Annotated in this window: 56 protein-coding genes (1 of these 56 only partly in view); 30 read left to right on the top strand and 26 right to left on the bottom strand. The window is 69.6% G+C overall.

The genetic code is table 11. The features are described from left to right. A protein-coding gene (locus tag DDZ18_RS12110) for a flavodoxin family protein (RefSeq protein ID WP_109253813.1) crosses the window boundary here: on the top strand, positions 1-700 show its 3' portion. The gene continues 23 nt to the left of window position 1, outside the view; only the last 700 of its 723 coding nucleotides appear in the window; its start codon lies beyond the left edge, outside the window; the stop codon is at positions 698-700. Here DDZ18_RS12110 and DDZ18_RS12105 read toward each other — a convergent pair. The 4 genes from DDZ18_RS12105 to DDZ18_RS12090 form a co-directional block, all read right to left on the bottom strand. Next, entirely contained in the window at positions 697-2445 is a 1749-nt protein-coding gene (locus tag DDZ18_RS12105; RefSeq protein WP_109253663.1) for a patatin-like phospholipase family protein, read from the bottom strand. The two genes, DDZ18_RS12110 and DDZ18_RS12105, sit on opposite strands and share 4 nt — an antisense overlap. 87 nt (positions 2446-2532) lie before the next feature. Beyond that, complete coding sequence (locus tag DDZ18_RS12100) at positions 2533-2892, bottom strand: GFA family protein (RefSeq protein WP_109253662.1); 360 nt, start codon at positions 2890-2892, stop codon at positions 2533-2535. A gap of 3 nt (positions 2893-2895) precedes the next feature. Next, the gene (locus DDZ18_RS12095; RefSeq protein ID WP_109253661.1) at positions 2896-3732 is read right to left on the bottom strand and encodes an enoyl-CoA hydratase-related protein; all 837 of its coding nucleotides are present in this window, start codon (positions 3730-3732) and stop codon (positions 2896-2898) included. Between the two features lie 71 nt (positions 3733-3803). Next, positions 3804-4604 carry a DUF5694 domain-containing protein gene (locus tag DDZ18_RS12090; protein ID WP_146190671.1) on the bottom strand — a complete coding sequence of 267 codons (801 nt, stop codon included), beginning with the start codon at positions 4602-4604 and terminating at the stop codon, positions 3804-3806. A gap of 132 nt (positions 4605-4736) precedes the next feature. On the opposite strand from DDZ18_RS12090, the gene DDZ18_RS12085 reads away from it, so the two are divergent. From DDZ18_RS12085 to DDZ18_RS12055, 7 genes are all read left to right on the top strand, one after another. Continuing rightward, positions 4737-6344, top strand: a complete 1608-nt coding sequence (locus DDZ18_RS12085; RefSeq protein ID WP_109253659.1) for a carboxyl transferase domain-containing protein — start codon at positions 4737-4739, stop codon at positions 6342-6344. A gap of 104 nt (positions 6345-6448) precedes the next feature. Beyond that, positions 6449-6985: a YybH family protein gene (locus DDZ18_RS12080; RefSeq protein ID WP_109253658.1), complete on the top strand. Its 537-nt coding sequence runs from the start codon at positions 6449-6451 to the stop codon at positions 6983-6985. A gap of 222 nt (positions 6986-7207) precedes the next feature. Further along, on the top strand, positions 7208-7792 hold the full coding sequence (locus tag DDZ18_RS12075; protein ID WP_109253657.1) for an NAD(P)H-dependent oxidoreductase: 585 nt from the start codon (positions 7208-7210) through the stop codon (positions 7790-7792). A gap of 74 nt (positions 7793-7866) precedes the next feature. Further along, complete coding sequence (locus DDZ18_RS12070; RefSeq protein ID WP_233245831.1) at positions 7867-8187, top strand: hypothetical protein; 321 nt, start codon at positions 7867-7869, stop codon at positions 8185-8187. 118 nt (positions 8188-8305) lie between these two features. After that, positions 8306-8683, top strand: a complete 378-nt coding sequence (locus tag DDZ18_RS12065) for a hypothetical protein (RefSeq protein ID WP_109253656.1) — start codon at positions 8306-8308, stop codon at positions 8681-8683. A gap of 131 nt (positions 8684-8814) precedes the next feature. After that, complete coding sequence (locus DDZ18_RS12060; protein ID WP_109253655.1) at positions 8815-9612, top strand: enoyl-CoA hydratase-related protein; 798 nt, start codon at positions 8815-8817, stop codon at positions 9610-9612. 6 nt (positions 9613-9618) lie between these two features. Then, the gene (locus DDZ18_RS12055) at positions 9619-10488 is read left to right on the top strand and encodes a DUF817 domain-containing protein (RefSeq protein ID WP_109253654.1); all 870 of its coding nucleotides are present in this window, start codon (positions 9619-9621) and stop codon (positions 10486-10488) included. Between the two features lie 21 nt (positions 10489-10509). Here the strand turns inward: DDZ18_RS12055 and DDZ18_RS12050 are convergent, their stop codons facing one another. Beyond that, complete coding sequence (locus tag DDZ18_RS12050) at positions 10510-11457, bottom strand: amidohydrolase family protein (protein WP_109253653.1); 948 nt, start codon at positions 11455-11457, stop codon at positions 10510-10512. A 150-nt stretch (positions 11458-11607) separates the two neighbouring features. On the opposite strand from DDZ18_RS12050, the gene DDZ18_RS12045 reads away from it, so the two are divergent. From DDZ18_RS12045 to DDZ18_RS12035, 3 genes are all read left to right on the top strand, one after another. Next, positions 11608-13614, top strand: coding sequence for an acetyl/propionyl/methylcrotonyl-CoA carboxylase subunit alpha (locus DDZ18_RS12045; protein ID WP_109253652.1), 2007 nt, complete (start codon positions 11608-11610; stop codon positions 13612-13614). A 70-nt stretch (positions 13615-13684) separates the two neighbouring features. Next, a complete protein-coding gene (locus DDZ18_RS12040) occupies positions 13685-14590 on the top strand; it encodes a hypothetical protein (protein ID WP_109253651.1) in 906 nt (301 codons plus the stop codon). 46 nt (positions 14591-14636) lie between these two features. Further along, complete coding sequence (locus DDZ18_RS12035; protein ID WP_109253650.1) at positions 14637-15053, top strand: DUF1489 family protein; 417 nt, start codon at positions 14637-14639, stop codon at positions 15051-15053. A gap of 142 nt (positions 15054-15195) precedes the next feature. On the opposite strand, the gene panC is transcribed toward DDZ18_RS12035, so the two are convergent. Next, positions 15196-16053 carry a pantoate--beta-alanine ligase gene (gene panC, locus DDZ18_RS12030; protein WP_109253649.1) on the bottom strand — a complete coding sequence of 286 codons (858 nt, stop codon included), beginning with the start codon at positions 16051-16053 and terminating at the stop codon, positions 15196-15198. Between the two features lie 94 nt (positions 16054-16147). Between panC and DDZ18_RS12025 the strand changes: the two genes are divergently transcribed. The 3 genes from DDZ18_RS12025 to DDZ18_RS12015 all read left to right on the top strand — a co-directional run bounded on the left by DDZ18_RS12025 (position 16148) and on the right by DDZ18_RS12015 (position 18260). Further along, positions 16148-16792 carry an SPOR domain-containing protein gene (locus DDZ18_RS12025; RefSeq protein WP_158272156.1) on the top strand — a complete coding sequence of 215 codons (645 nt, stop codon included), beginning with the start codon at positions 16148-16150 and terminating at the stop codon, positions 16790-16792. Positions 16793-16889: 97 nt separating this feature from the next. Further along, complete coding sequence (locus DDZ18_RS12020; protein ID WP_109253648.1) at positions 16890-17774, top strand: division plane positioning ATPase MipZ; 885 nt, start codon at positions 16890-16892, stop codon at positions 17772-17774. A gap of 15 nt (positions 17775-17789) precedes the next feature. Next, positions 17790-18260: a J domain-containing protein gene (locus DDZ18_RS12015; protein WP_109253647.1), complete on the top strand. Its 471-nt coding sequence runs from the start codon at positions 17790-17792 to the stop codon at positions 18258-18260. Between the two features lie 9 nt (positions 18261-18269). Here the strand turns inward: DDZ18_RS12015 and DDZ18_RS12010 are convergent, their stop codons facing one another. Continuing rightward, positions 18270-19511 (bottom strand): D-alanyl-D-alanine carboxypeptidase, encoded by a 1242-nt coding sequence (locus DDZ18_RS12010; RefSeq protein ID WP_233245830.1) that lies wholly within the window; start codon positions 19509-19511, stop codon positions 18270-18272. Positions 19512-19638: 127 nt separating this feature from the next. Between DDZ18_RS12010 and DDZ18_RS14170 the strand changes: the two genes are divergently transcribed. From DDZ18_RS14170 to clpA, 3 genes are all read left to right on the top strand, one after another. Beyond that, on the top strand, positions 19639-20358 hold the full coding sequence (locus DDZ18_RS14170; RefSeq protein WP_233245829.1) for a phasin family protein: 720 nt from the start codon (positions 19639-19641) through the stop codon (positions 20356-20358). A gap of 200 nt (positions 20359-20558) precedes the next feature. Continuing rightward, entirely contained in the window at positions 20559-20885 is a 327-nt protein-coding gene (gene clpS, locus DDZ18_RS12000) for an ATP-dependent Clp protease adapter ClpS (RefSeq protein ID WP_109253646.1), read from the top strand. Positions 20886-20888: 3 nt separating this feature from the next. Then, complete coding sequence (clpA, locus tag DDZ18_RS11995) at positions 20889-23219, top strand: ATP-dependent Clp protease ATP-binding subunit ClpA (protein ID WP_109253645.1); 2331 nt, start codon at positions 20889-20891, stop codon at positions 23217-23219. Between the two features lie 566 nt (positions 23220-23785). On the opposite strand, the gene DDZ18_RS11990 is transcribed toward clpA, so the two are convergent. Both DDZ18_RS11990 and DDZ18_RS11985 read right to left on the bottom strand, forming a co-directional pair. Next, entirely contained in the window at positions 23786-24613 is an 828-nt protein-coding gene (locus DDZ18_RS11990; protein ID WP_109253644.1) for an alpha/beta hydrolase, read from the bottom strand. After that, positions 24610-25200 (bottom strand): TetR/AcrR family transcriptional regulator, encoded by a 591-nt coding sequence (locus DDZ18_RS11985; protein ID WP_109253643.1) that lies wholly within the window; start codon positions 25198-25200, stop codon positions 24610-24612. The genes DDZ18_RS11990 and DDZ18_RS11985 overlap by 4 nt, the downstream gene beginning before the upstream one ends. A 120-nt stretch (positions 25201-25320) precedes the next feature. Here DDZ18_RS11985 and DDZ18_RS11980 point away from each other — a divergent pair, with 120 nt between their 5' ends. After that, positions 25321-26478, top strand: coding sequence for a DUF2235 domain-containing protein (locus DDZ18_RS11980; protein WP_158272155.1), 1158 nt, complete (start codon positions 25321-25323; stop codon positions 26476-26478). Here the strand turns inward: DDZ18_RS11980 and DDZ18_RS11975 are convergent. From DDZ18_RS11975 to DDZ18_RS11960, 4 genes are all read right to left on the bottom strand, one after another. Continuing rightward, positions 26475-26909, bottom strand: coding sequence for an HIT family protein (locus tag DDZ18_RS11975; RefSeq protein WP_109253641.1), 435 nt, complete (start codon positions 26907-26909; stop codon positions 26475-26477). The genes DDZ18_RS11980 and DDZ18_RS11975 overlap by 4 nt on opposite strands. Beyond that, entirely contained in the window at positions 26887-27456 is a 570-nt protein-coding gene (locus tag DDZ18_RS11970; RefSeq protein ID WP_109253640.1) for a hypothetical protein, read from the bottom strand. Before DDZ18_RS11970 ends, DDZ18_RS11975 begins: the two co-directional genes overlap by 23 nt. A 29-nt stretch (positions 27457-27485) precedes the next feature. After that, positions 27486-28628, bottom strand: coding sequence for a GNAT family N-acetyltransferase (locus DDZ18_RS11965; RefSeq protein ID WP_109253639.1), 1143 nt, complete (start codon positions 28626-28628; stop codon positions 27486-27488). Between the two features lie 83 nt (positions 28629-28711). Further along, positions 28712-29173 (bottom strand): RidA family protein, encoded by a 462-nt coding sequence (locus tag DDZ18_RS11960; protein WP_109253638.1) that lies wholly within the window; start codon positions 29171-29173, stop codon positions 28712-28714. Between the two features lie 144 nt (positions 29174-29317). On the opposite strand from DDZ18_RS11960, the gene DDZ18_RS11955 reads away from it, so the two are divergent. Further along, positions 29318-30217 (top strand): alpha/beta hydrolase family protein, encoded by a 900-nt coding sequence (locus DDZ18_RS11955; RefSeq protein WP_109253637.1) that lies wholly within the window; start codon positions 29318-29320, stop codon positions 30215-30217. Between the two features lie 64 nt (positions 30218-30281). Next, positions 30282-30986 (top strand): glutathione S-transferase family protein, encoded by a 705-nt coding sequence (locus DDZ18_RS11950; RefSeq protein ID WP_109253636.1) that lies wholly within the window; start codon positions 30282-30284, stop codon positions 30984-30986. 3 nt (positions 30987-30989) lie between these two features. On the opposite strand, the gene DDZ18_RS11945 is transcribed toward DDZ18_RS11950, so the two are convergent. Both DDZ18_RS11945 and DDZ18_RS11940 read right to left on the bottom strand, forming a co-directional pair. Further along, positions 30990-32255 (bottom strand): DNA polymerase IV, encoded by a 1266-nt coding sequence (locus DDZ18_RS11945; protein WP_109253635.1) that lies wholly within the window; start codon positions 32253-32255, stop codon positions 30990-30992. Continuing rightward, complete coding sequence (locus tag DDZ18_RS11940; RefSeq protein WP_109253634.1) at positions 32252-33166, bottom strand: ROK family protein; 915 nt, start codon at positions 33164-33166, stop codon at positions 32252-32254. The genes DDZ18_RS11945 and DDZ18_RS11940 overlap by 4 nt, the downstream gene beginning before the upstream one ends. Positions 33167-33350: 184 nt before the next feature. Here DDZ18_RS11940 and DDZ18_RS11935 point away from each other — a divergent pair, with 184 nt between their 5' ends. Beyond that, on the top strand, positions 33351-33716 hold the full coding sequence (locus DDZ18_RS11935; protein WP_109253808.1) for a response regulator: 366 nt from the start codon (positions 33351-33353) through the stop codon (positions 33714-33716). An 11-nt stretch (positions 33717-33727) separates the two neighbouring features. Further along, positions 33728-35089 carry a PleD family two-component system response regulator gene (locus tag DDZ18_RS11930; RefSeq protein ID WP_109253633.1) on the top strand — a complete coding sequence of 454 codons (1362 nt, stop codon included), beginning with the start codon at positions 33728-33730 and terminating at the stop codon, positions 35087-35089. A gap of 63 nt (positions 35090-35152) precedes the next feature. Here DDZ18_RS11930 and rpmG read toward each other — a convergent pair whose 3' ends face one another. The 5 genes from rpmG to topA form a co-directional block, all read right to left on the bottom strand. Then, on the bottom strand, positions 35153-35320 hold the full coding sequence (gene rpmG, locus DDZ18_RS11925; RefSeq protein WP_109253632.1) for a 50S ribosomal protein L33: 168 nt from the start codon (positions 35318-35320) through the stop codon (positions 35153-35155). A gap of 81 nt (positions 35321-35401) precedes the next feature. Beyond that, positions 35402-36577 carry an MFS transporter gene (locus tag DDZ18_RS11920; RefSeq protein WP_109253631.1) on the bottom strand — a complete coding sequence of 392 codons (1176 nt, stop codon included), beginning with the start codon at positions 36575-36577 and terminating at the stop codon, positions 35402-35404. 45 nt (positions 36578-36622) lie between these two features. After that, positions 36623-37312, bottom strand: a complete 690-nt coding sequence (locus DDZ18_RS11915) for an NUDIX domain-containing protein (protein WP_109253630.1) — start codon at positions 37310-37312, stop codon at positions 36623-36625. Beyond that, positions 37309-39579: a ribonuclease R gene (gene rnr / locus DDZ18_RS11910; protein WP_109253629.1), complete on the bottom strand. Its 2271-nt coding sequence runs from the start codon at positions 39577-39579 to the stop codon at positions 37309-37311. The genes DDZ18_RS11915 and rnr overlap by 4 nt, the downstream gene beginning before the upstream one ends. Next, the gene (topA, locus tag DDZ18_RS11905; RefSeq protein WP_109253628.1) at positions 39576-42155 is read right to left on the bottom strand and encodes a type I DNA topoisomerase; all 2580 of its coding nucleotides are present in this window, start codon (positions 42153-42155) and stop codon (positions 39576-39578) included. The genes rnr and topA overlap by 4 nt, the downstream gene beginning before the upstream one ends. Positions 42156-42320: 165 nt before the next feature. Here topA and DDZ18_RS11900 point away from each other — a divergent pair, with 165 nt between their 5' ends. Further along, entirely contained in the window at positions 42321-42551 is a 231-nt protein-coding gene (locus DDZ18_RS11900) for a hypothetical protein (RefSeq protein WP_109253627.1), read from the top strand. Here DDZ18_RS11900 and dprA read toward each other — a convergent pair. From dprA to DDZ18_RS11880, 4 genes are read right to left on the bottom strand one after another with little or no spacing between them, the layout of a single operon-like run. Then, complete coding sequence (gene dprA / locus DDZ18_RS11895) at positions 42533-43663, bottom strand: DNA-processing protein DprA (RefSeq protein WP_233245828.1); 1131 nt, start codon at positions 43661-43663, stop codon at positions 42533-42535. The genes DDZ18_RS11900 and dprA overlap by 19 nt on opposite strands. Next, on the bottom strand, positions 43660-44259 hold the full coding sequence (gene plsY, locus DDZ18_RS11890; protein ID WP_109253626.1) for a glycerol-3-phosphate 1-O-acyltransferase PlsY: 600 nt from the start codon (positions 44257-44259) through the stop codon (positions 43660-43662). The genes dprA and plsY overlap by 4 nt, the downstream gene beginning before the upstream one ends. A gap of 3 nt (positions 44260-44262) precedes the next feature. Beyond that, positions 44263-45531 carry a dihydroorotase gene (locus tag DDZ18_RS11885; protein ID WP_109253625.1) on the bottom strand — a complete coding sequence of 423 codons (1269 nt, stop codon included), beginning with the start codon at positions 45529-45531 and terminating at the stop codon, positions 44263-44265. A 3-nt stretch (positions 45532-45534) separates the two neighbouring features. Then, positions 45535-46509 (bottom strand): aspartate carbamoyltransferase catalytic subunit, encoded by a 975-nt coding sequence (locus tag DDZ18_RS11880; RefSeq protein ID WP_109253624.1) that lies wholly within the window; start codon positions 46507-46509, stop codon positions 45535-45537. 69 nt (positions 46510-46578) lie between these two features. Between DDZ18_RS11880 and DDZ18_RS11875 the strand changes: the two genes are divergently transcribed. Continuing rightward, entirely contained in the window at positions 46579-47085 is a 507-nt protein-coding gene (locus tag DDZ18_RS11875; RefSeq protein WP_109253623.1) for a GNAT family N-acetyltransferase, read from the top strand. Between the two features lie 3 nt (positions 47086-47088). Here DDZ18_RS11875 and DDZ18_RS11870 read toward each other — a convergent pair whose 3' ends face one another. Then, positions 47089-48006: an AEC family transporter gene (locus DDZ18_RS11870; RefSeq protein ID WP_109253622.1), complete on the bottom strand. Its 918-nt coding sequence runs from the start codon at positions 48004-48006 to the stop codon at positions 47089-47091. Further along, a complete protein-coding gene (gene ruvX / locus DDZ18_RS11865) occupies positions 48003-48479 on the bottom strand; it encodes a Holliday junction resolvase RuvX (protein ID WP_109253621.1) in 477 nt (158 codons plus the stop codon). Before ruvX ends, DDZ18_RS11870 begins: the two co-directional genes overlap by 4 nt. A 262-nt stretch (positions 48480-48741) precedes the next feature. On the opposite strand from ruvX, the gene gatC reads away from it, so the two are divergent. The 6 genes from gatC to gatB all read left to right on the top strand — a co-directional run bounded on the left by gatC (position 48742) and on the right by gatB (position 54605). Further along, positions 48742-49029 carry an Asp-tRNA(Asn)/Glu-tRNA(Gln) amidotransferase subunit GatC gene (gene gatC, locus DDZ18_RS11860; protein WP_109253620.1) on the top strand — a complete coding sequence of 96 codons (288 nt, stop codon included), beginning with the start codon at positions 48742-48744 and terminating at the stop codon, positions 49027-49029. A 2-nt stretch (positions 49030-49031) separates the two neighbouring features. Beyond that, on the top strand, positions 49032-50513 hold the full coding sequence (gene gatA / locus DDZ18_RS11855; RefSeq protein ID WP_109253619.1) for an Asp-tRNA(Asn)/Glu-tRNA(Gln) amidotransferase subunit GatA: 1482 nt from the start codon (positions 49032-49034) through the stop codon (positions 50511-50513). Positions 50514-50515: 2 nt separating this feature from the next. Next, positions 50516-51082 (top strand): hypothetical protein, encoded by a 567-nt coding sequence (locus DDZ18_RS13805; protein WP_146190670.1) that lies wholly within the window; start codon positions 50516-50518, stop codon positions 51080-51082. A gap of 356 nt (positions 51083-51438) precedes the next feature. Continuing rightward, the gene (locus tag DDZ18_RS11845; protein WP_109253617.1) at positions 51439-51654 is read left to right on the top strand and encodes a hypothetical protein; all 216 of its coding nucleotides are present in this window, start codon (positions 51439-51441) and stop codon (positions 51652-51654) included. Further along, positions 51651-52637, top strand: a complete 987-nt coding sequence (locus DDZ18_RS11840) for an NADPH:quinone reductase (RefSeq protein WP_109253616.1) — start codon at positions 51651-51653, stop codon at positions 52635-52637. The genes DDZ18_RS11845 and DDZ18_RS11840 overlap by 4 nt, the downstream gene beginning before the upstream one ends. Positions 52638-53087: 450 nt before the next feature. Beyond that, positions 53088-54605, top strand: coding sequence for an Asp-tRNA(Asn)/Glu-tRNA(Gln) amidotransferase subunit GatB (gene gatB / locus DDZ18_RS11835; protein WP_109253615.1), 1518 nt, complete (start codon positions 53088-53090; stop codon positions 54603-54605). The last annotated feature ends 190 nt before the right edge of the window (positions 54606-54795 follow it).

Genomic DNA, 54795 nt, shown 5'->3' with positions numbered 1-54795 from the left:
GCGTTACGACGATCTGTGCGCCTTGTTCATCAACACCACGCTCAAGCGCTCGCCGGAGACCTCGAATACGGACGCGCTGATGCGCGTGCCCGCGGCGATCATGGAGACGAACGGCGTCGCGGTGGAGCATGTCCGCTTGGTCGACCATCACGTCGCCAACGGCGTCTATCCCGACATGACCGAGCACGGCTGGGACCGGGACGACTGGCCCGAGCTCTGGCCGAAGGTCGCCGCCGCCGACATCCTCGTCGTCGGCACGCCGATCTGGCTGGGCGAGGAGAGTTCGGTCTGCCGGGTCCTCATAGAGCGCCTCTACGCCCATTCCGGCGAGCGCAACGCGCAGGGCCAGTACATCTTCTACGGCAAGACCGGGGGCTGCGTCGTCACCGGCAACGAGGACGGCATCAAGCACTGCGCGATGACCGTGCTCTACGCGCTCCAGCACATCGGCTACGCCATCCCGCCGCAGGCCGACGCGGGCTGGATCGGCGAGGCCGGACCCGGCAAGTCCTACGCCGACGAGGGCTCCGGCGGGCCGGAGAACGACTTCACCCAGCGCAACGCGACCTTCATGGCGTGGAACCTGATGCACATGGCCCGGCTCCTGAAGGACGCCGGCGGGATGCCCGCCCACGGCAATCAGGCGACGCTGTGGGCCGAGGGCCAGCGCTTCGATCACCCCAATCCGGAGTACCGCTAGGACTCCGGCGCGCTCGGCTTCAGGCGGGCCAGCGTGTCGGGGTCGGCGGTCTTGAGCAGCTGTGTCGCGGCCTCGTAGCCGGCCTCGACGGCCTCGTCGAAGCGCCGCCATTCCCTGAGATCGAGATCGAGTTCGGGCAGGACGAGCATGTCCACGGCGTCGCGCGTCTCCTCGTGCTGCTGCAGCGTGCCCACCGTCGCGGTTCGCATGAGCAGCGAGGCGATCGGCGGGGGGTCGGCCAGGCCGTGCTTCATCACCCAGCCGAAGAAGCCCGGCGGGTCGACGAAGTCCGACGGCGTCAGGCCGATATTGCGCGTGACGTCGCAGCCGACATTGAAGCCGCGATGCATGGCGCGCATCTCGTTGGCGGGGAAATTGGTGAACACCGCGCCGTCGACGAGCACGTCGTCGCCCTCGATGACCGGCGGCAGCAGGCCGGGAATGGCGATCGAGGCGCGCAGCGCGTCGCGCAGCCGGCCGGTGCGGTGCACGCGCGTCGAGCCGTCCTTCAGATTCGACGACACGCAGAAGAAGGGGCGGTTGAGGTCGGGGATCTCGACATCGCCGAAATGCCGGGCGAGGCGGCGATTGACCTTCTTGCCCTGTGCCATCGAGATGACCGGCAGGGTCCAGTCATTGAGCGGGCTGGATTCGACGAAGGCGTCGCGCAGACGATCCTCGAGTTCGTTCTGGTCCCAGCCCATCGCGATGCCGGCCGCGACGATGCCGCCCATCGAGGCGCCCCCGAGAAAGTCGAAGACGACGCCGTGATCCATGAAGGCGCGCACCGCGCCGAGATGGGCGTAGGCGCGGCTGCCGCCGCCCGACAGCACCAGCCCGACCGACATGCCCGCCGCGGTGCGGGCGAGATGGTCGACATCGGCCTCATTGTTCTGGCGGAGATGAAAGCAGCGCGCCGCATCGGCCGCGGCGACCCAGTCGCCTGAGGGCGCGCCGGGACGGTCGCCGCCGTGATGGACCATGACGACGTCGATCAGCTTGAGCTTCGCCGCCGGGGACGGGTCCTCGGGCATGAGCGGCCGCGAGGGGTGGGCGTCGGCGCGAGCCAGAAGCCAGATCCGGTCGGCCCGGCCCATCGCCCGGCGCGCCCAGTTGGCGTCGGCCATCTTCGCACACAGGAAGACGACGTCATGCTCGGCCTCGAGCTCGTCCAGCCGCGGACCGGGCCAGTCGGCGCACTCCTCGCCGGCGACGACGGAGGTCTTGCCGAGCTTGGCCAGCGCCTTCTGCATCGCCTCGGCGCGCACCGCCATGTCGATCGTCGGGCTGGTGGCGATGCAGGCGAAGACCTTCGGCTCCGAGCCACGGCGCAGCTGATGGCCCCTGAGCCGGTAGAGCATCATCCGCGCCAGCTCGCGCATCAGCGAGGAATGCTGGCGCGTCAGGCGCTGGAAGGTCGCCTTGGGCAGGCGCACGAGTTCCGAGTCGCGCAGCGCGTAGACGCTGGCCGAATGCGGCCGGTCCTCGACCAGCGCCATCTCGCCGATCGGTTCGCCCTGTCGGATATGGCCGACGAGCTCCGGCCGGCCGTCGGCGCCGGTGCGGAAGGCCGCGAGCGCGCCGGAACGGACGAGATAGAAGGCGTCGGCGGGCTCGCCGGCCTCGAACAGCGTCCGGCCCGCGGGCAGGCAGAACCACTCGACCTCGTGCTCGACGGCCTTGATCGTCGCCTTCTCGATTCGGTTGAGGAAGGGCAGGCGGGAGAGGCCTAGATCGAACACCATGTCGGGACGAGAGCCTTCGTCGAGACCGTCATGCGCGCGCCTCGGCCGCGCCGCCACAATTTCGAAGGGTGAGGCCAGCCGTCCGTCTCAGTCAAGAAAGCTCCAGCTCTCGGCGCCGTCGAAGGTGCGTATGCGGAGCCCGGCGATCGCGTCGGGCTCGGCCATCAGCGCGTTCACGGCCATGCGCGGATGATCGGCCGGCTCGAGGCTCTCCCAGTGGGTGGTGCACCCGCAGCGCGCGCAGCTGACGAAGGCGAGGGTGCGGTCGCCGCGCGCGTATCGGACGACCGCATCCGGCGCGTAATCGGTCGCGACGTCGGCGCTGTCGGCGTGCGCCCACAGCGCGCCGGCGCGCCGGCAGTAGGAGCAGGTGCACCGGGTCAGCCAGTCCGGCGGCGCGCGCAGCGTCCAGGACACCGCTCCGCAGGCGCAGCTCCCGACGAGCATGGCTCAGTCCGTCATTCGCTTGACGGGCGCCAGCGGCGCGTACTCGCCGTCGCGATCCTCGCCGCGGGCGGTCATCGCCTCGCGGATATCGTCGGGATTCCACAGGCTCGCCTGCAGCGTCATGGCGTGCTCCAGGCTGTCGGCGACGGCGTGGTCGCGCGCGTAGAGGAAGGAGCGCTTGGTCCCGGAAACCGCCAGAGGCGGCCGCGAGGCGATGCGCCGGGCGACGGCGTCGACATGGTCGCGCAGCGCGTCTTCGTCCTCCAGCACGGCGTTGAGCAGGCCGAGCTTTTCGGCGCGCTCGGGCGACAGCGTCTCGCCGGTGTAGGCCAATTCGCGCGCCACGCCTTCGGGGATCAGCTTGGGCAGGCGCTGCAGCGTGCCGACATCGGCGAACATGCCGATATTGGTCTCCTCGATCCTCAGCCACGCCGCCTGCGTCGCATAGCGCAGATCGCACGCCGCGATCATGTCCACCCCGCCGCCGACGCAGGGTCCCTGCATGGCGGCGATAACGGGAAAGCGCGCCCGTTCGAAGGCGGTGAAGGCGTCCTGCAGCGCCAGCGCGGCGGTCATGAAGGCCTCGCGGCGCGGCGCGGTCTCCGTGCCGAGCGCCTCGGGATCGGCGAACACGGAAACGTCCATGCCCGCGGTGAAGACCGGGCCCTCGGCGTCGAGGATCAGCACGCGGGTCTCGCCGGCGTCGGACAGCGCCTGAACCGCCCGGGGCAGCTCGCGCCAGAAGGCGCGGTTCATTGCGTTGCGCTTGTCCGGGCGGTTCAGGGTGAGGCGGGCGATCGGCCCGCCCGCCGACAGTCGGAAGCTCTCGTATCGGGACATTGGACGCGCCTTTCCGCCCGCGGGGTCAGCCTTGGAGGACTGTCCCGCGAGCGGCGGCGCGCTTCAAGTCGTTACTCCTCGAGATACGGGATCGGATCGACGATCTCGAACTCGCGAGCCTGGTCGAAATACTGCTCGAGCAGGAATTTGTGTCCCGAACCGAAGATGATCAGGACGCGGTCGCCTTCCTCGGCGTGCTGGGCGGCGCGCGCGAAGATGACCATGTTGCGGCCCCACCAATCGGCCATCTGATGGGCGCCCTCGGGCGCCTCGGTCGTCCCCATCTGGGCGAGCGTCATGTAGAGGTCGTGCAGCTCGCCCATCTCGGGCCGGTTCATCGCGATCAGCCGCTCCGGCACCTCGAGATCCTCGGTCTCGGCGATGAACGCCTCGATCTCGGCGGTGGCGGCCTGGAAGTCGGCGATCAGCCGGTCCTGGCCGGCGTTCTGGGCCGCGCCCATCATGGCGTCGAAATCCATGCTGCTGCGGTAGTCGATCGCGTAGAGCCGGTCATGGCCCAGGCGGGCGGCCAGACGCATGCCGAGCTGCTGGCGCTCGTTCACCGTCATCTCGTGTTCGCCGTCGAGATAGGCCTGGTAGCTCGCGTTGAAGTCGGCCTCGTGCTCCGGGGAGAGCTCGATCATGATCTTGGTCGGGGCCCAGGCCGCGATGCGTTCCACCGTCTCCTCGATCTGGGCCTGGCGCGTCGGCGACAGGAAATCGTCGACCTCGGCGTTGACGTAATCGGATCCGCCGCCGGTGAAGTGGAAGGTGCCCAGCACCATCACCTCGGCGAAGGAGTCGGTCTCCTGCGCGGCGGCGGCCGGCGCGAGGAGGGCGAGGGCCGCCAGCGCGGCGTTCAATCTGGACATGGTAGGCTCCGTTTCGGCTTCGATCGTTCAGACCGTTGATGCCCGAAGGCCTGTATTCGGATGCAGGAGCGTTGCGCGCGCAAGTCCCGCCGGGTTAATCAGCACGTCCCCGCCCGTCACCGGAACCCGCCCATGAGACAGCTCACCACCGCGCTCGACCCCGAGTCCGACGCCTTCGTGGCGAACGCCCGGCGCATGGGCGAACTCGTCGACGAGCTCCGCGAGAAGACCGAGACCGCCGCGCAGGGCGGTTCGGAGCGTGCGCGCAAGAAGCATCTCGATCGCGGCAAGCTGTTGCCGCGCGAGCGCGTGCAGCGCCTGCTCGATCCGGGTTCGGCCTTTCTCGAGCTGTCGCCTCTGGCGGCGAACGAGATGTACGAGGGCGACGTCCACGGCGCGGGCATGATCACCGGCGTCGGCCGGGTCTCGGGCCGCGAAGTCATGATCGTGTGCAACGACGCCACGGTGAAGGGCGGCACCTACTACCCGATGACGGTCAAGAAGCATCTCCGCGCCCAGGAGATCGCCCGCGAGAACAAGCTGCCCTGCGTCTATCTCGTCGATTCCGGCGGGGCGAACTTGCCCCACCAGGCCGAGGTCTTTCCCGACCGGGACCATTTCGGCCGCATCTTCTACAATCAGGCCACGCTGTCCTCGGAGGGAATCCCGCAGATCGCCTCGGTGATGGGCTCGTGCACGGCCGGCGGCGCCTACGTGCCGGCGATGTCCGACGAGACCGTGATCGTGAGAAAGCAGGGCACGATCTTCCTCGGCGGCCCGCCGCTGGTGAAGGCCGCCACCGGCGAGGTGATCTCGGCGGAGGATCTCGGCGGTGCCGACGTCCACGCCCGCGAGTCCGGCGTCGTCGACCATTACGCCGCCAATGACGACCACGCCCTGCAGACAGTCCGGCGCGTCGTCGCCAATCTCAACACCCGCAAGCGCGTCGAGCTCGATTGCGTCGAGCCGCGCGAACCGGCCGTCGATCCCGACACGATCGGGGGCGTGATCCCCGAGGACACGCGCAGCCCCTACGATGTGCGCGAGATCATCGCCCGGCTTGTGGACAACTCGGAATTCGACGAGTTCAAGCAGCTTTACGGCGAAACGCTGGTGTGCGGCTTCGCCCATCTCTACGGCATGCCCGTGGGCATCGTCGCCAATAACGGGGTGCTGTTTTCCGAAAGCGCGCTCAAGGGCGCGCACTTCATCGAGCTGTGCAGCCAGCGCGGGATCCCGCTGCTTTTCCTGCAGAACATCACCGGCTTCATGGTCGGCTCGAAATACGAGGCCGGCGGCATCGCCAAGGACGGCGCCAAGCTGGTCACGGCGGTGTCGTGCGCGAAGGTGCCGAAGATCACGGTGATCATCGGGGGCTCCTACGGGGCGGGCAATTACGGCATGTGCGGGCGCGCCTTCGGGCCGCGCTTCCTGTTCATGTGGCCCAATGCGCGGATTTCCGTGATGGGCGGCGAGCAGGCCGCCAGCGTGCTGGCCACCGTCAAGCGCGACGGCATGGAGGCGCGCGGCGAGGACTGGCCCGAGGCCGACGAGGAAGCCTTCAAGGCCCCGATCCGGGAAAAGTACGAGACCGAGGGCTCGCCCTACTACTCGACCGCGCGGCTGTGGGACGACGGCGTCATCGCGCCCGAGGACACCCGCCGCGTCGTCGCGCTGGCCCTGTCGGCGTGTCTCAACGCGCCGATCGAGGAGACGAAGTTCGGCGTGTTCCGGATGTAGGTCCGTCGGCTTTCGCCGGGGGCGCTGGTTTCCGATGCGGTCGGGATGTTAACCTCTGCGTGTCGCGCCCGCACGTGCGGGCGTAGGCTGGGGAGGATTATCGCATGGGCCGGATGAGGACGATGCTGGCGGCCTGCGCGCTCGCCTGCCTGAGCAGCGCGCACGCCGACCAGCCGACCGAGGAGTCCGCGATTCGGGCGCGCGCCGACGCCTGGATGGAGGCGATGGAGGCCAAGGACGCCGACACGCTCGACGCGGTGATGGCGGAGGAATATGCGCTCCAGATTCTCGGCGGACCGAACGCCCGCGTGCCGCGCGCGGAGTGGATCGAGAACGCCACTTCGAGCGACTGGGTCCATCACGGGTTCAGGCGGCCGCACGTGACCGTTCACGACGACGTGGCCGTGATGGTCTCGAGCTACGCCTACAAGAGTCCCTGGCGGCCGCCGCTGCCGCCGACCCCGACGCGTTCGCTGGTCATCGATATCTGGGAACAGCAAGGCGGCGAGTGGCGGGTCGTCAGGCGCTACGCCGGCCTCCCGCGGTCGATGTTCTGGACGGGCGGCGTCCTGCTGGTCGTGCTGAGCGGGCTCGTCTTCGGAACGCTCGGCTGGCTGCTGGGCCGTCGCCGGCGAGGCTGATCGGCTGCGCCTCGGGATGAGCCACCCGGCACCTTGCTGGGGTTCGCCGCACGCGTGAGGCGGCCGGCCCGCCATGCAGCCCTCGGCGCTGACACCCCGTTCTGTTCTTCGCGCGGGCCTGATGGTCCGAATGCGGCTCGGCCGCGCCCGGCTGCCCCGATAGCGCTCTCCGCGCGCCGGGCTTCATGGTAGTCTCGGGACGTCCGCCCCGGAGAGCCCCTCATGTCCTGCTCCATCTGCGTCATCAACGGCCATCCCGATCCGGCGCCGGAGCGGTTCTGCTTCGCGCTAGCCGACGCCTACGAGAACGCCGCCCGCGAGGCCGGGCACACGGTCCGCCGGATCGACGTGGGCGCGGTCGATCTCGAGTTCCTCGTTCACCCGAAAGAGCTGGAGACGCCGCCCGACGATGCGATCACCGCCGAGCGCGAGAAGATCGCGGCGGCCGATCACGTCGTGCTGATCTACCCGCTCTGGCTCGGAACCATGCCCGCCAGGCTCAAGGCCTTTCTCGAGCAGGTCGCCCGCGACGGCTTCTTCATCGGGCCCGGCGTCTCGGAATCGAGCTGGCCGGCCAAGAAGATGAAGGGCAAGTCGGCGCGCATCATCGTTACGATGGGCATGCCCGGCTTCGCCTATCGTCTTTTCTTCGGAGGCCATTCGCTCAAGGGCCTGGAGAAGGGAATCTTCGGCATCGCCGGCTTCAAGCCTGTGCGCGACACGATCTTCGGCCTGGTCGAGAGCGGGCCGGAGCGGCGCGCCCGCATGCTGGAAAAGACCGCCGCGCTCGGCCGCGCCGGGCGCTGAATCGCCCGCGCCGGGCTTGCCAAGCCCCGCGCGCCTCGACGATGCTGGGCGCTCACGCGCGCATCGGGGGGGCGATGATGGACGCGGTCGAACCGGTTCTCGAATTTCTCCGGCGGGGCTTCGACGAAGTGAACGCCGTACAGGGCCTGCTGATCGCGGCGGCCGCCGCGCTGCTGCTGCCGAACTGGCGGCGCCTGCCCGTTTTCGTGCTCGGCGCGACGGCGGCGCACATCGCCATCGACGTCTTTGCGCCGGCGATCGCCGGCGAGGCGGCGTTCCGCCTGCCGCCGCTGCTCGAAGCCGGCTTCTGGCGCACGACGGCGAGCCTGCTGGCGGGCTATCTCGTCGTCATTCCGGTGCTCGCGCTCGCCAAGCGCCTCGTGCTGCGACGCTAAATCCGCACGAGCGCGCCGGATTCGGAAAGTTACCCGGATTTCGTTTGATTTTTTTTAACTTTTTGGCAGGGTTCGGCTATCGTTGGGGCTGAAGCCTTCAAGTTGGAGGGGACTTGATATGGAATTTGTCGATCAGATTCAGACTTACGCCGCGCCTGTGTGGGCGTGGCTCGTCGCCGGCGCCGAGGCGCATTCGCTCGGGGCTGTCGAAGGCGAGATCAACTGGATGCATCTCGGCGTCCAGATGGGCGTCATCGGGCTGATCATGGCGCTGCTGATGCAGGAATTCGGCGCGATCCTGATCTTCACCGTCGTGGGCGTGATCGTTCACGTCGTCGTCGACCAGGTGATTCCGATGGTGCGCGACGGCGCGTCCTTCGTGATGCCGCCGGTGGGCGATCAGCTGTACTGGCAGTACCTGGCCTTCGCCGCGGTCATCTACCTCGTCGGCATCACTGTGCTGTACATTATCAAGCGCATTCTCTTCCGGGGCTGATCTCCGGAAGACCGCCGCGTAAAGGCCGCCGACGGTTTCCGTCGGCGGTTTTCGCGCGTCCATGCTTGGCCTGAGCCTCTTGGCGCCCTAAGCAGCCGGTCAGAGAGATCGCGCAAACGCAGAGGCGAGCCATGGCCGACACTCAGGACGTGCTTCTCGACGTGACCCCCGGCGGCGCCGCGGTGATCACGCTCAATCGACCCGACAAGCACAACGCCTTCAACGCCGACGTCGTCGCGCGGCTGTCCGACATTTGCGAGACGCTGCGGGCGAGCGCCGACGAAGCGCGCATCGTGTTCATCCGCGGGGCGGGCAAGAGCTTCTCCGCCGGGGCCGATCTCGAGTGGATGCAAGCCGCCGCCGACTGGACGCACGAGGACAATGTCAACGACGCGCTGGGTCTCGCGCGCATGCTCCACCGGCTCTACGACCTGCCGCAGACGACCGTGGCGCTCGTCCAGGGCGCGGCGATGGGCGGCGGCGCCGGGCTGATGGCCGCCTGCGACGTCGCCGTCGCCGTCAAGGACGCGAAGATCCGGTTCTCCGAGGTCCGGCTGGGTCTCACCCCGGCGACCATCTCGCCCTTCGTCGTGCGCGCGATCGGGCCGCGCTGGGCGCGCGCGCTGTTCGCCACCGGGGAGAGCTTCGACGGCGCCTTCGCCGAGAAGATCGGGCTGGCTCAGTACACCGTCGACAAGGTCGAGGACCTCGACGACATGATGGAGCATCTCGGCAAGCTGGCCTTCCACGCCGCGCCGGGCGCGGTCGCCGACGCCAAGCGTCTGGTCGACGACATCGTCGAGAAGGAGATCGACGACGGGCTCATGCGCGACACGGCCCATCGCATCGCCGACCGGCGCGTTTCCGACGAGGGCCGCGAGGGGCTGGCGAGCTTCCTGGAGAAGCGCAAGCCGCGCTGGGCGGAGTAGGGCGCCTTGCCGGACGGGCGTCTCGCCGGCCTCGAGACCTGGCTCCACACGCGTCGCGAGGCGCTGCGCGGCTGGTTCGTCCGCGGCCCGGTCACGCTTGCCGTCTTCGAATTCGTCGCCTTCGGGATCAAGCAGGGCTGGGCGTGCCTGTTCGGCGGGCTGATGCTCGCCCTGCTGCTCGGCACCTTCCTCGTCTATCCCGACGACGCCGCGCTCGCGCGCTACGATTTCCTGACGCTGTCGGCGGTGGCCATCCAGGTCGCCATGATCGCGACCCGGCTGGAGAGCTGGGAGGAGGTCCGCGTAATCGCCGTCTTCCATCTCGTCGGCACGGCGATGGAGATCTTCAAGGTCCACGCCGGCAGCTGGGTCTATCCCGAGGTCGACGCCGCGGTTCTCGCCGTCGCCGGCGTGCCGCTCTTCTCCGGCTTCATGTACGCCAGCGTGGGCAGCTATCTCGCCCGCGTCTGGCGATTGTTCGAGTTCCAATACGACCGCTTCCCGCCGCTCTGGCTGCAGGGCCTGCTGGCCGCGGCGATCTATGTGAACTTCTTCACGCACCACTTCACCGTCGATGTCAGGCTGGCGCTGTTCGCCGCCAGCGCGGCGATCTATGGCCCGGCGGTCGTGTGGTTCCGGCCCGACCGCGCCCATCGCCCGATGCCGCTGCTGATCGGGCTGGTGCTGGTGGCGCTATTCATCTGGATCGCCGAGAACATCGGCACCTTCGCGCGGGCCTGGACCTATCCCGACCAGGACGGAGCGTGGACGCCGGTCTCGCTCGCCAAGCTCGGATCGTGGTACCTGCTGATGATCATCAGCTTCGTCCTCGTCGCCGCCGTCCACCGCGCCAGCCCGCCTGACCGCTCGACGTAACCGGGCGACAGGCTGCGCGGTTCAGCGGCGCGCCCGCAACTCGGGGGCGAAGAAGCGGCGGGCGTTGCCGCCGAGAATTCCCGCGAGCTGGTCGTCGGTCAGGAAATCGAAGCTGCGATAGCGTTCAATGACCGGACCGAGCGGGAAGTTGTCCGTGCCCATCATGATCCGGTCGGCGTGGCCGCGCTCGACGAATGTCCGCAGCGTCGCCGCGTGCGCGGGCTTGGGCGGAACCGTGTTGAGTACCGTCATGTCGACATAGACGTTCTCGTAGTCGTCGAGCAGGGCGAGCGTCTCTTCGTTATAGACCTCCCCGCCGACCGGAGCGTCTGGCATGCCGGCGTGCTGAAGCCAGATCCGCAAGTCGGGGTGGCGCTCCAGCACCGGGCGCAGGGCGCGCGGATCGCCGAGCGCCGGGTCGAAATCCGGACAGCATCCTTCGGGTCGCGAGGGCGAGCCCGGCGGCGGACCCGGGTTGATGTGAACCGCCACCGGTATGTCCAGCTCCGCCGCCAGAGCCCAGTACGGCGCCATGCGCGGATCGTCCGGAGCGATCCCGGCGTAGACGAAGGTCAGTTCGCCCATCACCGAGAACGTCCCGCGCTCGTACTGGTCGCGGAGCCATTCCATCTCGGGGAAGGCTTGATCGTTCCATTCGCAGCGGTCCCACTCGCCCGATTCGTCCCGCCAGCAGGGGAACATCGGGCCGGCGAGAAAGCGGTCCGGCGCGACGCGGACCCAGTCCTCGATATCGGACGCCTCGAAGAGGTGAAGGGCGGCGAGGTCCACGCCGTTGCGGTCCATGCTCTCGAGAACGCGTTCGCGCACCGCCGCATCGTCCTCCCATATCTGCGCGGCGTGCAGATGGGCGTCGATCATCGGGCGCGGCTCGGCGGCGCGTTGAGCGCATGACGCCGTGGAAATCGCGGCGAGCAGGGCGGCGGCGGTCCGCAAGGGTTGCATCGGCATTCTGTCCTCCCCAGTGCGGAGACCCACCTAGCATTTCGAGGCGCCGCCGGGCAAAGCGGGGCCGGCGTCTCCGGCCAGGACGATAGGTTTTACCTTCGCGCCGCAGATGGGCTATGACCGCCGGAACTTCCCGTCGACCCGGATAGCGACATGATCGAGACGCTTCTCATCGCCAATCGCGGCGAGATCGCCCGCCGCGTGATGCGCACCGCAAGGCGCATGGGCGTGCGCACGGTGGCGGTCTATTCCGACGCCGACGCCGACGCGCCGCACGTGCGCGAGGCCGACGAGGCGGTTCATATCGGCCCGTCGCCGGCGCGCGAGAGCTATCTGCTGGCCGAGAAGATCATCGAGGCGGCGAAACAGACCGGCGCCGACGCCATCCATCCCGGCTACGGCTTCCTGTCGGAGAACGCCGAGTTCGCGCGCAAGTGCGCGGCCAATGACATCATCTTCGTCGGCCCGTCGCCCGAGGCGATCGAGGCGATGGGGCTGAAGGACCGCGCCAAGAAGCTGATGGAAGACGCCGGCGTGCCGGTCACGCCGGGCTATCACGGCGAGGACCAGGACCCGGCCTTCCTGAAGAAGGAGGCCGGCCGCATCGGCTTTCCCGTCCTGATCAAGGCCGTCGCCGGCGGCGGCGGCAAGGGCATGCGCAAGGTCGAGGCGCTCAAGGAGTTCGACGCCGCGCTGGACAGCTGCAAGCGCGAGGCGGCCTCGAGCTTCGGCGACGAGCGCGTCCTGCTGGAGAAGTTCATCGAGAACCCGCGCCATATCGAGGTGCAGGTCTTCGGCGACTCGCGCGGCCGCGCGGTGCATTTCTTCGAGCGCGACTGCTCGCTGCAGCGCCGTCACCAGAAGGTGATCGAGGAGGCCCCCGCCCCGGACATGACGCCCGCCGTCCGTGCGGCGATGTGTTCCGCGGCGGTGCGCGCCGCCAAGGCCGTCGACTATGTCGGCGCGGGCACGATCGAGTTCATCGTCGACGGCTCCGGGCCGCTCCGCGAGGACGGCTTCTTCTTCATGGAGATGAACACGCGGCTGCAGGTCGAGCACCCGGTGACCGAGGCGATCACGGGCTTCGACCTGGTCGAGCTCCAGCTCAAGGTCGCCGCCGGCGGATCCGTGCCCGAGCAGGACCAGATCGCGATCCATGGCTGCGCCGTCGAGGCGCGGCTCTACGCCGAGGACCCCGCCACGGGTTTCCTGCCTTCGACCGGGCCGTTGCATCGGCTCGAACTGCCCGAACATGACGAGGACATGCGCGTGGATTCCGGGGTCGAGGAGGGCGGCGAGGTCTCGCTGCACTACGACCCGATGATCGCCAAGATCATCGCCCACGGCGACTCCCGCGAGGCGGCGATCGACCGGCTGGTCGAGGCGATCGACGACGAGGTGCGCGTCTATCCGGTGCGCACCAACGCCGGCTTCTTGCGCCGCGCGCTCGACCATCCCGCCTTCCGGGCCGGCGAGGTCGACACCCGCTTCATCGACGCCCGGCTCGAGGAGCTCGCCCCGGCCGGCGCGCCCGCGCTGCACCACGTCGCCGCGGCGCTCGCCTGGATGGATGGGGGGCCGTTCGCCACGCCGGCGGCCGATCCCTGGAGCCTCGCCGACGGCTATCGCGTCAACGGCCCGGCCCGCCTGATCACCGGCTTCGCCGGCGAGGAGGGGCGCGTCGAGGTGGCGCTCGTCCGCGAGGGCCGCGATCTGGTCGCCGAGATCGACGGCGAGCCGCTCAGGCTCGAGCGCGTCGCCTGCGACTTCGCCGGCGGGAGCGGCGGTCTCGAGGCCTGGCTCGACGACGGCGCGGTCGCCGTCGATGTCGAGGCCTATGAGGGCGGCTTCCTCGTCTCGGCGCGCGGCGACACGGTGCTGCTCAAACGCTTCAATGCGGAGGCCGCCGCCGAGGGCCTCGCAGCCGGCGATGCGGTGAAGGCGCCGATGCCCGGCAAGGTGCTGTCGGTCTCGGTGAAGCCCGGCGACAGCGTCGAGAAGGGCCAGACCCTGGTCGTTCTGGAAGCCATGAAGATGGAGCAGTCGCTCGGCGCGCCGCGGGACGGACGCGTCGAAACGGTCCACGCCGAGCCCGGCGCGCAGGTCGGCGACGGCGACCTCCTGGTGGTGCTCGCCGAGGAGTCCGACGCAGCCGCCTGAGCGGCATGGTTTCTGCTCCGTTGCAGGACGAACGCCCCTGGAGGCGTCCCGTTTTGCGACGGAGACGGAGATGACGGATCTCGTGATCACCCATTGGACGGCCGAGAATCGCGGCGAATTCCGGCGCGGCGTCACCGCGGCGCGCCACCGGCTCAATCAGGCGCAGGAGTTCACCGACTTCGCGCTGGCCGAGCTGATCGAGCGTCATCCCGGCGATCTGCTGGAGATCCGCCGCAAGGGCGGCGAGGGCGGAGCCGCGCCCGTGAAACCCGGCGACGGCATGGATCTGCTGGACGCGGTCCGGAGCGGGCGCGCCTGCATCCAGCTGCGCGAGGCGATGAGCCGCGACGCGGCCTACAAGCCGATGTTCGAGTCCCTGATCGCCCAGCTGCGCCGGCTCAATCCGGGACTCCACGTCTTCGGCGGCTCGGCCGACATCCTGATCTCGGGACCGGGCGCGCACCTGGCCTATCGCGCGGACTTTCCCGAGGTGAGCCTGTTCCAGGTCAAGGGCCGCCAGCGCGTCTTCGTCTATCCGCCCTATGCGCCCTGGCTCGACGAGCGCAAGCTTGAGCGCGCGCTGCTCGGCGCGGAGGATGACGAGACCGCGCCGCCGCCCGAATGGGAGATCGAGGCCGCGGTGCGCGATCTCGAGGGCGGAACGCTGCTGTCCTGGCCGCTCAACGCGCCGTATTGCGCCGAGACGCTGGCCGATCTCAACGTCTCGGTCGTGCTCAAGATGGATACGTTCGAGTCGGTGATGCGCACCGGCGTGCTGCACGCCAACGCGCTGCTGCGCCGGATCGGCTATTCGCCGCGTTCGAGCGGGGGAACCGGGCTCGGCGCGATGATCAAGCTGGCGATCTCGCAATCCTGGCGTCTGGGGACCGCGATCGCGCGGCGTCCGGCGGCGCGGCCCGCCCCGGTGTTCGAGACCGCAACCGAACGCGATATGGGCGAGCACGCGACCGCCTGAGCGGCGCGCTTTGACCGGCGCCCTGAGTCGTCATATCTCCGGGCCCATGCCGCTTCACCTGATCAAGCTGTGCGTCGGCGCGGATTCCATCGAGGATCTCGAGGCCTGGCGCGACACGACCGCGCCGGGCGGCGGGCCGATGTCGCACACGACGCGGATGTTTCCCAAGCGCAGGGACGCGCTCCTCGACGGCGGCTCGCTCTACTGGGTGATCAAGCGCATCGTCCAGGTGCGCCAGCGCATCCTCGACCTCGAGGAGGTCGTCGGCGAGGACGGGATCAGGCGCTGCCGCATCTGGCTCGATCCCGAGATCGTGCGCACCAATCCCTCGCCGAAGCGGCCCTTCCAGGGCTGGCGCTATCTCGAGCCGCACGAGGCGCCCGGCGACCTCACGGCCGCGAGCGGCGGCGAGGACCTGCCCGACGAGCTGCGCCGCAAGCTCATCGAGCTGGGGGCGTGGTGACCGTTCTGAGAACATCTTGAACGCACCCCACCCCGACCCTCCCCTCGAGGGGAGGGGGATTCCGTCGGCGCAGATTCCGACGCTGGTGCGTCGAAGAACGAAGGCCTGGCTCCCTCCCCTTGGGGGAGGGCCGGGGTGGGGGTCATACAGCCATGTTGTCGATGAGGCGGACATCGCCCAGCCGCACCGCGGCCAGCACCCGGGCGGGCCGGTCGACCGGCCCGGGCGGAAGTTCAGCGAGGGTCTCGGCGTCGCGGGCCTCGACATAGTCGACCGCGTCGAACGCCTCTCCGGCGGCTGCGCGCGCCGTCTTGATGGCGTCGTCGACCGGCGTCCCGGACGCCAGCGCCTCGGCCAGCTCCTTCAGGATCACGTTCAGTCGCGCGGCGCGCGTGCGATCGGCGGCGTCGAGATAGGCGTTGCGCGAGGACAGGGCGAGGCCGTCAGGCTCGCGCACCGTTGCGCCCGCCGCGATCTCGACGCCCAGATCGAGATCGGCGGCGAGCCGGCGCACGACGAGGAGCTGCTGGTAGTCCTTCTCTCCGAACACGGCGACGTCCGGGCGGACCTGGTTGAGGAGCTTGGCCACGACCGTGGCCACGCCGGCGAAGAAGTGCGGGCGGGCTTCGCTCTCCAGGCCCTCCGCGGGGCCCGCGACCGAGACTGTCGTGGCGAAGCCTTCGGGATACATCTCGCGCGCGGTCGGGGCGTAGAGCAGGTGGCAGCCCGCCTCGGCGAGCTTCGCCGCATCGGCGTCGAGCGTGCGCGGATAGCTGTCGAAGTCCTCGCCGGGCGCGAACTGGGTCGGATTGACGAAGACGCTGGCGATGACGCGGTCGGCGCGTTCGAGCGCATCGGAGACCAGCGCCAGGTGCCCGGCGTGCAGCGCCCCCATCGTCGGCACGAAGCCGATGCGCCGGCCTTCGGCGCGCCAGCTCGCGATCCGCGTGCTGAGATCGGCGACCGTGTGGACGGCGGGCAGGGGGGTGTCGGCGGACATCGGCTTCGGGGTGACTCCGGGCGGGCGGCGACGCAAGCTAGCCGCGCGCCGTTCGGGGAGGCAAGCGCGCGCGACTCGCGCTAGGAGCCGGTTCATGCGTCGTTTCATGCTGATAGCCGCCGCGCTCGCGGTCACGGGATGCGCCTCGGGGTCGCTTTCGGAGGAGACCGAACCGTCTTCGGCGAGCGCCGCCACGCCCGCCGCGCGCCAGGCGCTGGCGCTCGCCGGAATGCTCGAGGCGCGCGCGAGCCGCTCGCCGGACGATCTTGATCGTGCGCGAACCGAAATGACGGCGCTGGAACGCGCGCTGACCGCCGCCCCGGAGGCGGCCGAACCGATGCAGACGGCCGCCGCGCCGGCGCCGACCGAGCCTGCGCCCGCGCGCCGGCCCGCGGCGATCCGCCCGACGCTGGAGGTCGACGGCCCGCCGCCGCCCGCGCCGGATCTCGAGGGCTCGGCGAGTCTGCTCTACGCCATCCACTTGGCGTCCTATCGCGGCGTCGAGACGCTCGAGGCCGGCTGGAGCCAGCTGCGCGCGGCCCACCCTGAACTCGCCGAGCTCAGGCCGCGCATGGCGCGCGTCGATCTCGGCGAGCGCGGCGTCTTCCTGCGCCTGAAGGCCGGGCCGTTCGACACGGCCGAGGCCGCCCAGGCGGCGTGCCGGCGGATCGGCGCGTCGGAGGACTGGTGCGCGACGGCGGATTTCACCGGCGAACCCCTTGCCGACTCAGGCGAATGAGCCTCATCTAGGTCGCGGGCGCCGGGGGGATTCGCGCGCGTCCGATCCTTATTTCCGACCGCAACCGGGCGCGTTCCGCCCGGCGGATGAGTGAGTGATGACGCAATCGGCCGATATCGAAATTCCGCGATCCGCGCCCGTCGCCGAGACGCCCGCGCGCAACGCCCATCTCATCGTCGTGGGCAACGAGAAGGGCGGGGCGGGCAAGTCCACCGTCGCCATCCATCTCGCGATCGCGCTGATGCGCATGGACAAGCGCGTCGGCCTCGTGGATCTCGACCTGCGCCAGGCGACGCTGACGCGCTATCTCGAGAACCGCCGGCAGTGGACGGCGAGCCGCGGCGTCGAGCTGCCCTATCCCCTGGTTCACGAACTCACGCCGAGCCAGGCGCGCGATCTCGACGCCGCCGAGATGGAGGAGCTCGAAGCCTGGGCGGACTGTCTCGACGCGCTCAAGCCGGAGTGCGACTTCATCATCGTCGACGCGCCCGGCGGCGACACGCATCTCTCGCGGCTGGCGCACGCCTCGGCCGACACCATCATCACGCCGGTCAATGACAGCTTCATCGACTTCGCCCTGCTCGCCGAGGTCGATCCCGAGACCTTCGATGTCGGCCGGCCGAGCCTCTACTCGGAGCTGGTCTGGAACTGCCGCAAGCAGAAGGCCGCGCGCGAGCGGACCTCGATCGACTGGGTCGTCATGCGCAACCGGATCTCGACGCTCGACGCGCGCAACAAGCGCCGCGTGGGCGAGGGGCTGCGCAAGCTGTCCGAGCGCGTCGGCTTCCGGCTGTCGCCGGGCTTCTCCGAGCGCGTCATCTATCGCGAGCTGTTTCCGGCGGGCCTGACCCTGCTCGACCTCACCGAGACCGGATCGCGCGTCCAGTTCACGATGAGCCATGTCGCCGCGCGCCAGGAGTTGCGCGATCTGCTGATCGTGCTGAAACTCCCCGGGCTGGAGGGGGCGTCCTTCCCCTTCTGATCCCGTCGGGACGCCATGAGCCTGATCCTGCCGCTTCTCGCCGCACTCGCCGCCATGCTGGCGGTGGGCTGGGCGTTCTCGCGCATGGAGCGCCGCAACGCCGCGCAGTCCGCTCGCTGGGCGCTCGGCGTCGGGGGCGTGCTGCTCGGCGTGCTGCTGACCGTTCGCGGCCTCGCCGTTCTCGGCGCGCCGATGATCGCCGCCGCGCTGGGTCTGCTCGGCGTGGCGCTGCGGGGCGGGCGGCGGCGCGGGGGTGACGACGGCGCTGAAGGCGGAGGGGAGCGAACGCGCACGCAATCGTCCCGCGGGGGCATGAGCGTGCGCGAGGCCCGCGAGGTGCTCGGCGTCGGGCCCGACGCCGGCGAGGACGAGATCCGCGCGGCTTACCGCACATTGATGAAGCAGGTTCATCCCGATGCGGGCGGCACGGACGCGCTCGCCGCGCGGGTGCGCGAAGCCTACGACGTGCTCACGAAAGCGAAGTAGCGCGCCGGATCAGGCGTGCGGGCTGACGGCGAAGCAGGACTCGCCGACGCTGGCCAGCCGCGCGCAGATGCGACGGGCCGCATCCGGTCCGACGCCGGAGAAGCGGGCGCGCCAGAGCGTGCGTCCGCCGCGGGCGACGGGCTCGGCCACCGGTTCGGCGGCGTTGAGCGGGGCGAGATCGGCGAGCGGCATGCGCGCAACGGCGTTCAGACGCTCCTCGGCGGCGCTGCGTGAGCCGAAGGCGCCCACCTGCACGGACCAGAGGGGGGCGAGGTCGAGCGTCGGCTCGGCGTCGTCGACGACGACGGAGACCGCTGGCGCGCCGGCGGCCGAGCCCATGGCGCGCGGCGCGTCGACATCGGAAAGTTCGGCGGTGAGGATTTCCTGCTCGCGGATCGGGTTGAGCCGGGGCGCCTGCCGCGCGGCCAGGACCAGGCCGTCCCGGCGCGCCTCCAGCGACGTGAAGGCGGCCTCGACGAGTTCGGTCGCATGGGCGTCGCGCACCGCCGCGGTCCGCCCGCCCATGACCACGGCGATCAGGCTCTGATCGGCGCGTTCGGCGGTCACGGCGATGTTGAAGCCCGACGCGCGGATATAGCCGGTCTTGAGCCCGGTCACGCCGTCGACGCGGCCGACCAGCGTGTTGTGGCTGCGATGGGTGACGCCGTCCCAGCGGAAGCGCGTTTCGGAAAAGTAGTGGAAGCGCTCGGGGAAATCGCGCCTGAGCGCATAGGCCAGGCGCGCCATGTCGCGCGCCGTCGTGCGCTGGCCGCGGTCGGGCAGGCCCGAGGCGTTGCGGAATGTCGTCGCCTCCAGCCCCAGCGTCCGGGCGCGCGCGGTCATCTGCGCGGCGAAGGCGGTTTCGTTGTCGGCGAGATGCTCGGCCACGGCCACGGCGACGTCGTTCGCGCTCTCGATGATCAGCGCCCGGATCGCCTCCTCGACGCCGATCGTATCGCCCGCATCGAGCCCGAGCTTCGACGCCGGCCGCGAGGCGGCTTCGGCCGAGGCGGTGATCTCGTCGTCCAGCGCGACTTCGCCGGCCTCGATCGCCTCGAACAGCATATAGAGCGTCATCATCTTGGTGAGCGAGGCGGGATATCGGGCGGCGTCGGCCTGGCGGGCGTGGAGGACCTCGCCGGTTTCCATGTCCGCGACGAACGCGGCATAGCGATCGGCGGCCCGGGCCGGGGACGTCGCGATCACGATCGCCAGCAGGATGAACAGGGCGCGCACCATGGCCGCCAGCATCCGCGCGAGCGGTTGCGACAGCGTTAACTCACCGGGATTTCCGGGTTTTGTGCAGCGCAACAAATTTCTTGACATCCGGGGCTTGAATAGAGATATTTGCTGCAGTTGCGAAGAAGCGAGTCGAGCCATGACGGACCAGTCCGAGAACGCCAAGACTCCCAAGCCGGAAGCCGCCGCCGAAACGCCGGCGCAGCCCGCCGCGAAAGCCGAGGCGGCTCCGGCCGCCAAGCCGGAAGCGGCGCCGGCGAAGGTCGACGATCCGAAACCGGCGGCCAAGCCCGAGAGCCCGGCCAAGGCGAAATCGGCGCCGAAGTCGAAGCCGGCCTCGAAGCCGCAGGCCCGGTCGAAAACCAAGTCGAAGGCCCGCAAGCCTTCCGAACCCCGCAGATACTCAGGAGCCTCCCAGATGAGCACCGCCAAGAAAGACGCCGCCAAGGAAACCATCGAGACCGTGACCGCGGCCTCCAACAAGGCCGTTCAGGACGGCTTCGAGCGCACGATGACCGCGCTCAACGACGCCAGCGCCTTCCAGAAGGAGACGGTCGACGCCGTCATCGCTTCGGCGACCGTCGCGTCGAAGTCGATCGAGGAGATCAACTCGAACACGCTCGAGTACGCCAAGAAGTCGATGGAGGACGGCGTGACCGCCGCCAAGTCGCTGGCCTCGGCCAAGTCCGTCCAGGACATGATCGAGATCCAGTCCGATTTCACCAAGTCAGCGCTCGACGCCTACCTGGCGCAGATCAACCGGAATTCGGAGCTGATGTCCGGCCTGTTCAAGGACAGCTTCAAGCCGCTCAATGACCGGATGGCCGCGGCCGTCGAGGTCATGCAATCCCAGCGCTAATCGCGCTGCGATGACGTCGCGCCGCGCCTCCCGCGGCGGACGGTATTCCTCCCAGAACTGGCCCGGCGATTTTCGCCGGGCCATTTTTTTTGCGCTGTGGACGGCCGCATCCGGGGGCTTCCCACTCGCTTAACCATTCCTATTTAATCTACAGGGCCGGGGTTGAGTCCCGGACGCGTGAGGGTGCATGCGACTCGGTCATGACGGAACGGAGAAGTCCCGCTGATCCCGGACGGCGCACGGGCGTGGCGCTCAAGCCGCGCGCCAAGACGAAGCGCCCGTCCATGTACAAGGTGCTGCTCCTCAACGACGACTACACCCCGATGGAGTTCGTCATCGAGATCCTGATGGCGATCTTCAACAAGGGCCAGGAGGACGCCACGCGCATCATGCTTCATGTCCATCAACACGGCGTGGGCGTGTGCGGGGTGTTCACCTACGAGGTCGCCGAGACCAAGGTGGTCCAGGTGATGGACGCGGCGCGCCGGGCGCAGCATCCTCTGCAGTGCACGATGGAAAAGGATTAGGTCTTGCCGTCATTTTCGCCCGCTCTCGAGGAAAGCCTCCACCGCGCGCTCGCGGCCGCGAATGAACGCAGCCACGAGTACGCCACGCTGGAGCACCTGCTCCTGTCGCTGTGCGACGACGAGGACGCCGGCGCGGTCATGCGCGCCTGCGACGTCGACGTGGAGGAGCTTCGCTCGACGCTGGCCGAATACATCGACGACGAACTCGCGACCCTCGTCGTCCAGGACGAAGAGGATGCCAAGCCGACCGCGGGCTTCCAGCGCGTCATCCAGCGCGCCGTCATCCATGTGCAGAATTCCGGCCGCGAGGAGGTCACCGGCGCCAACGTGCTGGTTGCGCTGTTCGCCGAGCGCGAGAGCCATGCGGCCTACTTCCTCGCCGAGCGCGACATGACCCGCTACGACGCGGTCAACTTCATCTCCCACGGCATCGCCAAGAAGCCGGGCGCGTCCGAGAGCCGCCGGCCGACCGGCTCCGAAGAGGCCGAGGATGAGGAGGCCAAGTCGGGCGACAAGGACGACGCGCTGGCCGCCTATTGCGTCGATCTCAACGCCAAGGCGCGCGCCGGCGGCGTCGATCCGCTGATCGGCCGCGAGGCCGAGGTCGAGCGCTGCGTCCAGGTGCTGTGCCGCCGGCGCAAGAACAACCCGCTGCTCGTCGGCGATCCCGGCGTCGGCAAGACCGCCATCGCCGAGGGACTGGCGCGCAAGATCATCGAGGGCGACGTCCCCGAGGTGCTCGAAGAGGCCGTCATCTATTCGCTCGACATGGGCACGCTGCTCGCCGGCACGCGCTATCGCGGCGATTTCGAGGAGCGCGTCAAGCAGGTGATCAAGGCGCTGGAGCAGCGCCCGCACGCCATCCTGTTCATCGACGAGATCCACACCGTCATCGGCGCCGGGGCCACGTCGGGCGGCGCGATGGACGCGTCCAACCTGCTCAAGCCGGCGCTGCAATCGGGCACGCTGCGGTGCATGGGTTCGACGACGTTCAAGGAGTATCGCCAGCACTTCGAGAAGGACCGCGCGCTGGCGCGCCGGTTCCAGAAGATCGACGTGGTCGAACCCTCGGTCGCCGACTCGATCAAGATCCTCCAGGGCCTGAAGCCCTATTTCGAGGAGTTCCACGACATCCGCTTCACCAACGAGGCGCTCAAGACCGCCGTCGAGCTGTCGGATCGCTATCTCGGCGACCGCAAGCTGCCCGACAAGGCGATCGACGTGATCGACGAGGCTGGCGCCTCAATGCGGCTCATCGCCCAGTCCAAGCGCAAGAAGACGATCGGCGTGAAGGAAGTCGAGACCGTCGTCGCCAAGATGGCGCGCATTCCTCCGAAGTCGGTGTCGAAGTCCGACGAGGCCGCGCTCAAGGATCTCGACACGGGCCTCAAGCGCGTCGTGTTCGGCCAGGACGAGGCGATCGACAAGCTGGCCTCGGCGATCAAGCTCGCCCGGGCGGGCCTGCGCGAGCCGGACAAGCCGATCGGCTGCTATCTGTTCTCCGGCCCGACGGGCGTGGGCAAGACCGAGGTCGCCCGCCAGCTCTCCTCGATCCTCGGCGTCGAGCTCCTGCGCTTCGACATGAGCGAGTACATGGAGCGCCACACGGTCAGCCGCCTGCTCGGCGCGCCGCCGGGCTATGTCGGCTACGACCAGGGCGGCCAGCTGACCGACGCCATCGACCAGCATCCCCACTCGGTGCTGCTGCTCGACGAGATCGAGAAGGCCCACCCGGACATCTTCAACATCCTGCTGCAGGTGATGGACAACGGCCATATCACCGACGCCAACGGCAAGAAGATCGACTGCCGCAACGTCGTGCTGATCATGACCACCAACGCCGGGGCGTCGGACGCGGAGAAGGAGGCCATCGGCTTCGGCCGCGGCAAGCGCGAGGGCGAGGACCAGGCCGCCATCGAGCGCCTGTTCACGCCGGAGTTCCGCAACCGCCTCGACGCGACCATTCCCTTCGCCGGGCTCAGCCCGGAGATCGTCGGCCGCGTGGTCGAGAAGTTCGTCCTGCAGCTCGAGGCCCAGCTCGCCGATCGCGGCGTGACCTTCGAGCTGTCCGACGCGGCGACGAAATGGCTCGCCGACAAGGGCTATGACGACAAGTTCGGCGCCCGCCCGCTCGGACGCGTGATCCAGGAGCACGTCAAGAAGCCGCTGGCCGACGAGATCCTGTTCGGTCAGCTCAAGAAGGGCGGCGTGGTCAAGGTCGATGTCGACCCGGCCGATCCCGAGCGGCTCGATTTCGAGATCATCCCCGCCGACCGCCTCAAGCCGAACAAGCCCAAGGGCTCGAAGACGAAGGACGAGGAGACGGTGCGGTAGGCGCTGTCGCGTCCGACAGAGCGAATTAGCCCGCCGGTTCGCGCCGGCGGGCTTTTTTCTGGCAGGCAGACCCGCCTCGACACTCTCATTGGTTCGGCCCTTGGACTTGCTCGCCCTCGCGGAGGCGAGGGACCCAAGGGGCCAGGATGGGGAGACGCGTTGCCCGGGAGTGGGCGCGTTCTCCTTTTGGGTTCCGGATTGCGTCGGCTGCGCTCTTGGGACGCAGGCCCGGTTCCTCTGGATCGCCGGGACAAGCCCGGCGATGACGATGAATCCCTTCATCCCGGCGTGTCATGGCCGGACTCGTTCCGGCCATCCAGAATCGTTCGTCGTCGGCGCCTGCCTGCGCCGTCGGGCCGCGAACTTGCCGGTGTCGCGTCTCCTCCCCTCATCTTGCTTCTCCCCTCCGGGAGGGGAGAAGGGGCGTCGGGGTCGAGCCTTATTCAGAACCGTCGCGCCGGGCGCCGATCCCTCTCCCCCTATCAAGGGGGAGAGGCGAAGGTGAGGAGGTGTATCGCGACTGAAGATGCGGGGTGAGGTCGCGTCGCGACCGCACCGTCGGACGCTCACCCGTCTTTCAAAAACCCCACAACCCTCTCCAGCACCGCCTGATCCCTCAGCACGCCGCGATGGCCGAGGTCGTCGAACAGCGCGAGCTCGGCGCCGGGCCAGGCCGCGGCGATGCGTTCGGCGGCGACGGGCGGGGCGATGCGGTCGTTTGTCCCGTGGACGATCAGCGCGCGGGCCGAGAAGGCGGGAGCGTCGCGCTCGACGCGAAATTCCTCCGCCGGCCGGCCCATGCGGAACTCGATGGCCTCCAGCAGGAGCCGGATCGCGCGGCCCGACAGTCCCATGGCGCGGCCCTGGAAGGCGACATTGTCGGGCAGCGCGTTGGGCGCGCCGAGGCTGACGACGGCGGCCGGCGCGAGGCCGTGATCGCGCATGGCGACGACGGTCGCGGGCGTGCCCATCGAGTGGGCGACGACGGCGTGGGGCCGGCCCAGCTCGGCGGCCGCCGCGCCGAGCCCGGCGGCGAAATCGACCATGGTCGCGCGTTCGCCTTCGGAGGCGCCGTGGGCGGGGCCGTCGATCAGCGCCACCGCGAAGCCGGCCTTCATCACTGCCTCGGCGAGGGTGGAGAGATCGGCGCTGTCGGCCTCCCAGCCGTGCTGGAACAAGACCAGCGGCCCGTCGCCGCCGGCATGGACGCGCTGCCGGCCGAGCGGACCGGTGATCCAGCCCGCCTCGAGGCTGTCGACGAACTCGCGCCCGCGATCGGTCTGGCTGCGCTTGCGCGGCGTGACGAAGCGCTTGCCGGCGACGCGCTTGTAGCCGGCCGGATTGATCAGCGCGGAGAGATTGGCCATCCAGATGGCCGGCTTGGCGACCGTCATGCCGAGGCGGCCCGGAACAGGCGGGCAAACTCGGCCTCGGCGAGTTCGATCGCGTCGTCGCGTTCCTGGATCGCGGCGTAGGAATGCAGCGCCAGGCCGGCGGCCTCGAACGCGAAGGCGAAGCGGGCGGGCTTGAGGTCGGGGCGGAAATCGCCCTCGCGGATCGCGAGCCCCGCCAGCCGCTCGAGATAGGCCGTCCAGTCGCGCCGCGCCTGGCGCGCGGTCTCGGCGGCGGGCGCCGTCAGGCCCGGCGTTTCGAAAGCGGCCTGCAGCAGTGGGCAGGGGCGGCCGCGCCTGGGATCCATCAGCCAGCCGATCCAGCGCGCGGCGAGAGCCTCCAGGCGGCCGCGGGCGCGATGGGCCTTGCGGGCGGGATCGATGACGTCGGCGCGGAAGCGCGCCGAGGCGGCCTCGATGATCGCGACCTGGAGCTTGTCCTGGCCGCCGAAGCGGGCGAACAGCCCGCTCTTCGACATGTCGGCGGCTTCGGCGAGGTGGCCGATGGACAGCCCCGCATAGCCGGTGCGCGCGGTCTCGGCGAGGGCGGTGTCGAGGATGCGGGCGCGGGTGTCTTCGGATTTGCTCATGAATCGTATTTACGAACGATCGTTCGAAAATGCAAGGGCGCGCGCCGTGCGCTCTCCGGCCGCGCCGCTATCCGCTCCCTGATACAAGTCATGGTAGAGTGCGCCGCGGAGGCGTCGTCCATGAAGCGCATCGCCATCTTCTGCGACGGAACCTGGAACGGGCTCGACGCGCCCGAGCCGACCAATGTCGTCAAGCTCGCCGAGGCCGTCGCAGGCGCGGACGCCGAAGGCGCGCCGCAGATCGTCTGGTACGGCGAGGGCGTGGGGACCGGCCAGCCGGTGCTGGGCCGGGCGGAGAAATTCCTCGGCGGGGCGTTCGGCGTCGGCCTGATGGCCAATGTCGAGGCCGCCTACCGCTTCCTCGTGTTCAACCATGCCCCCGGCGACGCGATCTACATCTTCGGCTTCTCGCGCGGCGCCTTCACCGCGCGCACGCTGGCGGGACTGATCCGCAATGCGGGGATCGTCAGACGAAGCTCCGCGCGCCGGATCAAGGACGCCGTCAGGCTCTATCGCAGCCGCGATCCGAACGATCATCCCGACGCCGACCGGGCCTGCGCCTTCCGCGCCGAGCACGCGCCGGACATGCATGTCAGCGAACACGATCTCGCCTGGCGGCGGGCGAACCGCCCCGGTCTCGCCGAACGGTCGACGCCGCTCACCATCCGCCACATGGGGCTCTGGGACACGGTCGGCGCGCTCGGGGTTCCCAACCATCTCTTCATCGCCGCGCTGTTCAACCGGCGCTATCGCTTCCACGACGCGCGCATCAGCGCGATGGTCGAGAGCGCCCGGCACGCGCTCGCGATCGACGAGACGCGGCGCATCTTCGACGCTTCTCCCTGGGATCGCGACAAGCTCGACCGGCTCAACGCCGAGGCCGACGTCGAGCCCGCGCCGTACCAGCAGCAATGGTTCCCCGGCGATCACGGCTCGGTCGGCGGGGGCGGGGACGTCACGGGCCTGTCCGACGGCGCTTTGCTCTGGGTGAAAGCGGGCGCGGAGGCCGCCGGCCTGCGCTTCGAACCCGACGCCATCTCGGGGCTTGCCCCGGACGCCTGCGCGCCGCTCAGAAACATCAGCGGCAAGAAAGGCGTCGACCTCCTGGGGTGGGTGTCGCGCCGGCCGCGCTCCGGCCCCGAACGGCTCGACGCCGTGTCCGATCCGGCCGTCACCCGCTGGCGCTCGCCGCCCGAAACGCTGCCCGAGCGCGAGGTCTACCGGCCCGCGACGCTCAAGCGCGTCGCCGCCGAACTCGACGCGCCGCCCGCGGGCTAGAGCTTCGCGCGAATTTTCTCGGCGAGCTTTTCGAGTTCGCCCGTGTCCGCCATCTCGCCGGACCCGCCGTGCCGGCCGAGGCCGCGGCCTTCCCAGCGCGGGATGATGTGGAAGTGGATGTGGAACACGCTCTGCCCGGCGGGCGCGCCGTTGAACTGGGTGACCACCACCCCGTCGGGCTCCAGCGCGGCCTCGACGGCCTTCGCGACCTTCTTCACCCGCGTGATCGCCTCGCGCGCGGCCTCGTCGGACAGCTCCAGCAGGTTGCGCGCCTTCTCCTTGGGCAGGACCAGGGTGTGGCCCTCGGTTTGCGGGAAGACGTCCATGAAGGCGAGCACGTGGTCGTCTTCGTAGACCTTCACCGCCGGCGCCTCGCCGCGCAGGATCTTGGCGAAGATATTGTCGTCGTCATAGGTCCCGTGAAGGCTCATCGGGGTGCTCTCCTGAGGCTTGCATTTCGTCTCTCGGTTCATAACCAACCGAGCGCGTCCAGCCCAGCAGCGCCTTGATCCGCGGCTCCAGGGCGCCCGGTGCGAGGTATCGGCGGATCGCGGCCAAGCTCAATTTCCCATCGGGCGGCCGGTACCCAAGCTCCTCTTCGGTGAACGCATCGGGTTTGGCGGGGAGAAACCGGCGGCGGCAGGCAGTACAGATCCTTTTGCGTCGCAGGATCGGCACCAAATAGAATCCGTCCAGGAAGAGAAAGACCGCCGTGATCGCCAACACGCGCCGCAGACGGCGGCTTCGACCACCGCACTGCTGGCAGGAAAATGGCGGCTCCACGACATCCGCACCTGATGCAGCGAGAAAATCCCGCGCTGCCTCGACATGAGGCTCAGTGACCAGAAGCCGGTACTGGTGGAATGAGCCAACCTCGAGATTCGGATAGGCGGCGAATCCGGTCAGCTCCGGCGACCAAGCCTCGAGCCCGGCGCTGCGCAGCAGGCTGACCTCGACCAGCGCTTCCGAACGGGTCATCAGATGACGTATTGGAACCCACCGCCCCATCATCCTCGCTTATAGGGCGAATCCCTTTCCAGCTCCACGATCTCGGATTCGACCGCGGGGCGCTCCTGTTCCAGGAAGCGCGCGACGGCGTCCGACAGGCCCGGGTTCGTAAGGTAGTGGGCGGAATAGACGGGTCTAGGCCGGTAGCCGCGCGCCATCTTGTGCGGCCCCTGCGCGCCGGCCTCGACTCGTTTCAGTCCGCGATCGATCGCGAAGTCGACGGCCCGGTGGTAGCACAGCTCGAAATGCAGGTTGTCCTGGTGCTCGAGGCAGCCCCAGTAGCGGCCGAACAGCGCCTCCGAACCGATGAAGTTGAGCGCCGCGGCGATCCAGCGGCCGTCGCGACGGGCCATCACCAGCAGCACGTCCTCGGCCATGCGTTCGTGGACCAGCGAAAAGAATTCGCGATTGAGATAGGGCGAGCCCCACTTGCGTTCGCCGGTGTCCTGGTAGCAGGCGAAGAAGACGTCCCAATGCTCTTCGGTCAGATCGCTTCCCGTCAGCGGGACGATCTCGAGGCCGGCCTGCGCGGCCGCGCGCTCCTTCCTGAGCGCCTTGCGCTTGCGCGAGGACAGCGCGGCGAGGAAGTCGTCATAGCTGGCGTAGCCGTCATTCTCCCAGATGAACTGGATGTCAGCGCGGCGAAGCAGGCCGAGCTCGCCCAGCCGCGCCCACTCGGGCTCGAACGGGAACAGCACGTGCCAGCCCGACACGCCCCACTCGGCGCAGACCTTCATCGCCGCGCCGGCGAGCAGGTCGCGCACCTCGGGCTCGGGCGACAGCAGGCGGCGTCCCGTCGCCGGTGTGAACGGGACGGCGGTCAGCAGCTTGGGATAGTAGGCGCCGCCGGCGCGCTCGAGCGCATGCGCCCAGGCGTGGTCGAACACGTACTCGCCATAGGAATGCCCTTTGAGATAGAGCGGCAGCGCGCCGACAAGCTTTCCGTCGCCGTCCTCTGCGAGGAGGTGCCGCGGCCCCCAGCCGGCCTCCTCGACCGCCGAGCCGGACGTCTCCAGCGCATCCAGGAACGCCCAGCTCAGGAAGGGGTCGCAGGCCGCGCCCGGCGGATTGGCGACGGCGTCCCAGGCCCCCGGGGAGACCTCGCCCAGGCGCTCGATCATCCGGATTCGGACATCGCTCATGCGGTCGGGGATCCGGCGGCGGTCGCGGACATGGTCATGCCGGCGAATATAGGCTCTGGATCGTCGCGCGTGAGGCCTCGCCCTCAGCCGATCTCGATCACGGCGTCGATCTCGACGGCCGTGCCCAGAGGAAGCGCGGCCACGCCGACGGCCGACCGCGCATGACGCCCCTTCTCGCCGAAGACCTGGCCAATGAGGTCGGAGGCGCCGTTGATGACCTGGGGCACGTCGGTGAAGGAGGGGTCGGCGGCGACGAAGCCGCCCAGCTTCACGACCCGCCTGACCCGATCCAGGTCGCCGTCGCAGGCGATCTTGAACTGGGCGATCAGGTTGAGCGCGCAGTAGCGCGCGGCCGCCTGGCCGCCGGCGACGTCGAGATTCTGGCCCAGCACGCCTGTTACAAGCCCGTCCGGACCTTTCGCGATCTGGCCCGAGACGTGAACCAGATCACCGCTGCGCACGAAGGGCACGTAGTTCGCCACGGGCGCGACGGGCTCGGGCAGCTCGAGGCCGAGCTCCTTCAGGCGGGCGTCGACGTCGGACATGAACAGGCTCCTTGCTGCGGCGGGGCGCTCGATTCATACCCGTCGGCGCTGCGTCCGGCCAGCCGTGCGCGCTTGAACAAAACCTGTGGAAAAGTCCACACTGAAGCGGGGCGCAAAGGGGGTGTAGCGGTGAGAGGGGACTCCATGGACCAGTTCGCCGGCCACCAACCGGAGACGCGCGCCGTCGCCTTCGCCGCCGAGGACGGCCGGACGCTGCGCGGGCGCCTCATCGCGCCGGCTGCGCCGATCGCGGTGATGGTGATCAATCCCGCCACCGGGTACCGCCAGGACTTCTACACCGCCTTCGCCGAGGCCTCGGCGCGCCAGGGCTGGGCGGTGCTTGTCTGGGACTATCGCGGGCAGGGCGCCTCCCGCGAGGTCGCGTTCGCCGACGAGGACGCGCGCATGCTCGACTGGGGTCTGCGCGACATGCCCGCCGCGGCGCGGTTCGCATGCGAAGAATATCCGGGCCTGCCGCTCGATGTCGTCGGCCACTCGATCGGCGGGCATTTCGTGCCGCTCATCGACGGCGACCTGCCGCTGCGGCGCGTCGCGCTGCTCTCCTCGTCCTCGGGCTACTGGGGGCTCCACAGCGCGCCCGTGAAGCATCTCGGCTGGCTGTTCTGGCGCGTCGTCGGACCGCTCCAGCTGGCGCTGAAGGGCCATGTCCCGAGGGGCCGTCTCTGGCGCGGCGAGCCGCTGCCGGCCGGCGTCTGGAATGACTGGCGCGACTGGGGGGTCACGCCGGACTATTTCCGCGACACGCTCGCCGAGACCGGCCTGCTCAGCCGATATGCGGCATTCAACACGCCGGTCTGCGCCTGGGTCGCCGACGACGACCCGATCGCGACGCCGGCGGCGACGCGCTGGCTGCTCGCCCAGTTCGAAAGCGCGCCGACGGAGATGAAAATCGTCCGCCACGCCGATCTCGGCCGCGGCCGCATCGGCCATGACGGCTTCTTCCGCGAGAAGATGGCCGACGTGTTCTGGCCCCAGGTCTGGCGCTGGCTCGCCGCCGAGGCGCCGGCGCGCGCGGCGGCGTGACGCCGCTCGGCGGAACCGACGCGCCGTGCTAGAGCGTTGAGCCGTCCGGCCGCGGAGCCAGTCCATGTACGTCCTCAACATCGCCAACAAGAACTACTCCTCCTGGTCGCTGAGGCCGTGGGCGCTGATGCGCGAGCGCCACATCGCGTTCGAGGAGCGGCTTCACCCCTTCAATCCGGAGGGCTCGAGCTTCGAGATGTTCCGCGCCTTCTCCCCGAACGGGATGGTTCCCTGCCTGGAGGACGGCGCCTGGAAGGTCTGGGACAGCCTGGGGATCGCGGAGTATCTCGCCGAGCGTCACGCCGGCGTCTGGCCCAAGGACGCCGCCGCCCGGGCCTGGGCGCGCTGTGCGGCCGCCGAGATGCACTCGGGTTTCCCGGCGCTTCGCGAACACTGCTCGATGTCGGTGGGCGTTCGCGTGCGGCTCGCCGAGACGTCGCCGGCGCTGACGAAGGATCTCGCCCGTATCGACGAACTCTGGTCGGAAGGTCTCGACCGCTGGGGCGGACCGTTCCTGTGCGGCGAGACCTTCGGCGCCGTCGACGCCTTCTACGCGCCGGTCGCCTTCCGCGTGCGCGGCTACGGGCTGGCGCTGGGCGAGACGGCCGCGGCCTACGCCGAACGCCTGCTCGATCTGCCCTCGATGCGGGAGTGGGAGGCCGACGCGCTCGCCGAACCTTGGCGCGAGCCCGCCCACGACGCCGAGATCGCCGCCCGCGGCGCGGTGATCGAGGACCGGCGCGTCGATCCGGCCTTCGCCACGGAATAGGCCTCAGCGCTTGAGCATGCGGCCCTTGATGACGGCGTCGCCGCCGAATTTCTCGCGCGCGGCGTCCATGGCGCGTTCGGCCGCCGCCCGCCGGGACGCGTCGGGATCAAGCAGATCCATCGCGTCGCCGCCGGCGGTCTCCAGCGCGCCGTAGCCGATCCCGATCAGCCGATAGCGCACGCCGGGCTTCTCCCGGGCGAGCATCTCGCGCCCGATCCGGAACAGCGTGTCGGCGAGCTGGGCGGCCTCGGGCAGCGTGCGCCGGCGCGTCAGCGTGCGGAACTGGGCGGTCTTGAGCTTGAGCGTCACCACGCGGCCGGCGAGCCCCGCCTTCTTCATCCGGTCGGCGACCTTCACGCACAGCGGCCAGAGCCGGGTCTCGAGCGCCTCGACCTCGGCGATGTCGGCGTCGAACGTGGTCTCGGCGGAAACGCTCTTGCGATCACGCTGCGGGCTGACGCTGCGCGTATCCTCGCCGCGGGCGAGGCGGTGCAGGCGCAGGCCGGCCTCGCCGTGGCGCTTCATCATCTCGCGCTCGTCGAGCTTCAGGACGTCGGCGAGCGTGCGCAGGCCCTCGGCTTCGAGCTTTTTCGCAAAGACGGGACCCACGCCATAGACCGCGCTGACCGGCAGGGCGGCGAGGAAGGCCGGCGCGTCGGCCTCGCCGATCGAAGCGAAGCCGTCGGGCTTGTCGAGGTCGGAGGCGGTCTTGGCCAGGAACTTGTTGTAGCTGAGCCCGATCGAGACGGTGACGCCGACCTCGTCGCGGATGCGCTGCTGCAGCTTGAGCAGGGTGAGCGCCGGGGGCGCGCCGTGCAGTCGCTCGGTGCCGGAGAGATCGAGGAAGGCCTCGTCGATCGAGAGCGGCTCGACGAGCGGCGTGACGTCCTCCATCAGGCGGCGGATACGCCGGCCTTCCTCGGCGTAGACCTCCATGCGCGGACGGATGACGACGGCGTCCGGACACGCCTTGAGCGCCTTGAACATCGGCATCGCCGACTTCACGCCGTAGAGCCGGGCGACGTAGCACGCCGTCGCGACGACGCCGCGTCGCCCGCCGCCGATGATCACCGGCTTGTCCTCGAGGCCCGGATCGTCGCGCTTTTCGATGGCGGCGTAGAAGGCGTCGCAGTCGAGATGGGCGACCGACAACGCGTTGATCTCCGCGTGGCGGGCCAGCCGCCGGCTGCGGCAGGACGGGCAGGCGGGATCGCCCGAGTCGACCGCGGCGAAGCAGTCGCGGCACCAGCCCGGGGCGCAGGCGGTCATGACCCGGCTTCTCCCGGCGCGGGCCAGAGCCACGCCGCCCCGCGCACGCCCGAGGAATCGCCGTGGGCGTTGCGGCGTACATCGACGCGCAGCTCGTCGGTGAAGGCCCAGTCGGCGAGGCGCGCGTTCAGGTCCTCGGCGATGCCGGGCAGGTTCGACAGCCCGCCGCCGAGCACGATCGCCTCGGGATCGAGGATGTTCACGACCGTCGCCAGCGATCGCGCCAGTCGGTCGCGATGCCTGGCGAGCGCGTCCCGCGCGAGCGAATCCCCGGCCGATGCGGCTTCGACGATTTCCTCGACGGACTCGGCCTGTCCGCCGGCGCGGACGTAATCGGCGACAAGCGCGGGCCCCGAGCACCAGGCTTCGACGCAGCCGCGCTTGCCGCATTTGCACGCCGGGCCGGGCGTCTCGTCCGGTCGCGCCCAGGGCAGGCCGGCATGACCCCACTCGCCGGCGATGAAGTCGGCGCCGGAGAGCAGGCGACCGTCGACGACCACGCCGCCGCCGACGCCGGTGCCCAGGATTGCGCCGAAGACGATGCGGGCGTCCGCCGCCGCGCCGTCGCGCGCCTCGGACAGCGCGAAGCAGTTGGCGTCGTTGGCGCAGCGCACGGGCCGGCCCAGCGCCGCTTCCAGATCCTGGTTAAGGCGCCGGCCGTTGAGGTCCGTCGAATTCGCGTTTCGCACGCATCCCGTGCGCGGGTTGATCGAACCGGGGTGGCCGACGCCGACCGGGGCGTCGGACAGGCCGGCCTCGTTCGCGATCGCGGCGACGAGTTCCCCGATCGCGCGAATCTTGGCGTCGTAGTCCTGCGGCGAAGCGACGCGGCGGCGTGCGCGGATCGCGCCGGCGGCGTCGATCGCCGCCGCCTCGATTTTCGTGCCGCCGAGATCAACCCCGAGGCGCATCGCGCCGCGACCTCCGTGTGATGGATTCCACGCCATCGGTTCCTATCTTGTTCCGCGACGCCGCGGAAGCCGGCGACTCATCCTTGATTAAGGAAGATAGGGTTTAGTGGTCCGTGGATGGTCAAGAGCCCGAGCCGGAAAGGCGGGGCCACGGGGAGAGCGCGCGGTCACCATGCTGCAGGTCATGCCCAAGAAAGTTCTGATCGTTGAAGACAACGAGCTGAACATGAAGCTCTTTCATGATCTGCTCGAGGCGCACGGCTACGAGACCGTGCAGACGCGCGAGGGCCTCAAGGCGCTTGAGCTCGCGCGTGAGCACAAGCCGGATCTGATCCTCATGGACATTCAGCTGCCCGAGGTCTCGGGCCTGGACGTCACCAAGTGGATCAAGAATGACGCCGAGCTGGCCTCGATCCCGGTCGTGGCGGTGACGGCCTTCGCCATGAAGGGAGACGAGGAGCGCATCCGCGAGGGCGGCTGCGAGGGCTATCTGTCCAAGCCCATCACCGTCTCGACCTTCATCGAGACGCTCAAGAAGTTTCTGGAATAGGGGGTGCGAGGATGAGCGCGCGCATCCTCGTCGTCGACGACAACGAAACCAACAGGCGTCTGCTCGAAGCGCGGCTGAGCGCCGAGTATTTCGAGGTCACCCTGGCCGCCGACGGCGAGCAGTGCCTGGAGCTCGCGCGCACGACCGATCCGGATCTCATCATTCTCGACATCATGATGCCGGGGCTGAACGGCTTCGAGGTTTGCCGGCGTCTCAAGTCCGACCCCGCGACCCGGCACGTGCCGGTGATCATGGTCACCGCGCTCGACGAGCGCGACGACCGCATCAAGGGCCTGGAGGCCGGCGCCGACGATTTCCTGACCAAGCCGGTCGACGACATCGCGCTGTTCGCCCGCGTGCGCTCTCTGCTCCGTCTCAAGGTGGTGATGGACGAGCTGCGCCTGCGCGACGAGGCCGGCGCCCGTGTCGATCCCGACGAGCCTGAAGACCGGGAGGTCGTTTCGGGTCGGATCATCGTGTCGGCTCCGGACGAGACCGTCGCGGAACGGCTGATCGCGAAGCTGCCCCGCTCGTTCGACGCCGACGCCGTGCTCGAGCCGGCCGCCGCGGTCCGCGAGGCCGGTCAGGCGGACATGCTTCTCATCGATCTGACCTCGCCGCGCTTCGACGGGCTGCGGCTCTGCGCGCGCCTGCGGTCCGACGCGGCGACGCGGCATCTGCCGATCCTGGCCATCGTCGCCCCCGACGATCGCCAGACCATGGTTCGCGCGCTGGATCTCGGCGTGAACGACGTGGTCTACCGCCCCGTCGACGGCGGCGAGCTGGCCGCGCGCGTCCGGACCCAGCTGCGTCGCCGCCGCTACGCCGACAAGCTGCGCGACCGCCTCGAGGAGAGCCTCGAGATGGCGGTGACGGACGCGCTGACGGGTTTGCCCAACCGCCGCTACGTCATTTCGCGCCTGCGCCAGGCGCTGGATTCCTACGACCGGGACCAGACGCCGCTGAGCATCATCCTGATCGATATCGATCACTTCAAACCGATCAACGACACCCACGGCCATCAGGCCGGCGACGAGGTGCTCACCGCCTTCGCCCAGCGCATGGGCGAGCAGTTGCGCGCCGTCGATATCGCCGGGCGGATCGGGGGCGAGGAGTTCATGGTGATCCTCGCCGGAGCGGGGCGGGAGACCGCGCTGGAGGCCGCCGAGCGCGTGCGCGCCCACGTCGCGCGCGAGCCCTTCACCGCCAAGGCGACGGGCGATCCGCTCGAGGTCACCGTCAGCGCCGGCGTGGCGGAAGCCGTCGCCGGCGACACGGCCGAGACGCTGATGGATCGCGCCGACGCGGCGCTCTACGACGCCAAGGCGGGCGGACGGAATCTGGTCGTGGCCGCAAAGGAAAAGGCCGCGTAGGACGCGGCCTTTCACGGTCGATGCATCGGAGTTGAAAACCGCCGGCGACGCGGCCGGGGAAGGCTACTTGATCTTGCCTTCCTTGAACTCGACATGCTTGCGCGCGATCGGGTCGTACTTCTTGAGCACGAGCTTCTCGGTCATCGTGCGCGCATTCTTCTTCGTCACGTAGAAATAGCCGGTGTCCGCCGTGGAGTTGAGGCGGATCTTGATGGTCGTCGGTTTGGCCATGGTCGCGCACCCGTGCAAGCATGAAAGCGCCGGCTCATGCGGCGCTGCGGACGCGCGAACATACTCGCGCGCGGTCCGGTGTCAATGCCGATCGCGGCGCACGATCGGCGATGTTCCGACAAGATACAGCGCGGCCAGCGCGGCGGCCACCGCCATCAGCCCCTGCGGGTCCCAGGCGTCCATTCCCGCGCCCGAAATCGGCGGCCCCACGAGGGAGCCGAGGCCGTAGGCGAAGATGAAGGCGGCGTTGGCCGTCGCCATCGCCCCGCCGCTCAGCCGTTCGCCGATCCGCGCAAGCCCGACGGTGTAGAAGCCGCCGGCGACGCCGACATAGACGAAGACGAGCGGGAAGAGCAGGGGCTTGGACGCGCCGGCCAGAAGGATCGCGATCGGCAGGACGACGCTGGCGACCGCGATCAGGCGCAGCGCCTCGAGGCGTCCGATGCGGTCGGCGAAGCGCCCGATCGGGATTTGCAGCGCGATGGCGCCGAGCGCGCCGACGGCGACCAGCAGGCCGACGGCGGGCACCGACAGGCCGAGCCGCTCGGCGTAGACCGGGAACAGCCCGAAGATGTTGGTCTCCAGCGCCCCGAAGACGAGCCCGGCGAGGATCGCCGCCGGCGTCAGCCGGCCCGCCCGCAGGATCGCCCGCGGTCCCGCGTCCGCCTTGTCGGGCGGCTCGAGGCCGGGCCCCTTCAGCACTGCGATCGGGATCGCACCGAGAAAGAAGATCGCCGCGCCGGCGAGCCAGGGCAGCCAGCCCTCCGCGCCGAGGACAGCGAGCAGCACGCCGCCCGAGCCGAAACCCGCCGACAGCACCGTGGCGTAGGCGGCCAGCAGGCTGGCGCGCCGGTCCGGCTTGGCGAGCTGGTTGATCCACGTCTCGCTGGCCACGAAGACCACCGTCACGGTCAGGCCGATCAGGAAGCGAATGACGAACCAGGCCGTGACGTCGCGCATGGCGGGAAAGGCGATCAGGCCGAGGCCGGTCAGAAGCGCGCTCGCGATGACGACGCGTCGCGCCGGCAGGCGGGCGAGCAGGGCGGGGATGATCGGGGTGGCGACGACGGTCGACAGCGCCGCCATGGCCGCATTGGCGCCGACCACCGCGCCGGATCCCGTCATGACTTCGAGATTGAGCGCGATGAGCGGCATCAGCAGGCCGAAGCCGCATCCCGCCAGCGCCGCGCACAGGATGGCCGCGGAGAGCGATCGGGTGCGCGCATGCGCGTCGTCGGTGAGGAAGGCGCGGATCATGACCGGCTTATAGCCGCGCGTCGCCGCGGCGTCGCGTCATCGATCTCATATCTCGTCGAAGCGCGGTCCCTTTCGGGTCACGCGCGCGCACCTCACGGGCGCTTCCGGGTCGGCGGTCCGCCGCTTGAGCTCCTCGAGCACGAAGCGGGTGATGATCGGAATGTCGAGGCCGTGGGCCTCGTCGAGACTCACCCAGCGCAGGTCGTCGAGCTCTTCGGAGGCGACGGGTTCGGTCTCGCCGTGGACGCGCTCGACGTCCGTGCGGAAGAACCAGGCGTCGAAGCGTCTTGGCCGGCCCGGCGGCGTGATCGCGCGCGCGACGACGTCGAGCGCGTCCGCCGCCGGCGCCGCGCCGGCCTCGGCGAAGGCGCGCCAGGCGGGTTTCGGCGAATCCATCCGCGCAGGCTCGGCGATCAGCAGGCCGGTCTCCTCGGCGGTTTCGCGCAGCGCCGCGGCGGCGGCCGCCCGGGCCCGGCGTTCGCTCATGGCGCGGGTGAGGACGGCGCGGACCGGTTCCCGGGGTTCCGTGGCGAGCGGCGCGAAGCCGTCGCCGCGATCGACCCGGCCGCCGGGGAACACGTATTTGCGGGGCATGAAGACATGGCCGCCCGAGCGGCGTCCGAGCAGCAGCTCGACTTCGCCGCCCGCGCGCGTGCGCGTGAGAATGAGGGAGGCCGCGAGTTTGGGGCGCAGCCGTCTGGTTCCGGGCGGATCGTTCGATTTCGCCTGCTTCACTTCTTGCGTCGCCGTCCTCGTTTCCCGTCGCGCCGGCGCGGGCCGCCGCGCTTTCCGCCCTTGCCCGACTTGTCGCGCTTGCGCGGGATGGTCGTACCCGATTCCGGCGGCGTCAGGATGTCGAACAGCAGCCCGCCGGTGACCGGCGTGGCCTCGCGCAGCTTCACCGTGACGGCCATGCCGAGGCGATAGACGCCGCCGGTGCGTTCGCCGACCAGCGCGTGGGCGTGCTCCTCGTGGCGGAAATACTCGTCGCCCAGCTGCGAGATCGGGCACAGCCCGTCGGCGCCGGTCTCGTGCAGGCGCACGAACGCGCCGAAGCGCGTCACGCCGGTGATGCGGCCGGCGAACTCGCCGCCGACCCGGTCGGCCAGATAGCCGGCGATGAAGCGGTCCACCGCGTCGCGCTCGGCGGCCATGGCGCGGCGCTCGTTGGCGGTGGTGTCCTCGGCGATCTGCTGTAACGCCGAGCGTTCCTCGTTGGTCTGGCCATCATCGCCGAGGCCGTAGGCGCGAATGAGCGCGCGGTGGACGGTGAGGTCGGCGTAGCGCCGGATCGGCGAGGTGAAATGGGCGTAGCGATCCAGGTTGAGACCGAAATGGCCGAGATTGTCGGTGTCGTAGATCGCCTGCGACTGGCTGCGCAGCACCACCTCGTTGACGGTCTCGTAGTGGTCCGTCCCGCGCGCGCTCTCAAGCAGGCGGTTGAAGCGTTTGGGCGTCGGCCGCTCGCCCTTCGCCCATTTCAGGCCCACGTTCGGCAGGAACTCGGCGAGGCTGTCGATCTTCTCCGCCGAGGGATCGTCGTGAACCCGGTAGATGAGCGGCGTGCGCTTGGCCTCGAGCGCCTCGGCGGCGGCGACATTGGCCTGGATCATCATTTCTTCGATGAGCTTGTGGGCGTCGAAGCGCTGCTTGACCTCGACGCCGGTCACCGAGCCGTCCTCGGCGATGCGGATCTTGCGCTCCGGGCTGTCGATCTCCAGCGGCTCGCGCCGGTCGCGGGCGGCCTTGAGCGCGGCGTAGGCGCCCCAGAGCGGCTCGAGCACGGCTTTCTTCAGGGTCTCGGCCTTGCCGGTTCCCTTTCCGTCGATGGCCGCCTGGGCCTCGGTGTAGGAGAGCTTCGCCGCCGAGCGCATCCAGCCGCGCAGGAAGGTGTGGCCGCGCTTGTTCCCCTGCTTGTCGAACACCATCCGCGCGGCCAGGCAGGGCCGCTCCTCGCCCTCGCGCAGCGAGCACAGATCGTTGGACAGCCGCTCGGGCAGCATCGGCACGACCCGGTCGGGCAGGTAGACCGAGACGCCGCGCTTGAGCGCGCCGCGGTCGAGGGGCGAGTCCGGCGTCACATAGGCGGCGACGTCGGCGATCGCGACGATGACGATCCAGCCGCCCGCATTCTTCGGATCGTCGTCGGGGGCGGCCCAGACCGCGTCGTCGTGGTCGCGGGCGTCCTCCGGGTCGATCGTGATGAGCGGCGTGTCGCGCAGGTCGACGCGCTTGCCCAACTTCGCCGGCCTGGCCTGCTCGGCCTGTTTCAGCTCGGCGTCGGCGAAGCCGGTCGGCACGCCGTGCTCCTCCAGCGCGATGATCGAGCCCGCGCGCGGGGAATCCGCCGAGCCGACGACCTCCTCGATGACGGCGATCTTCAGGCCGTGGCGCCGCTCATGGGAAAGCCGGGCGATGACGAGATCGCCGTCTTCGGCCTTGCGGGTCTCGCCGCGGGCGGGGACGAGCTCGTATTTCGAGCGCCGGTCGACGGGGGACAGGCGCGCGGTGCGCTCGTCGCCGGGCTTGCGGAGCACGCAAAGAATCCGGTGCGCCGATTGGCCCAGCCGCTTGATGATGCGGGCCTCGTAGCTGCCGTCGTCGAGCCGGGCGAGCCGCGCCAGCAGCCGGTCGCCGATGCCGACGGCGGCCGAGCCGCGCGCGCCTTCGCCTTCGCCTGGGGCGAGCCGGATGGGCGGGCCGGCGTATTTCTGCTTGGTCGGCGAGCACAGCAGCTCGCCGTCGACATCGCGGTCGACGACCTCGAGCACGGTGACCTTGGGCAGCCGGCCGGCCAGCGCGTAGGCCTTCTCCGGCGTACGCGTGATCACGCCCTCGGTCTCGAGATCCTTCAGCGCCTGCTTGAGCGCGACGCGCTGATCGCCCTTGAGCGACAGCGCCCGGGCGAGCTCGCGCTTGGAGAACCGGCCGTCGCCGAGCTTGATCGCCTCGATCAGCGCCTCGCGCGTGAATCCGGCGTCGGCGTAGGGGTCCTTGCTCAACTGGCGGACTTGGCCTTCGTGCTCGTCTTCTTCTTCGTCGCCGCCTTCTTCTTCGCAGGGGCCTTCTTCTTGCCTCCGCCCTTGGCGGCCTTGGCCGCGATCAGCTCGACGGCCTGCTCCATGGTGACGGCCTCGGGATCAACGTCCTTGGGCAGCGTGGCGTTCACCTTGCCATGCTTCACATAGGGGCCGTAACGCCCTTTCATCACCTGGACCGGCCCGCCCTGGTCGGGATGCTCGCCCAGCTCCTTGATCGGGGTCGGCCCGCCGCGGCCGCGCGGATTGGCCTTCTTCTCCTCGATCAGGGTCACGGCGCGATTGAGCCCGATCTCGAAAACATCTTCGACATTATCGAGATTGGCGTAGATCTTCCCGTAGCGCACGAAGGGGCCGTAGCGCCCGATGCCCGCCTCGATCTGATCCTCGGAGTCGGGGTGTTGGGGATGCCGGCCGAGCTGGCGCGGCAGGTTGATCAGCATCACCGCCTTGTCGAGATCGACATCGGCGGGGTCCCAGCCCTTGGGCACCGACGAGCGCTTGGGCTTGTCGGCGCCCTCGACGGCCATCTCGACATAGGGCCCGAAGCGGCCGTCCTTGAGATAGACCGTCTCGCCGGTCTCGGGGTGCGCGCCGAGCGCGCCGTCGCCGTCGGCCTGGGGCGGCGTGTCGGCGCCGCCGAGCGGGCGCGTGTAGCGGCAGTCGGGATAGTTCGAGCAGCCCACGAACGCGCCGTGCCTGCCGAGCCTCAGCGACAGCTCGCCGACATTGCACTTGGGGCAGATGCGCGGATCCGAGCCGTCCTCGCGCTCGGGGAAGATGAGCGGGGCGAGGGCCTCGTTCATCGCCGCGATCACCTCGCCGACGCGCAGATCGGCGATATCGTCGACGCTGGCGGAGAACTCGGCCCAGAACCGGCGCAGCAGCTCCTTCCAGTCGAGGTCGCCGGCCGAGACCTTGTCGAGCTGGTTCTCCAGATCGGCGGTGAAGTCGTACTCGACATAGTGATGGAAGAAGTTCTCGAGGAAGGCCGTGACCACGCGCCCCTTGTCCTCGGGCACGAAGCGCTTGTCCTCCATGCGCACGTATTCGCGGTCGCGCAGCACGGTCAGGATCGAGGCGTAGGTCGAAGGTCGGCCGATGCCGAGCTCCTCCATCTTCTTGACCAGCGAGGCCTCGGTGTAGCGCGGCGGCGGCTGGGTGAAATGCTGCTCGGCGAAGGTCTTGAGCGCTTCGGCCGAGGCGCCCTGGGCGACCTTGGGCAGGCGAGACTCGCCTTCCTCCTCCTCGTCGTCGCGGCCCTCCTGGTAGAGCGCGAAGAAGCCAGGGAAGGTGACCACCGAGCCGGTCGCGCGCAGGGCCAGCGACTTGTCGGCGTTCTCCAGGTCGATGGTCGTGCGCTCGAGCCGGGCGCTCTCCATCTGGCTCGCCACGGCGCGCTTCCAGATCAGCTCGTAGAGCCGGGCCTGGTCGGAATCGAGGCTGAGCGAACCCGGTTGGCGCTTGAAGCTGGTCGGCCGGATCGCCTCGTGGGCCTCCTGGGCGTTGCGCGCCTTCGACGAATAGGCGCGCGGCTTTTCGGGCACGTAGTCCGCGCCGTGGCGTTCGCCGATCACGTCGCGCGCCTGGGCGACGGCGCCGGGATCCATCGTCACGCCGTCGGTCCGCATGTAGGTGATGAGGCCGACCGTGTCGCCGTTCACCGTGACGCCTTCATAGAGACGCTGGGCGGTGCGCATGGTGCGCTGGGCGTCGAAGCCGAGCTTGCGCGCGGCCTCCTGCTGCAGCGTCGAGGTGGTGAAGGGCGGCGGCGGGTTGCGCTTCGTCGGCTTGGCCTCGACCGAGGCCACCGCCAGATCGGCCTCGCGGATCGCGGTCTCGGCGGCGCGCGCCCGGGCTTCCTCGCCGATGGTCAGCCGCGTGATCTTCTCGCCCTCGAAGCGGGCGAGCTTGGCGCGGAAGGGCTGCGAGCCGCCGGCGGCGACGTCGGCCTCGACCGACCAGTATTCCTGCGGGACGAAGGCCTCGATCTCGGATTCGCGCTCGGTGATCAGGCGCAGCGCGACCGACTGCACGCGTCCGGCCGATTTCGCGCCGGGCAGCTTGCGCCACAGCACCGGCGAGAGCGTGAAGCCAACCAGGTAGTCGAGCGCGCGGCGGGCGAGATAGGCCTCCACCAGCTCCATGTCGATCTGGCGGGGATGGGCGAGCGCTTCCTGGACGGCCTTCTTGGTGATGGCGTTGAACGCCACCCGCTCGACGGGCTTGTCCTTGAGCGCGCGCCGCTTGGTCAGCGCTTCCAGCAGGTGCCAGGAGATCGCCTCGCCCTCGCGATCGGGGTCGGTGGCGAGGATGAGCTTGTCGGCGTCCTTGAGCGCGTCGGCGATCGCCTTGACCTTCGGCGCCGAGCGGGAGTCGATCTCCCAGCTCATCGCGAAATCCTCGTCGGGCCGCACCGACCCGTCCTTCGGCGGCAGGTCGCGCACGTGGCCGAAGCTCGCCAGAACGGTGTAGTCCGGACCGAGATACTTGTTGATGGTCTTGGCCTTGGCGGGCGACTCGACGACGACGAGATGCATGGAAACCACTCGAAAAGGCGGCCCGGCGGCCGATCCGCAGGGGCGGCGGGGGAACGTGGTGTAGCCCCTGCGGCAAGTCAACACGAACGCGCCGGCTTGCCGGAATCGCCGCATCAGCATATGGATCATCTTTAGATTGCATCAAGATCGGCGCGGGGGCCGACAATGACCGATGCCCTTGATCATCTCGGGGAGCCGCCTCACGAACCCGGCGAGGCGGCGGATTATCTGACCGACGCGTTGAAATCGATGGCGCAGCTGGCGCTCGCCGCCGACCTGCCGAACTCGAGCGCAATGCTGGAGGCGGCCGCCAAGCTGGTCGACCAGGAAGGCCGCCTCGGCCCCTGGAGCGAGACCAGGGCGGGTGGCGACGCCGATCAGTCGCCTGACGGGTAGGCCAGCCGCACCATGCCGCCGGGCTGGATCTCGCAGCGTCCGGCGAGCTCCAGCTCCACCAGCGCGGCCATGACCGCGCGCGGCGACGCGCCGGCTGCGCGGGCGAGCTCGTCGCGGGAGACCGGCGATGGCGAGAGCAGCGCGACGATGCGTTCGCGGACGTCGTCGGCCTCCGCATCGATGTTCGGTTCAGGCGGTTCGGCGTCGTAGGCGTCGCCGGGCGGTTCGGCCGCCTGCGGGCGCGGACCCTGCTCCAGGATCGCCAGCACGTCGTCGACGCTTTCGATCAGCGCCGCGCCGTCGCGCAGGAGGCGGTTCGTCCCTTTCGAGCGCGGATCGAGCGGCGAGCCGGGCACGGCCATCACCTCGCGGTTCTGCTCGGCGGCCAGCCGCGCCGTGATCAGCGAGCCGGAACGCTCGGCGGCCTCGACGACGACCACGCCGAGCGACAGACCGGAGATGAGGCGGTTGCGGCGCGGGAAATCGCGGGCGGTCGCGACATGGCCGGGCGGGCTTTCGCTCACCAGCAGGCCGGTTTCGCCGATGGCGGCGTGCAGCTCGGCGTGCTCGGGCGGGTAGATCTGGTCGATCCCGCCGGCGAGGACGGCGATCGTGCCGGTCTCCAGCGCCCCGGCGTGGGCGGCTCCGTCGACGCCGCGGGCGAGGCCGGAGACGACGGTGACGCCCCTCGCGCCCAGCCCGCGGGCGAGATCGCCGGCGAAGCGCAGCCCGACGGCCGAGGCGTTGCGCGCGCCGACGAGCGCGCAGGCCGGCTGCGCGTTCGCGTCGAGCGCCCCCCGCGCGCTGATGACGGGCGGCGGCGGGTCGATCGCGGCGAGCAGGGCAGGAAAGTCCGGCTCGCAGGCGCAGAGCAGGCGCGCGCCGACGGCCTCCACCGCGGCGATCTCGTCCTCGGCCGCGGCGCGGGAGACGATGCGGATCGGATCGACGCGGCCGCCCCGGCGGGCGAGGCGTGGGAGGGCCTCGATGGCGGCTTCGGGCGTGTCGAAGCGGTCCATCAGGCCGGCGAAGGTGACCGGCCCGACGCCGGACGTGCGGGCGAGACGAAGCCAGTCGGTGCGTTGCGCGGGCGCGAGCGCCGCGCGCTTCACGCCTTGCCCGCGCCGATCATCGGCTCCTCGCCGCGGAGAAGCCGGGCGATGTTCGTCTTGTGGCGCCAGTAGAGCAGGGCGTCGAGGAAGACCGCCAGCAGGGCGACGTCGGGCCGCGAGAAGGCCAGCGCCAGCAGCGGCGCGGCGGCTGCCGCGACCAGAGCGGCGAGGCTCGAGATGCGGAAGAGCAGCGCGGTTCCGAGCCAGGTCATGCAGACCAGGAAGCCCACAGGAAATTCGACGACCAGCAGAACGCCGAGAAACGTCGCCACGCCCTTGCCGCCGTTGAACTTGAGCCAGACCGGGAAGCAGTGGCCGAGAAAGGCCGCGCCGCCGGCGACGAGCCCGGCCGTCGTCCCGAAGACCCAGCCAAAGATCGCAGCGGCGATCCCGGCCTTGGCGGCGTCGAGGACGAGGGTGGCGAGCGCGAGATCCTTGCGCCCGGTGCGCAGCACGTTGGTCGCGCCGATATTGCCCGAGCCCTGCTGGCGGACGTCGCCCAGGCCGGCGAGCTTCACGAGCACGAGGCCGAACGGGATCGAGCCGAGCAGGTAGCCGCCGATCGCGGCGATGGCGAGAACGAGACCGTCCGTCATCGATCAATCCTCAGATTGCAGAATGATCGCGCCTTCGACGAAAAGGTGCAAGACCCGGCCGTGCAGACGCCGGCCCTCGAAGGCGCTGGGCGCGCGGCTCACGAGGCCGTGCTTTCCATAGACGTTGGGCGCGTCGGGATCGAAGACGAGGATATCCGCAGGGGCTCCCTCTGCGATCCGGCCCTGTTCGAGGCCAAGGATGTCCGCCGGCCCGGACGTGACGACCCTCAGCGCGTCGACGAGATCGAGGCGCCCCTCGGCGACCAGCGCGCAAAGCGCCGGCAGCAGCGCCTCGAGATTGGCCGATCCCGGCGCGGCCTCGGCGAAGGGCTGGTCCTTCGCTTCGGCGGGGACCGGCGCGTGGTCGGACACCACGGCGTCGATGGTTCCGTCGGCGATCGCCGCGATCAGGGCCTCCCGGTCGGCCTGGCCGCGCAGGGGCGGATCGAGGCGATAGCGCGGATCGAGCCCGCCGGCGTCGACCGCGTTGAACATCAGGTGGGTGACCGGCGCGGTCGCCGCCACCTCCAGCTCCTGCCGCCGCGCCGCGCGCACCTGGTCGAGCCCGGCCGCGGTCGTGACTCGGTCGAAGATCAGCTGCGCGCCGGTCAGCTCGGCGAGCGCGGCGTCGCGTCTCGCCGCGATCGCCTCGGAGACGCCGGGCCGGACCGCGAGCCCGAGCCGCACGCTCATGTCGCTCTCGTGAGCGACGCTTCCCGTCGCCAGCGAGGCCTCCTCCGGGCGCAGGCTCGCCCACGCGTCGAAACCGCCGGCGTAGGCGAGCGCGCGGCGCGCGAGCCCGGCGTCGGCGATCGGGGCGCCGCCGTCGCCGACATAGGCCGCGCCGGCGCGCAGCATCAGCCCGATCTCGGCCAGCCCGGCGCCGTCGACGGCCAGCCCGGCCGCGAGCACGCGCACGGGCAGGGCGAGACTGCGCGCCTCGATCAGCTCGATGTCCTCGGGACGCCGGACGCCGTCGCCGCTGTCGGGCGCGAGGACGAGCGTGCCGATCCCTCCCGCCGCCGCGGCGCGGGCGGTGACGTCGAGACTTTCGGGCGCGCCGTCGCCGGGTTCGCAGGCGCGCGCCCTCAGATCGATCAGCGCCGGGGCGACGACGCGGCCGGTCGCATCGACGATCTCCTCGCCGGCTTCCGCCTCGAGGCCCGCGCCGATCTCGACGATCACGCCGTCGGCGATGCGCACGTCGGCGGTCTCGTCGAACCCGGAGGCGGGGTCGATCACGCGCCCGTCCCTGATGAGCACGCCGCTCATGGGTCAGTCCTCCGCGTCCGACCAGCGCATGTTCGGCGCGCGGCCGGCGAGCATCTCCAGGATCGCCATGCGCACGGCGACGCCGCACTCGACCTGTTCCAGCACGAGCGAGCGCTCGGGATCGTCGGCGAGCGCGGAGTCGATCTCGACGCCGCGATTCATCGGGCCGGGATGCATGACGAGGCAGTCGGGCCGCGCGGTCTCCAGCTTGTCATGGGTCAGCCCGTAGAGCGCGTGGTACTCGCGCTCGGACGGGATCAACCCCGGCGCCATGCGCTCGCGCTGGATGCGGAGCGCCATCACCGCGTCGCAGCCTTCCACGGCGCGGTCGAGATCGTGGAAGACCGTCGCGCCCCAGCGGTCGGCGTCGTCGGGCAGCAGCGTCGCCGGCCCGCACAGCCGGACCGCGGCGTTGAGCAGATTGAACAGCCCGACCGCCGAACGGGCGACGCGCGAGTGCAGGATGTCGCCGACGATGGCGATGCGCCGGCCGCCGATCTCGCCCCAGCGGCGCGTGAGCGTGAAGGCGTCGAGCAGCGCCTGGGTGGGATGCTCGTTGGCGCCGTCGCCGGCGTTGACGGTCGCCACCCCGGCGATGTCGGCGACGAAGGCCGCCGCGCCCGGGCTGGAATGGCGCACGACCAGCAGGTCGGGCCGCATCGCCGCCAGCGTGCCCGCCGTGTCGGCCAGGCTCTCGCCCTTCTTCGTCGAAGAGCTGCTCGCCGAGAAATTGACGACGTCGGCGCCGAGACGCTTTCCGGCCAGCTCGAAGCTCGCCTGCGTCCGCGTCGACGGCTCGAAGAAGAGGTTGATCTGGGTGAGCCCGCGCAGGCTGTCGAGCTTCTTGTCGCGCGTGCGGTTGCGCTCGAAATGCTCGCCCGCCCGGTCGAACAGCATCTGCACGTCCAGCGGATTGAGGTCGCCGACGGAGAGCAGGTTCCGATGGGGAAAGTCGTAGCTGAAGGTCGCGCGCGGCATCAGGCCTCCCCGCGAGGGCGTCGCGGCGGTATAAGCGGCGCGGGGAATCGGAGCAAGGGCGCGCGGATCATGCGGATACGCGAAATGCGCGAAACCGACGCCGATGCGGTGCTGGCAATTTACGCCGAGGGCGTCGAGACCGGTCACGCCACCTTTGAATCCGAGCCGCCCGACTGGAACGAATTCGACGCGAGCAAGATGGCCGCTCCGCGGCTCGTCGCCGAGGACGACGGCGCGGTGCTGGGATGGGCGGTCCTGAGCCCGGTCTCGGACCGTTGCGTCTATGGCGGGATCGGCGAGGTCACCGTCTATGTGAGCAAGGCCGCCCGCGGCCGGGGCGTGGGCAAGGCGCTGCTCGAGGCCATGGTCGCCGCCTCGGAGGCGGAGGGCATCTGGACGCTGCAGGCGGGCATCTTCCCGGAGAACGAGAGCTCGGTGAGACTGCACGAGCGCTGCGGGTTCCGGGTCGTGGGGCGGCGCGAACGGGTCGGGCGCATGGGCTACGGCCCGCTCGCCGGGCGCTGGCGCGACACGCTGCTGCTCGAGCGCCGCAGTGACGTGGTCGGCGTGGACTGAGCCTCAGCCCGTCGCGATCCACACCCAGAACGGCAGCGTGGCGAAGGCGATCAGCGTGGTCGCGGTGACGTGGCCGGCCATCAGCCGGGCGTCGCCGCCCATCTCGCTCGCCAGCACGTAGGAGGCCGCCGCGCCGGGCGTCGCCCCGATCGCGGTGAGCACGGCCAGCGCCAATCCTTCGACGCCGAGCAGGGTCCCGATGCCGTAGAAGATCGCCGGGGCGACCATCAGCTTGAGCGTCACCGAGAGCGCGAGCAGGCGCGGCCGGGCCCTGAGCGCGGAGAAGTCGAGTCCCGCGCCGATGGCCAAGAGGATAAGCGGCAGGGCGGCGCGTCCAGCCAGCGCGGCGGTGTCGGCGATCGGCCCGGTCTGGAACCAGCCGAGCGCATTGGCCGCCGCGCCGGCCAGGCAGGCCAGGATGAGCGGGTTGGTGACGATGCGCATGGTCACGCGCCGGATGTCGGGTTTGGTCTCGCTCGCGCCCCAGACGGTGAGCACGGCCACGCACATCACGTTGATCAGCGGCACGGTCGGCGCGAAGACCAGGGCGGCGAGCGCGGCGCCTTCCTCGCCGAAGACCGACAGCGCCAGCGCCAGCAGCACGAAGCCGTTCCAGCGCACCGCGCCCTGGAACAGGCTGGTGTAGGCCGGCCCGTCCACGGGCAGAGGCTTCAAGGCCAGCGCGATCGCGCCCATCGAGGCGAAGCCGAGCACGGCCGCGGCGAGGAAGGGGCCGGCGGGCAGGCCGGCGTAATCGGCCGTCGAGATCACCGAGAACAGGAGCGCGGGCAGCAGCGCCTGGTAGGACAGGCGGTTGACGCCCGGCCACAGCTCGAGGCGCACGAGCCGCGACTTCCTGAGCGCCCAGCCGATGCCGATCACGCCGAAGATCGGAACCAGCGCGTCGAAGACCGGCGTCAAAACTTGTAGCCCATGTCGGACTCCGAGGCGCCCGCGATCTGGTCGAGCGCGGCCTGCAGGATGCCCGCCGCCGCCTCGGCGTCGATCATGTCCTTGCGCTTGCCCGCCGGGATCTCGGCCTCGATGAGGCGATCCTCGGCGGCGACCGTCGACAGGCGCTCGTCCTGGAAGGCGACGGGGATGTCGCGCACGCGCAGCAGGTTCGTCACGAAGGAGCGCGCCGACTGCGCCCGGCCGCCTTCGCCGCCCTCCATGTGCAGCGGCAGGCCCACGATGAGCCCGGCGCACTTGCGCTCGTCGTAGAGGCGCAGGAGTTCCTCGGCGTCCTTCGTGAACTTCACCCGCTTGATGGTGGTCACCGGCGTGACGACCGTGCGGTCGGAATTGCACGCCGCGATCCCCAGCGTCTTCGAACCGGGATCGACGGCCATCAGCGGGCCGGGCGGCAGATGGGCGGGGTTCATGAAGAGCATGGCCGCGATGTACGCCGCCGCGGCCGGCGAGGGAAGGGGGGGCGGTCTCGCCCCTTCCTCCCCCGCTGTCGTCATTCCCGCGAAGGCGGGAACCCAGAGAGTGCGCGCTGCGCCATTCGATCTCTGGGTCCCGACAGCCCGCGGCCTCGGGATTGACGATGCTCGATGAGAGAAGCGAAGCAGCAACCCTCCCAGCTTGCGCGTTCCCCCCGCCGTTGCTACGCACGCGCTTCGGAATCCGCCCCGAAAACCGGAGCCTGTCATGTCCGTCACGCAAGACGACGTCCGGCGCATCGCGCAGCTCGCGCGCATCGCCGAGCCGGCCGACCGCCTGGAGAAGCTCACCGAGGAGCTCAACGGCATTCTCGACTGGATCGACCAGCTCGCCGAGGTCGACGCCGCCGACGCCGAGCCGATGACGACGCCGCTGACCACCCCGCTGCCGATGCGCGATGACGCCGTCACCGACGGGGAGATCCAGGACCAGGTGCTGAAGAACGCGCCGAAGGCCGAAGAGGGCTTCTTCGTCGTGCCCAAGAGCGTGGAGTAGACATGACCGACTTCGCCTCCCTGACGCTCGTCGAGGCCGCCAAGGGCCTGAAGAAGAAAGACTTCACCGCCGTCGAGCTCGCCGACTTCGTCGTCGACGCCGCCGAGGCCGCCCAGCCGGATCTCAACTGCTTCTGCGTGATCGACCGCGAGCGCGCGCTGGCCATGGCGATGGCCAGCGACGAGCGCATCGCCAAGGGCGAAGCGCGTCCGCTCGAGGGCGTGCCGGTCGCGATGAAGGACCTGTTCGCGGTGGAGGGCGTCGAGACGACGGCCTCGTCGAACATCCTCAAGGGCTTCACGCCGACCTACGAGTCCACGATCTCGGCCAATCTCTGGAACGCCGGGGCGGTGTTCTTCGCCAAGACCGCGATGGACGAGTTCGCCATGGGCTCGTCGAACGAGACCGCCTGCACCGGCCCGGTGGTCAATCCCTGGCGGGCGAAGGGCTCGAGCGAAAACCTCGTGCCCGGCGGCTCGTCGGGCGGCTCGACGGCGGCGGTCGCGGCGGGCATCTCCTACGGCGGCACCGGCACCGACACCGGCGGCTCGATCCGCCAGCCGGCGGCCTTCACCGGGCTCGTTGGGGTGAAGCCGACCTACGGGCGTTGCTCGCGCTGGGGCGCGGTGGCGTTCGCCTCGTCGCTGGATCACCCGGGTCCGGTGGCGAAGACCGTCCGCGACAGCGCCATCCTCACCCGCGAGATGGCCGGCCACGACCCGAAGGACTCCACCAGCCATCCCGGCGAGGTTCCCGATTTCGAGGCCGCCGTCGGCAAGTCCGTGAAGGGCCTGCGCATCGGCGTGCCGAAGGAATACCGCATGGACGGCATGCCCGACGAGATCGAGAAGCTCTGGGCCGAGGGCGTGGAGTGGCTCAAGGCCGCCGGCGCCGAGATCGTCGACGTCTCGCTGCCGCTGACGAAATACGCCCTGCCGGCCTACTACATCATCGCCCCGGCGGAGGCCTCGTCGAACCTCGCCCGGTTCGACGGCATGCGCTACGGCGCGCGCGTCGAGGGCGAGGACCTGATCGACACCTACGAGAAGACCCGCGGCGCGGGCTTCGGCCACGAGGTCCAGCGCCGGGTGCTGATCGGGACCTACGTGCTCTCGGCGGGTTATTACGACGCGTATTATCTCAAGGCGCTGAAGGTGCGCCGGCGCATCCTCGAGGACTTCAACGCCGCCTTCGGGAAGGTCGACGCGCTCTTGACGCCGACGACGCCGAGCGCGGCCTTCCCGATCGGCTCGAAGGCCGACGCCAGCCCGATCGAGATGTACCTGAACGACATCTTCACGGTGACGGCGAACATCGCCGGCGTTCCCGCGATCTCGGTGCCCGCCGGGCTTGACGGCCAGGGCCTGCCCCTGGGCCTGCAGGTGATCACCAGGGCGCTCGACGAGGAGACCATGTTCTCCGTCGCCGCCGCGCTCGAGGACGCCGCGGGCTTCGACGCCAGGCCGGAGAAGTGGTGGGGGTAGGGTTGCGCAAGGTCTATACCGAGAAATGTTCCACCCCGTTGGCGAGCCTTTGGTGTGATTGGTGGCGTTATTTCGGTATTGCGGTCGCTTCAGTCGTCTTCGGCGCGGTGGTGAGTTTCGTTATAAGCAATTGGTGCTGGGTGGCGCTTGTCGTAGTCATTTACTTTGTAATCGTGCTTGTCTTGGTCATTTGCCCGATTAGGCGTCGTGACTGGACGCCGAATGGTTCAAGCAGAGCTGATGAGGCGGCGGACGGCCTTCGAGCCGCGCTATTGGCGATCGCCATCGCGGCGACCGGTTTCATGGTCGACGCTACTATTGGCGAGGAATCGCCAATTGGTTCCGGTTGGGTGGTGAGCCCATTCGCTCTCTCTGCAGTCGTGACGCTGTTCAGCTGGATGCTTCAGAAGAAGAAGGCGCTGGCGCGTTCCGCTTTTGGAGGAAGAGGGATACGGTCTGCTTCGCTACAAAACCCGCTTCTGCGAAACGAGACTTACGACCTCCTCGCTTTCTCGCTGATCGTTTTCGGCGCGGCCTGGGTCGTGACCGCCACCCTCGCTTCGGCTTGATACGCTAGGCGTCAGTTGCGACGCGCGCCCTCCCTCCCCCTCCGCGGGGAGGGTGGACGGACCGAAGGTCCGGCCGGGTGGGGGGCGAGCGTAGAGCGCCCCTCGGTCGTCACCCCACCCCGCTCGCTGCGCTCGCGACCCTCCCCATCAAGGGGAGGGAGGGCTTTAGTGACATCGAAGGCGCGTAAGCTCGTCGCGTCGGCCGGAGCTGAATCCCTCCCCTTGAGGGGAGGGCCGGGGTGGGGTGAAGTGAACGCCCGTCCGACCGAATGGGAGGCAGGGTTTCAGGAATGGATGCATCCGCCCGAACCTGTTCGCGGGGGAGCGACGCGGACGATTGAGGGGAAGCCTGACGTATGACCCGCCGCCTGATCATGATCGGCTTCGGCCTCGTCGCCATTCTCGGCTCGCTGCTGGCCTCGGGCCGGCTCGGCGAGGGCGGGCTGCAGACCGCGATCGGGATCACGCTGCTGGTCGCGGGCGGTCTGGGCATCCTCAACGTGATCTTTTTCGCGCGCCTCAAGGCCGCGATCGACCGCATGGCCGACGGCGACGAACGGGACGAGCAATGAAGGCGATCTGGTACGAGGAGCAGGGCCCGGCCGCCGACGTGCTCACCCTGGGCGAGGTCGATCCGCCCGAGCCCGGCCCGGGCGAGGTCGCCGTCTTCGTCCACGCCTCCGGGGTCAATCCCGTCGACGTGAAGATGCGCGCGGGCAAGCGCGGCCCGATGATCTTCAAGCGCCAGACGCCGCATTCCGACGGCGCCGGCGTGATCCGCTCGGTGGGCGAGGGCGTCGAGCCGGGCCGCATCGGCGAACGCGTCTGGCTCTACGGCGCGGCGGCGCGCCGGGCGCGGGGAACCTGCGCGGAAGTCTGCGCCGTCCCGGCGGAGAACGCGGTCGCGCTGCCCGACCATGTCGAGTTCGAGGAGGGCGCGGCGATCGGCGTCCCGGCGATGACCGCCCACCGCGCGGTCTTCTGCAACGGACCCGTCGAGGGCGAGACCGTGCTCGTGACCGGCGGGGCGGGCATGGTCGGCCAGGCCGCGATCCAGCTGGCGAAATGGGCCGGCGCCGGCCAGGTGCTCGCCACGATCTCCAGCCCGGAGAAGGCCGAGGCGGCCTACGCGGCCGGCGCTGATCTCGCCATTGATTATCGCCGCCAGGACGTCGTCGACGCGGTCATGACCGCGACCGGGGGAACCGGCGTCGACCATCTCGTCGAGGTCGAGTTCGGCGGCAATCTGCCGACCACCGTCGAGATCATGCGCAACCAGGGCGTCGTCGCCGTCTACGGCTCCGAGGCCGAACGCGAGCCGACGGTCCCGATCTACCGTCTGATGCAGAAGAATGTGCGCATCCAGCCGATCCTCGTGCTCAACGCGACGCCGGAGCAGCGCGCCGCGGCGGTCCACGACATCACCAGCGCGCTCAACGAGGCCGCGCTCAAGCTGCCGGTCTCGGCGGTGTTCCCGCTCGAGCACGCCGTCGGCGCCCACGAGCTCGTCGAGTCCGGCGACCGCATCGGCGCGGTGGTGGTGAAGACCGCGTAGCGGGCGAACGGAGTCTTCGCCTCGCCGCTCGCCTCAGCCTGAGGCGCCCGATCCCCTGCTCGTTCGAGGCTCCCCCGGCTCAAGGCCGGGGTCGCACCTCTGGATGAGGGGATCGGGCCTCGAAGGATGGGCGCTTGGCGTCTCTATTGGAGAGAAGGGCGCGAGGTTTACGTCCCTTCTCCCCTCCCGGAGGGGAGAAGTGAGATGAGGGGAGCCGGCGCGACTGCGGCAAGTGGGTTCACATTGCGCGCATTCGTCATGGCCGGACTTGTTCCGGCCATCCAGAAGAGGCTGGATCGCCGGGACAAGCCCGGCGATGACAGGCGATGATGGCGTCATGGCCACGTGAACGACCGCGCAGCCGCCGCAGGACGTCACCCGCCTTGACCCGGCCGCGCGTTCGACCGAAGAAACGCGCTTCGAGACAATCGAGACCGGGACTGCATCCTCATGGCCGTCACAGACACCGCCGAAGCCGAGCATCGCTACGTCATCAACGGCGCCACCGGCGACTGGGAGATCGTCGTCGGGCTGGAGGTCCACGCCCAGATCAAGTCGAAGGCGAAGCTGTTCTCCGGCGCCTCGACGGAATTCGGCGGCGCCCCGAACACCCATGTCAGCCTCGTCGACGCGGCGATGCCGGGCATGCTGCCGGTGATCAACAAGTTCTGCGTGGAGCAGGCCGTGCGCACGGGGCTCGGCCTCAACGCGAAGATCAATCGCCGCTCGCGCTTCGACCGGAAGAACTATTTCTATCCCGACCTGCCGCAGGGCTATCAGATTAGCCAGTACGAGCACCCGATCGTCGGCGAGGGCGAGATCGAGTGCGAGCGCGACGACGGCTCGCGCTTCCTCGTGGGCGTCGAGCGGCTCCACATGGAGCAGGACGCCGGCAAGTCGATCCACGATCTCGATCCGAACGCGACCTATGTCGATCTCAACCGCTCGGGCGTGGCGCTCATGGAGATCGTCTCGCGCCCGCACGTGCGCTCGCCCGCCGACGCGGCGGCGTATGTGCGCACGCTGAGGACGATCCTGCGCTATCTCGACACCTGCGGCGGCGACATGGAGAAGGGCCAGCTGCGCGCCGACGTCAATGTCTCGGTGTGCCGGCCCGGCGCCTATGAGCGCTTCCGCGAGAGCGGCGATTTCAGCCATCTCGGCACGCGCTGCGAGATCAAGAACGTCAACTCGATGCGCTTCATCATGCAGGCCATCGAGTACGAGGCCGGCCGCCAGGTCGACATCCTGGAAGAGGGCGGGACGATCGACCAGGAGACCCGCCTGTTCGACGCCAACACCGGGGTCACGCGCACGATGCGCTCCAAGGAGGAGGCGCACGACTATCGCTACTTCCCCGATCCCGACCTGCTGCCGCTGGAGCTGGAGGAGGACTTCGTCGCGCGCATCAAGGCGGGCCTGCCCGAGCTGCCCGCGGAGAAGCGCAAGCGCCTCGTCGAGAGCCTGGGTCTGTCGGAGTACGACGCCTCCGTGCTGGTCTCCGACAAGGACCGGGCGGACTATTTCGAGGCCGTTCTGGAGGGCGGGACCGATCCCAAGCTGGCCGCCAACTGGGTCAATAACGAGCTCTTCGGCCGTCTGAACAAGGAGGGCCTCACCATCGTCGAGAGCCCGGTTTCGGCCGAGCAGATCGGCAAGCTGGTCGATCTCATCTCGGCGAACACGATCTCGGGCAAGATCGGCAAGGAGGTCTTCGAGATCCTCTGGGCCGAGGGCGGCGATCCCGAACAGATCGTCGAGGACAAGGGGCTCAAGCAGATCACCGACACCTCGGCCATCGAGGCGGTCGTCGACGAGCTGATCGCGGCCAATCCCGAGCAGGCCGCCCAGGTCAAGGAAAAGCCCAAGGCGATGGGCTGGTTCGTCGGCCAGGTGATGAAGGCCACCCAGGGCAAGGCGAACCCCCAAGCGGTCAACGAGATCCTGAAGACCAAGCTGCTGGGGTAGGGGGCGAGGCGGCCTCGAGGCCGGCGGCTTATCGACGGCGAGCGCGTCGCCACGTTTTGCTCCCCCTTCCTCGGCCTGCCCGCAAGCGGCGGCGGCCAGCCCCAGCGCCAGGCTGAACGCGGCGAAGATCGTGCGGCCCATGGGCGTGCTCCCCTCGATCATTGCGTCGGCGTCCATTTAGGAGAACCGA

It is taken from the genome of Marinicauda salina, from assembly GCF_003122085.1.
Lineage (GTDB): Bacteria > Pseudomonadota > Alphaproteobacteria > Caulobacterales > Maricaulaceae > Maricicauda_A > Maricicauda_A salina.
The sequence above is the reverse complement of the archived record's forward strand: the minus strand, read 5'-3'. Positions and strand labels throughout refer to the sequence as shown.

Bases quoted from the DNA above. Each gene is read 5' to 3' on its own strand.
- DDZ18_RS12045 (WP_109253652.1), top strand. From the start codon at position 11,608: ATGATCGAGACGCTTCTCATCGCCAATCGCGGCGAGATCGCCCGCCGC.
- DDZ18_RS11945 (WP_109253635.1), bottom strand. From the start codon at position 32,255: ATGACCGCCTGCGCCCCGGGCTGGTGCCGCGACTGCTTCGCCGCGGTC.
- DDZ18_RS11930 (WP_109253633.1), top strand. From the start codon at position 33,728: ATGAGCGCGCGCATCCTCGTCGTCGACGACAACGAAACCAACAGGCGT.
- DDZ18_RS12035 (WP_109253650.1), top strand. From the start codon at position 14,637: ATGCCGCTTCACCTGATCAAGCTGTGCGTCGGCGCGGATTCCATCGAG.
- DDZ18_RS12085 (WP_109253659.1), top strand. From the start codon at position 4,737: ATGAGACAGCTCACCACCGCGCTCGACCCCGAGTCCGACGCCTTCGTG.
- DDZ18_RS12050 (WP_109253653.1), bottom strand. From the start codon at position 11,457: ATGCCGATGCAACCCTTGCGGACCGCCGCCGCCCTGCTCGCCGCGATT.
- DDZ18_RS12090 (WP_146190671.1), bottom strand. From the start codon at position 4,604: ATGTCCAGATTGAACGCCGCGCTGGCGGCCCTCGCCCTCCTCGCGCCG.
- DDZ18_RS12040 (WP_109253651.1), top strand. From the start codon at position 13,685: ATGACGGATCTCGTGATCACCCATTGGACGGCCGAGAATCGCGGCGAA.
- DDZ18_RS12010 (WP_233245830.1), bottom strand. From the start codon at position 19,511: ATGCTGGCGGCCATGGTGCGCGCCCTGTTCATCCTGCTGGCGATCGTG.
- DDZ18_RS11900 (WP_109253627.1), top strand. From the start codon at position 42,321: ATGACCGATGCCCTTGATCATCTCGGGGAGCCGCCTCACGAACCCGGC.
- DDZ18_RS11875 (WP_109253623.1), top strand. From the start codon at position 46,579: ATGCGGATACGCGAAATGCGCGAAACCGACGCCGATGCGGTGCTGGCA.
- DDZ18_RS14170 (WP_233245829.1), top strand. From the start codon at position 19,639: ATGACGGACCAGTCCGAGAACGCCAAGACTCCCAAGCCGGAAGCCGCC.
- DDZ18_RS12100 (WP_109253662.1), bottom strand. From the start codon at position 2,892: ATGCTCGTCGGGAGCTGCGCCTGCGGAGCGGTGTCCTGGACGCTGCGC.
- DDZ18_RS12025 (WP_158272156.1), top strand. From the start codon at position 16,148: ATGCGTCGTTTCATGCTGATAGCCGCCGCGCTCGCGGTCACGGGATGC.
- topA (WP_109253628.1), bottom strand. From the start codon at position 42,155: ATGCATCTCGTCGTCGTCGAGTCGCCCGCCAAGGCCAAGACCATCAAC.
- gatA (WP_109253619.1), top strand. From the start codon at position 49,032: ATGACCGACTTCGCCTCCCTGACGCTCGTCGAGGCCGCCAAGGGCCTG.
- clpS (WP_109253646.1), top strand. From the start codon at position 20,559: ATGACGGAACGGAGAAGTCCCGCTGATCCCGGACGGCGCACGGGCGTG.
- plsY (WP_109253626.1), bottom strand. From the start codon at position 44,259: ATGACGGACGGTCTCGTTCTCGCCATCGCCGCGATCGGCGGCTACCTG.
- DDZ18_RS11940 (WP_109253634.1), bottom strand. From the start codon at position 33,166: ATGCGCCTCGGGGTTGATCTCGGCGGCACGAAAATCGAGGCGGCGGCG.
- DDZ18_RS11880 (WP_109253624.1), bottom strand. From the start codon at position 46,509: ATGCCGCGCGCGACCTTCAGCTACGACTTTCCCCATCGGAACCTGCTC.
- DDZ18_RS12070 (WP_233245831.1), top strand. From the start codon at position 7,867: ATGATGGACGCGGTCGAACCGGTTCTCGAATTTCTCCGGCGGGGCTTC.
- DDZ18_RS12060 (WP_109253655.1), top strand. From the start codon at position 8,815: ATGGCCGACACTCAGGACGTGCTTCTCGACGTGACCCCCGGCGGCGCC.
- DDZ18_RS11965 (WP_109253639.1), bottom strand. From the start codon at position 28,628: ATGAGCGATGTCCGAATCCGGATGATCGAGCGCCTGGGCGAGGTCTCC.
- DDZ18_RS11970 (WP_109253640.1), bottom strand. From the start codon at position 27,456: ATGACCCGTTCGGAAGCGCTGGTCGAGGTCAGCCTGCTGCGCAGCGCC.
- gatC (WP_109253620.1), top strand. From the start codon at position 48,742: ATGTCCGTCACGCAAGACGACGTCCGGCGCATCGCGCAGCTCGCGCGC.
- DDZ18_RS11920 (WP_109253631.1), bottom strand. From the start codon at position 36,577: ATGATCCGCGCCTTCCTCACCGACGACGCGCATGCGCGCACCCGATCG.
- ruvX (WP_109253621.1), bottom strand. From the start codon at position 48,479: ATGCTCTTCATGAACCCCGCCCATCTGCCGCCCGGCCCGCTGATGGCC.
- DDZ18_RS12095 (WP_109253661.1), bottom strand. From the start codon at position 3,732: ATGTCCCGATACGAGAGCTTCCGACTGTCGGCGGGCGGGCCGATCGCC.
- DDZ18_RS12020 (WP_109253648.1), top strand. From the start codon at position 16,890: ATGACGCAATCGGCCGATATCGAAATTCCGCGATCCGCGCCCGTCGCC.
- DDZ18_RS12015 (WP_109253647.1), top strand. From the start codon at position 17,790: ATGAGCCTGATCCTGCCGCTTCTCGCCGCACTCGCCGCCATGCTGGCG.
- DDZ18_RS12080 (WP_109253658.1), top strand. From the start codon at position 6,449: ATGGGCCGGATGAGGACGATGCTGGCGGCCTGCGCGCTCGCCTGCCTG.
- rpmG (WP_109253632.1), bottom strand. From the start codon at position 35,320: ATGGCCAAACCGACGACCATCAAGATCCGCCTCAACTCCACGGCGGAC.
- DDZ18_RS11980 (WP_158272155.1), top strand. From the start codon at position 25,321: ATGAAGCGCATCGCCATCTTCTGCGACGGAACCTGGAACGGGCTCGAC.
- DDZ18_RS11955 (WP_109253637.1), top strand. From the start codon at position 29,318: ATGGACCAGTTCGCCGGCCACCAACCGGAGACGCGCGCCGTCGCCTTC.
- DDZ18_RS11885 (WP_109253625.1), bottom strand. From the start codon at position 45,531: ATGAGCGGCGTGCTCATCAGGGACGGGCGCGTGATCGACCCCGCCTCC.
- DDZ18_RS11985 (WP_109253643.1), bottom strand. From the start codon at position 25,200: ATGAGCAAATCCGAAGACACCCGCGCCCGCATCCTCGACACCGCCCTC.
- DDZ18_RS11975 (WP_109253641.1), bottom strand. From the start codon at position 26,909: ATGAGCCTTCACGGGACCTATGACGACGACAATATCTTCGCCAAGATC.
- DDZ18_RS11935 (WP_109253808.1), top strand. From the start codon at position 33,351: ATGCCCAAGAAAGTTCTGATCGTTGAAGACAACGAGCTGAACATGAAG.
- DDZ18_RS12075 (WP_109253657.1), top strand. From the start codon at position 7,208: ATGTCCTGCTCCATCTGCGTCATCAACGGCCATCCCGATCCGGCGCCG.
- DDZ18_RS11845 (WP_109253617.1), top strand. From the start codon at position 51,439: ATGACCCGCCGCCTGATCATGATCGGCTTCGGCCTCGTCGCCATTCTC.
- DDZ18_RS12065 (WP_109253656.1), top strand. From the start codon at position 8,306: ATGGAATTTGTCGATCAGATTCAGACTTACGCCGCGCCTGTGTGGGCG.
- DDZ18_RS11950 (WP_109253636.1), top strand. From the start codon at position 30,282: ATGTACGTCCTCAACATCGCCAACAAGAACTACTCCTCCTGGTCGCTG.
- DDZ18_RS11990 (WP_109253644.1), bottom strand. From the start codon at position 24,613: ATGACGGTCGCCAAGCCGGCCATCTGGATGGCCAATCTCTCCGCGCTG.
- DDZ18_RS11840 (WP_109253616.1), top strand. From the start codon at position 51,651: ATGAAGGCGATCTGGTACGAGGAGCAGGGCCCGGCCGCCGACGTGCTC.
- gatB (WP_109253615.1), top strand. From the start codon at position 53,088: ATGGCCGTCACAGACACCGCCGAAGCCGAGCATCGCTACGTCATCAAC.
- DDZ18_RS11960 (WP_109253638.1), bottom strand. From the start codon at position 29,173: ATGTCCGACGTCGACGCCCGCCTGAAGGAGCTCGGCCTCGAGCTGCCC.
- DDZ18_RS12105 (WP_109253663.1), bottom strand. From the start codon at position 2,445: ATGGTGTTCGATCTAGGCCTCTCCCGCCTGCCCTTCCTCAACCGAATC.
- panC (WP_109253649.1), bottom strand. From the start codon at position 16,053: ATGTCCGCCGACACCCCCCTGCCCGCCGTCCACACGGTCGCCGATCTC.